We start from the raw sequence: 57,671 nt of genomic DNA, 5'->3' as shown, positions 1-57,671 counted from the left end.
CGATATAGTTTCTTTAAATAATCGAAAGTTCCGTGTTTTTGTAAGGAAAGAAGAAAAGCTAATTTATTTCTTTGATGTAACGGAACAAACAGAAATTGAAAAGATGTATGAAGATCAACGCACTGTTTTAGCTGTTATTTATTTAGATAACTATGATGAAGTTACACAAGGATTAGATGATCAATTACGTACGAATATAACAAGTCTTGTGACGTCACGTCTAAATGAATGGGCTGTTAAGTATGGCGCTTATTTAAAACGTGCATCTTCAGAGAGGTTCTTCGTTGTACTAAATGAAAGTATTTTAGCACAAATGGAGAAAGGCAAGTTTAACATTTTAGATCAAGTGCGTGAAGAAACATCTAAAAGGAATATACCACTTACGTTAAGTGTGGGTGTCGGATCAGGTGATATGCCTTTATCAGAGCTTGGAGCAATGGCTCAATCTGGTTTAGACCTTGCGCTTGGACGTGGTGGGGATCAAGTAGCTATTAAACAAGCGACAGGTAAAGTTAAATTTTACGGCGGTAAAACAAATCCAGTTGAAAAGCGTACTCGTGTACGTGCTAGAGTTATTTCGCATGCATTGAAGGATTTAGTATTAGAAAGTAGTAATGTCATTATAATGGGACATAGGGCCCCTGATATGGATGCAATTGGTGCTGCGATTGGTATTTTAAAGGTAGCTCAATTAAATGAGCGCAAAGGATATATTGTGTTAGATGAAAATGATTCCGATAAGGGAATTAAACGTCTGATGGATAAAGTGAAACAAAATGAAGAACTATGGTCTCATTTTATTACCCCAGATCAAGCGATGGAATTTGCAAATGATGAGTCCTTACTTGTTGTTGTGGATACACATAAGCCTTCTATGGTGATGGAGGAAAAACTGGTTCGTAAAATTGAAAATGTAGTGGTGATTGACCATCATCGTCGTGGAGAAGATTTTATTGAAGATCCATTACTTGTTTACATGGAACCATATGCTTCTTCGACGGCAGAACTTGTTACAGAATTACTTGAGTATCAACCGAAAAATTTAAAGATGACAATGTTAGAAGCGACGGCATTGTTAGCTGGTATTATTGTTGATACGAAAAGTTTTACGTTCCGGACGGGTGCTCGTACGTTTGATGCAGCTTCTTATTTACGCTCGCATGGTGCAGATACTGTACTTGTACAAGAATTGTTAAAAGAAGATATGAATCAGTATTTACGAGTTGCAAAAGCTATTAAAAATGCGTACATTTATAAAAATGGAATTGCTATTGCAAAAGTTGATAGTGATGACTATTACGATCAAGTGCTTATTGCACAATCAGCGGACACGCTATTAACGATGACGGGTATTATTGCATCATTTGTTATAGCGAAACGTGGGGAGAATTTCATTGGAATTAGCGGCAGGTCTTTAGGTGAAGTGAATGTGCAGCTAATTATGGAGAATCTAGGAGGTGGCGGGCATTTGACGAATGCAGCCACACAAATGAAAAATGTTACAGTAGATGAAGCTGAGGAGAAGCTTCGATTTGTTATTGATGACTATTTACAGGGAGGCACACAATCATGAAAGTAATTTTTCTAAAAGACGTAAAAGGTAAAGGTAAAAAAGGAGAAATAAAAAACGTACCAGATGGTTATGCAAATAACTTTTTACTAAAACAAGGATTAGCTGCTGAAGCGACAAACAGCAGTATGAAAACTTTAGAAGCTCAAAAGCGTAAAGAAGAAAAAGATGCAGCAGCAGAGCTTGAGAATGCAAAAGAGCTGAAAGAAACTTTAGAGAAATTAACTGTGGAACTGAAGGCGAAATCTGGAGAAGGTGGCCGTTTATTTGGTTCTATCACAAGCAAACAAATCGTAGACGCAATGCAAAAATCACATAAAATCAAACTTGATAAACGTAAATTTGAAATGGATGATGCAATTCGTGCATTAGGTTATACAAATGTGACTGTAAAATTGCATCCGCAAGTAACAGCAAAAGTAAAAGTTCATGTTAGTGAACAATAAAAATAAATTAAACAAGGAGGATTGCGTATGAGTGATGTAATGGCTGATCGTACCCCTCCGCATAATATAGAAGCTGAGCAGGCAGTCTTAGGTGCCATATTGATTGATCAAGATGCGTTAACGTCAGCATCAGAACTATTGGTACCTGACTCATTTTATCGAACGAAACATCAAAAGATCTTTGAAGTGATGCTTGGCTTGTCTGATAAGGGAGAGCCAATTGACTTAGTAATGATGACGTCAGCGATGGCTGATCAAGGATTACTAGAAGAAGTTGGTGGGGTTTCTTACTTAGCAGAGTTAGCAGAGATTGTTCCAACTGCTGCTAACGTAGAGTATTATGCACGAATCATCGCTGAAAAGGCGCTTTTACGTCGTTTAATTCGAACGGCGACTCATATCGTGTCTGATGGATATGAGAGAGAAGATGATGTGGACGGCCTTTTAAATGAGGCTGAGAAAAAAATATTAGAAGTATCTCATCAAACGAACGCTAAAGCATTCCAGAATATTAAAGACGTTCTTGTGGATGCTTACGATAAAATCGAACTTTTGCATAATCAAAAAGGTGAAGTTACAGGAATACCAACTGGATTTACTGAATTAGATAAGATGACCGCAGGTTTCCAACGAAATGATTTAATCATAGTAGCGGCGCGTCCGTCAGTAGGGAAAACTGCATTTTCATTAAATATCGCACAAAACGTAGCGACGAAAACGGATGAAAATGTAGCGATCTTTAGTTTGGAGATGGGCTCTGATCAGCTTGTTATGCGTATGCTTTGTGCAGAAGGTAATATTGATGCGCAAAGACTTCGTACTGGGTCATTAACTTCTGATGATTGGGCGAAGTTAACAATGGCGATGGGAAGCCTTTCAAATGCCGGTATATATATTGATGATACACCAGGGATTAAGGTAAATGAGATTCGAGCAAAATGCCGTAGATTAAAGCAGGAACAAGGTCTTGGGATGGTTTTAATTGACTATTTACAGCTTATTCAGGGAAGTGGGAAGTCGGGCGAGAACCGTCAGCAGGAAGTATCTGAGATTTCGCGTACATTAAAAGGGATTGCGCGTGAATTACAAGTGCCTGTTATTGCCCTTTCACAGTTATCCCGTGGTGTTGAATCTCGTCAAGATAAACGCCCTATGATGTCTGATATTCGTGAATCGGGGAGTATTGAGCAGGATGCTGATATTGTAGCATTCTTGTATCGTGAAGATTACTATGACCGTGAAACGGAAAATAAAAATACGATTGAAATTATCATCGCAAAACAACGTAATGGTCCGGTAGGTTCAGTAGAGCTTGCGTTTGTTAAAGAATTTAATAAGTTCGTTAACTTAGAACGACGCTTTGAGGATGGGGCATAAAGGCAGTATAAAAAAGAAACACATTTCTTATAATAAGATGTGTTTCTTTTTTTATAGAGTAAAGATAAGGCTTTCATAAGGTGAAAATATAATTCTTACGAACGAAAATGATTTTTAATAAAAAAATGTTCGCTTTTTTGGTTGACTTCTTTTTCGGTTTTGGTACAATTATATTGTTTGAATAGATCGTTTGAAAATTGCGGAGGTGCTTTAATAATGTCTTCAGTAGTAGTTGTAGGAACACAATGGGGCGACGAAGGAAAAGGTAAAATCACTGATTTTCTTTCTGAGCATGCGGAAGTAGTTGCAAGATATCAAGGTGGAAATAACGCGGGACATACAATTGTTTTCGGCGGAGTTAAATATAAGTTACACTTAATTCCATCTGGTATTTTCTATAAAGAGAAAATTTGTGTAATCGGAAATGGCTTAGTAGTAGATCCAAAAGCATTACTTGAAGAGTTAAAATACTTACACGACCGTGGTGTAAGTACTGATAATTTACGTGTAAGTAACCGTGCACACGTTATTTTACCTTATCATTTAAAACAAGATGAGTTAGAAGAGGCTAGTAAAGGTGATAACAAAATCGGTACAACGAAAAAAGGTATCGGTCCTGCATATATGGATAAAGCTGCTCGTATTGGTATCCGTATGGCTGATCTTTTAGACCGTGAAGCATTTAAAGAGAAGCTTGAGCGCAATTTAGTAGAGAAAAATCGTTTATTTGAAAAAATGTACGATACAGAAGGTTTCAGCGTAGAAGAAATCTTTGAAGAGTACTTCGAATATGGACAACAAATCGCACAATATGTATGCGACACATCTGTTGTATTAAATGATGCACTAGATAACAATCACCGTGTATTATTTGAAGGTGCACAAGGTGTTATGCTTGATATTGACCACGGTACGTACCCATTTGTTACATCTTCTAACCCGATTGCTGGTGGTGTAACAGTTGGAACTGGAGTTGGTCCGGCGAAAGTTACTCGCGTTGTAGGTGTATGTAAAGCATATACAAGCCGTGTTGGTGATGGTCCATTCCCTACTGAACTTAATGATGAAATTGGTCATCAAATTCGTGAAGTTGGTCGTGAATACGGAACAACAACTGGTCGCCCACGCCGTGTAGGTTGGTTCGATAGCGTTGTTGTAAGACATGCGCGTCGTGTTAGTGGTTTAACGGATTTATCATTAAACTCTATTGATGTATTAACAGGTATTCCAACTCTTAAAATCTGTGTTGCTTACAAATATAACGGAGAAGTTATAGATGAAGTTCCAGCAAACTTAAACATTTTAGCGAAATGTGAGCCTGTATATGAAGAGCTTCCAGGTTGGGAAGAAGATATTACTGGTGTGAAATCATTAGATGAGCTTCCTGAAAATGCAAGAAAATACGTAGAGCGTGTTTCTGAATTAACAGGAATCCAATTATCTATGTTCTCAGTTGGACCAGATCGTAACCAAACGAATATCGTTCGTAACGTATACGAAGTTTAATTGATATTTTTAAGAAAAACTCATGTCCGCATGAGTTTTTTCTTATCTTTTATAAAAAAAACAAAAAAAGTATTGCAAAAGTGAAAGATGATATGTTATGATACATCTTGTCGTCACGAAAATATGACGTTGGTGAGTATGAGCCATTAGCTCAGTTGGTAGAGCATCTGACTTTTAATCAGAGGGTCGAAGGTTCGAATCCTTCATGGCTCACCATTTTATTTTTCGTGGCCCGTTGGTCAAGTGGTTAAGACACCGCCCTTTCACGGCGGTAACACGGGTTCGAATCCCGTACGGGTCATGTTTTTTTATGTTTATTTTTGGTCCCGTGGTGTAGTGGTTAACATGCCTGCCTGTCACGCAGGAGATCGCCGGTTCGACCCCGGTCGGGACCGCCACTTTTGTTTATACCACCATTAGTGGTTTTATATATAGTTTTGGCTCGGTAGCTCAGTCGGTAGAGCAGAGGACTGAAAATCCTCGTGTCGGCGGTTCGATTCCGTCCCGAGCCACTCTCAGGATATTAAGTGGGCCCACTTAATATCCTTTTTATTTTGTGTAGTTTTACAAATGTGGGTAGTTATTTTACAATAGGATGAGGAGCCTCTAGCAGTTGAAGCTAGAGGTTTTTCTGTAGATCGTATAGGATTCCGTGTAAAGGTGGATCATACATGAGTCTATGAGAATAGAGGAGAGAACACTTAAATAAAGGTTGCTGTCATATAGGGATATACTATAGAAACATCAATATATTTAAGAATCATTGACCATATTTTTATGAGGAGGAAATAGACGATGATGGGAAAGAAAATTTTAGTAGTTGATGATGAAAAGCCGATTGCAGACATTTTGAAGTTCAACCTAGAAAAAGAGGGTTTTGAAATTGTAATGGCACATGATGGTGATGAAGCAATTGAGAAAGCTAATGAAGAACAGCCAGATATGGTTTTATTAGATATTATGCTACCAGGAAAAGATGGTTTAGAGGTTTGTCGTGAAATACGTAAAAACTCAGAAATGCCGATTATTATGCTTACAGCGAAGGACTCTGAAATTGATAAGGTATTAGGGCTTGAGCTTGGAGCAGATGATTATGTAACGAAGCCATTTAGTACGAGGGAATTACTTGCTCGTGTGAAGGCGAATTTACGCCGCCATCAACAAGGTGGTGCAGCAGAAAAAGAAGAAAATACTGAAATGGTTATTGGACCAATTATTATTAATCCAAATGCTTATAGTGTAACAAAGCGTGAGGAAAATATTGAGCTTACACATCGTGAATTTGAATTGCTACATTATTTAGCAAAACATTTAGGACAAGTTATGACACGTGAACATTTATTGCAAACAGTTTGGGGTTATGATTATTTTGGAGATGTGCGTACAGTGGATGTAACAGTACGTCGTTTACGTGAAAAAATTGAAGATAATCCAAGTCATCCTACTTTAATTGTAACTAGACGTGGGGTAGGGTATTACTTGCGTGACCCAGAGCAGGAATAATATATGAAAAAGGTTGGTTTTTTTCAATCCATTCATTTAAAGTTTGTGCTCATATATATGCTATTAATATTAATAGCGATGCAAGTAATCGGTGTATATTTCGTAAGAGAATTAGAAAAAAGTCTTGTACAAGGCTTTAAGGATTCCCTGACACAACAAACGAATTTACTATCGTATAATTTAAAGCAAGAATTTACAAAAAGTCGTGAAAAAACAGATCCAGAATCATTAGATGACGCTATAAAAAATTCGATTCAAAAGTTTGCATCGGATCGTAAGAAAGATATTCAAGAAGTAAGTGTATTTGATTCTAATAGAAAATTAATGGCGATTTCAGACACGGCTAAGCAAAATAAGATAGGCAGAACATCGACAGATATAGCTGTTCAACGGGTAATTGTACAAAATAAACTAGAATCAAAAATTGAGAAAGATGGAGGAACTGGCCATCGAGTTCAAGTGATGATTACTCCTATTCAAAGCGATAAAGCTGGGGAGGTACTTGGTGTCATTCGTATTGTTGCATCTATGGAAGATGTATACAAACAAATGAAGGATATAAATCAAATTTTTGCTACCGGAACAGTGATTGCTTTGTTAGTAACGGCTGTACTTGGGATTTTACTAGCTCAAACAATTACAAGACCAATTTCAGATATGCGAAGGCAAGCAATTGAAATGGCAAAAGGAAATTATTCGAGAAAAGTAAAGGTCCATAGTCATGATGAAATTGGCCAATTAGCATTATCTTTCAATAATTTATCAAAAAAGCTACAACAAGCTCGTTCTTCAACAGAAAGCGAAAGACGTAAATTATCATCTGTTTTATCACATATGACAGATGGAGTAATTGCTACTGACCGAAAAGGGGATATTATTTTATTAAATGACCCTGCGGAAAAGATGCTAAATGTTTCGCGTGAAACGGCGCTGGATCAATCGGTTTTAGAAGTATTGGGGATACAGGAAGAATTTACGCTCGATCATTTATACGAAGAGCCTGATTCTGTTTTATTAGATTTTAGTACGAGAAATGAACCATACATTTTACGTGCTAGTTTCTCTGTTATTCAAAAAGAGACGGGGAAGGCAAATGGTTTAATTGCTGTATTATACGATGTAACGGAGCAGGAGCGTATAGAAGGGGAACGCCGCGAGTTTGTGGCGAACGTCTCTCATGAATTAAGAACACCATTAACAACGATGCGTAGTTACTTAGAAGCGCTGACAGATGGTGCATGGCAAGATCCAAATATTGCACCGCAATTTTTAACAGTTACACAAGAGGAAACAGAAAGAATGATAAGGCTTGTAAATGCGCTGTTGCAACTATCTAAGCTTGATAGTACAGAACATCGTTTGATGAAAGAGTGGGTCGACTTTACTGACTTCTTTAATAATGTTATTGATCGCTTTGAAATGTCTAAAGAGCAAAATGTAAGTTTCAAACGATCTTTCTCTAAAAAATCTAGATTTATTGATATGGATACGGACAAAATTACACAAGTGTTGTATAACATTATTTCTAACGCATTAAAGTATTCGCCAGAAGGTGGAACAGTAACATATCGCTTACGTGATCGAGGGGAGTTATTAGAGATTAGTGTAAGTGACCAAGGTATGGGTATTCCGAAAGAAAACGTAGATAAAATCTTCGAACGTTTTTATCGTGTGGATAAAGCCCGTTCAAGACAAATGGGTGGTACAGGTCTTGGATTAGCTATTGCAAAAGAAATGATTGAGGCACATGGTGGTTCTATTTGGGCGAAGAGTGAGGAAGGAAAAGGAACGACGATTTATTTCACACTGCCACTGGCACCAGATGAAGAGGACGATTGGGAATGAGTATGGAAAACTTTAAAACGATAGTTCTAATTAATTTAGTTGTTATTAGTCTATTTTTAACTTTTAATTTATGGACATATGTTCCCGATTCCACTTCTGTGCAAAATACAAAATTTGTTCAAGGTAATGAAGAGATAAATCCGATAAAGATTTCAGGAGTTGTTCGCCCATCCTCTGTTATTGTTCATAAAGAAAAAAATCATTACGTAAGTGAGAATACGAACAACGTGAACTCACTTTATAAAATTCTTGAAAATGGAGAATTACATGATTTTAGGGAAATAACAGGCACAGTTCCTAAAGGGGATTTTCTTTCTTATGTACACGGAGAAGAAAAGATTGAATTTGTTTTTCCTACAAATGTGCCACTTGAGACGATTAAAGACATGTTCAATATTAAAGATAAAAATTTAGAATCTAATAGAGGTTTTAATCGCATTGTAATTGATCCTTCTCGAAGCAAGGACCAAGAAATTAAAGTTAATTTTATTTCTTATGATAATCCTCGTAGAATATATCAAGCGATGTTGAGTGGTGCTTATGTAAAGGATGTTATAAACGACCAAAATCGATTTATTACATTAGCAAAACCATATTTTGAATATCAAGTAAATGATACGAAAAAACTGTTTTTACCAGATGGAATTACGGAATTAAATCAGATAGAGTATTTTGTGTCTGGGTTAGATGTGGATTCATTTAAAAATGTTTTATTTAGTGATCCGCGTTATTTAAGTCCTATTACCGAGAAATCAAAGGAAACATTTACAGATGGTATTCGATCTATGGAAATTGATAAGTTGAATTTAATGTTGAAATATAAAAATTCCGCAGTATATAGTGATAAAGTTACAGATAATGCGATGCTTTTGAAGAAAAGCTTCGACTTTGTAAGTGGGCACAGTGGTAACTTAAATTCTTATCGTCTTGATTATATTAATAAGGGGAAAACCTCATTCCGTTTATACGAGGGCGGTTTACCTGTATTTAATGCAGATGGAATGGCTGAATTAAAACAAGCATGGGGTTCAGGCGAAATCATGCAGTATGAGAGATCTCTTTTTGATTTCAATATTCCTTTACCTAGTACACCCACTTCTCTTGCATCAGGTCGTACAGTGATGACATCATTAGAGAATAATCCGGAAATTGACAAAAATTCAATTCAGGATGTTGGTATTGGTTATAAAATGTCATTGAAATCTTCCGTGAACGGAGGTCCTGTGAACGGAGGAGAGATCAGTATTTTACAGCCGATATGGTATGTAAAATGTGATGAAGAGGGTAAACAAAAAATATATGAGTGGAGTGAGGGAGGACTAAATGGATTGGGATCGAATTAAAACGATATTTATTGTGACCTTTTTTGTTTTAGACCTCTTTCTTATCTTTCAGTTCATTCAAAAGCAAGATAGTAATCAGTTGGAAATTGTGACAGAAACAAAAATTGATCAACAATTAAAAGAATCTAAAATTACTATGGGGAGTTTTCCTAAAGAGCCGAAAAAAGAGTCATTTATTATGGCGAAAAATAAAAACTTTAAAGAAGAAGATGTGCAATCTTTAAAAAATCAAACAGCGCATCTGCAAAATGAATATACGATAGAAGGTAAGTTGAAAGAGCCATTTTTAAATGCAAAATCATTATCTAAGGATAAATATAATGATTTCTTAAAAAACAGTGTCCTTGATGGGCAGAAATACGAATTTGGAGCAATGAAAGACTCTAAAATTTATTTCTTCCAAAAGTATAAGGATAAGCCGATTTTCCACAATAATCATGCAATGATTGTTGTGGATTTAAATGAAAAAAACGAGCTTGTTTCGTATACACAAACAATGTTAACGGATTTGAAGGAAATGGGCGAAAGTGAAAAAACGAAAGAACAAGAAATTATCACTGCTCAAACAGCTTTGGAAAATATATATTTAAAAAATAAAATTGCAGAAAATACGCACGTGAAAGAGGCGCAGATTGGATATGCGGCTCTAGCTGAATCATCTTCTAATATACAAGTGCTAGCTCCAACTTGGAACTTAAAGACAGAGCAGAAAAAGGACTTTTTTGTGAATGCAATTGAAGGACAAGTTATGGAATTAGGGGAAACTCAAGTGCCGGAAGAACATAATGGAGTGAGAAAGAATGAGTATGCATTTTAGTGTGCTTGCAAGTGGAAGTACAGGGAATATGCTATATGTAGGAACGGATGAAAAAAAATTACTCGTCGATGCAGGTTTAAGTGGTAAAGCAACAGAGGCTTTATTTAAACAAGCAGAACTGAATATAAATGATGTATCAGGTATTCTTGTCACACATGAGCATAGTGACCATATTAAAGGATTAGGTGTATTGGCGCGTAAATATGATTTACCAGTTTATGCGAACGAGAAAACATGGAATGCAATGGAACATTTAATAGGAAATATTCCAACTGAGCAAAAGTTCATTTTCTCAGTTGGGGATGTGAAAACATTCGGTGATATTGAGGTCGAGTCATTTGGAGTTTCCCATGATGCGGCAGAGCCGATGTTTTATGCTTTTCATAACAATAATAGAAAATTAGCCCTTATTACAGATACAGGATACGTGAGTGACCGTATGAAAGGTGTTATTAAGGGAGCTAATGCTTTCGTATTTGAAAGTAATCATGATGTGGAAATGCTTCGTATGGGACGTTATCCGTGGAGCATTAAAAGACGTATTTTAAGCGACGTTGGTCACGTTTGTAATGAGGATGCTGCGTTAGCGATGGCAGATGTAATTACAGATGAGACAAAACATATTTATTTAGCACATTTAAGCTTAGATAACAATATGAAAGAACTAGCGCGTATGTCAGTATCGCAAGTGTTAGAGGAAAAAGGATTTGGAGTGGGAGAATCCTTTGAAATTCATGATACAGATCCAAAAATGCCTACGAAAATTCAATACGTATAATTCTTCATTTTAGTAAACAATAAAGGTGAATATAGTTGTTTTCAGGAAGATAGGTGAACAAATATGTCCTTTATTGATGAAGAAAAGTATCGTATAAAACGTGCAGGTAAAAAGAAGCATAAAGGTATTGTCATTTCTAGCATAGCAGGAACAATTGTAGGGGCTTCATTATTTGCATTTGGGGCGCCTTTATTTTCGAATCATGCTGGCGCGCTTCCGCAAGCTGAAGCAAGTGGAAGTAACATGGCTGAAGCTCAAGGGATTAAACAGGTTAGCTTTGTAGACGCTGTTGATCGCGCTTCTGAAGCTGTTGTTGGTATTATTAATATTCAACGAGACAATTTTTCAGAGGCAGATTCAGAAGCCGGTACAGGATCTGGTGTCATTTATAAAAAGACAGATGGACAAGCTTACATTGTAACAAATAACCATGTCGTTGCTGGAGCAAATCGTATTGAAGTAAGTCTAAGTGACGGTAAGAAGGTCCCAGGGAAAGTATTAGGAACCGATGTAGTCACAGATTTAGCTGTACTAGAAATAGATGCGAAGCATGTGAAAAAAATAATTGAGATTGGCGATTCTAATAAAGTTCGTCGAGGAGAACCGGTCATTGCGATTGGAAATCCACTCGGACTGCAATTTTCGGGGACCGTTACACAAGGCATTATTTCAGCTAACGAGCGTATTGTTCCTGTAGACTTAGACCAAGATGGTCATTACGATTGGCAAGTAGAAGTATTACAAACAGATGCAGCGATTAATCCAGGTAATAGTGGTGGTGCACTTGTAAATGCGGCAGGACAATTAGTTGGTATTAACTCAATGAAAATTGCTGCAAAAGAAGTGGAAGGAATCGGATTAGCTATTCCGGTTACTAGAGCCGTTCCGATTATGAATGAACTTGAGAAGTACGGGAAAGTAAGAAGACCTTATGTTGGAATTGAACTTAGATCATTAAATGAGATTCCGAATTATTATTGGTCCAAAACATTACATTTACCAGGCAATGTAGCAGAGGGAGTTTGCATTTTAGATGTGAAAAGTCCTTCACCAGGCGCGGATGCTGGTTTGCGAGAACATGATGTTATTGTAGCGGTAGATGGAAAACCAGTAAACGATATTATTGGGTTCCGTACGGCCTTATATGATAAAAAAATTAATGATAAAATGACTCTTACGTTTTATCGTGGTACAAAAAGAGCAACAACAACGGTGAAATTAGGCATTCAAAAATATTAAAAACAGGAGGGCCTACCTCCTGTTTTCTATTGTAGAAAAGTGAGGTGAAGAATATGAATTTACCTTGTTGTTTAGAACATGTTGAATTAGCGTTAGATATTATTGTTGATGAATGTGAAGTTGCACCGGTTATTAACAATGTGGATAACTCAGAAAAAGATAAAAAAACATGTGAATTTTGTCAAAATGAGGCGACATATGTTGTATCGAACACAGATTCTCACACAATATGTGGGTAACATTTGTGGATATGTGGATAAGTTATGTGGATAACATGTTTGTAAGGTGGGGAATAAATGTGAATATCTCGATTATTTCAATCGGAAAATTAAAGGAAAAGTATTTAAAACAAGGTATAGCAGAATATTTAAAACGATTATCTGCGTACGCAAAAGTAGAAGTAATTGAATTGCCAGATGAAAAAGCACCAGAAAATTTAAGTGAAGCCGAAATGTTAATTGTAAAAGAAAAAGAAGGTATACGTATACTGGATAAAATTTCTGATGATACGCACGTGATCGCATTAGCGATAGAAGGAAAACAAAAGTCATCAGAAGAATTTGCAGTAAGCCTAGATCGTCTTGCTACATATGGAAAGAGTAAAGTTGCCTTTGTAATTGGTGGATCACTTGGACTAAGTTCAGAAGTAATGAAGCGTTCCAATGAATCTCTTTCTTTTTCGAAAATGACATTACCACACCAATTAATGCGATTAGTATTGCTTGAGCAAGTGTATAGAGCGTTTCGTATTAATCGTGGTGAACCATATCATAAGTAAATTTCCATTTGTATATAAAAAGAGTAAAAAAGACCATTGGATAAAAATCACCGATGGTCTTTTAAACATTAATAGGTGGTATGCAGATTTCCTAAAATAAGTATGTTTCTATTTCTAAAAAAGTATGCTGTAATATGAAGAGGAAAAAATTATAAGTAGTCAAAGAAGTGAGGAATTAAAGGTGAAGAAGTTTAAGAAGTTTTACTTAGAGATTACAAGTGTATGTAATCTTGCGTGCAGCTTTTGTCCGCCGACGGAAAGGCAGAAGCAATTCATTTCTGTGGAGGATTTTGCTAAAAGATTAGACCAAATTAAACCTCACACAGACTACATTTATTTGCACGTGAAGGGTGAGCCGTTGCTCCATCCAAAAATAGATCAACTGCTAGATTTAAGCCATGAAAAAGGATTTAAAGTTAATATTACAACGAACGGAACGTTAATTAATAAGAGAAGGCATAGACTGTTAAATAAGCCTGCTCTAAGACAAATGAACTTTTCCCTGCACAGTTTTGATGGACATCCAGGTTCGCAAGATAAAGAGGGCTATGTAAGAAGTATACTTGCCTTCATTAGGGAAGCAACAAGTCAATCAGATTTAATTGTTTCGCTAAGGTTATGGAATTTAACTCAGGATAATAAGACAAATGCTGAAATCCAGAAAAATAGAGAGCTATTATCCATAATTGAAAATGAGTTTGATCTGCCTTATCAAATTGAAGAGAAGCTTACACCAGGAAAAGGTATAAAAATTGCGGAACGTGTCTTTATTAATCAAGATTATGAATTTCAATGGCCGGCATTGCATGAAGAAGAGGATGATGGAAAAGGATTCTGTCATGGTCTTCGAAATCAAGCGGGTATTTTAGCAAATGGAACGGTTATTCCTTGCTGTTTAGACGGTGAAGGGATTATTAATCTTGGGAATATTAATAATGATTCATTTTCTAACATTATAGAAGGTGAAAGAGCAACAAACATTGTCGATGGATTTTCGAAAAGAGTTGCAGTCGAAGAGTTATGTAGGAAATGTGGATACCGTAAAAGATTTGGAAAGTAAATATGAAATAAGCCCTCATAAAGAAGCGAGGGCTTATTTTTTTATTCTTGATAAGAACGCTCTAATTCATCAATTAAGGAGCCAACGTAAGAAACAGCTTTACGGATTGCATCTGGTTTTGACATATCTACTCCGGCATGTTTCATTAATTCAAGTGGTTTCATTGTACCACCAGCGCGAAGTACATCTAACCAGCGATCAACGGCGGGCTGCCCTTCTTCTTTAATCATTTGGGCTACTGCGGTAGATGCAGTTAGACCTGCAGAATACGTGTAAGAATATAAGCCCATGTAATAATGAGGTTGGCGCATCCAAGTTAAGCCGGCACCTTCATCGATTTCTACAGAATCCCCCCAGAATGTAGAAAGGACATTTGTTTTTATTTCGGTTAAACTTTTAGCTGTAAGTGCTTGTCCTTCTTCTGCTAGAGTATATACTCTTCGTTGGTATTCGCCCTCAAGTAAGTGAGTAACAAAGTTATGATAATATGTGCCAAGTAGTTGTAGAATGACCCATCTGCGCATTCTCTTATCGTTAGTTGTTGCAAGTAAATGTTGGGCTAGTAATAATTCATTCATTGTTGATGGTGCTTCAACAAAGTACATAGATGGACGTACATTCATAATGCGCTGGTTTTTATTTGCTAAATAAAAATGCCCAGCATGACCAAATTCATGTGCTAATGTGAAGCATCCGCGCATCGTATTTTGCCATGTAATTAAAATATATGGATGAGAACCATATGGACTTGAACAAAATGCTCCTGTTGATTTGCCTACATTATCTGCAAGATCTACCCATCTTTCTTTGAAGCCTTTTTCGATAATGGAACTATATTCATCTCCTAATACTTTTAAAGAATCTTGAATGAGTTTGCCTGCTTCTTCGTAAGTAATTGCTGGATTAAATTCAGGATCTAAAGGTGCATGTAAGTCGCAGAAAAGCATTTGATCGAGTCCTAATACTTTCTTTTTTAAATCTGCAAAACGGCGCATATGAGGCGCTAATTCTTTATAAATAATATCAAGTTGATTGTTATACATTTCAAGTGGAACTTTTTGCGGCTCTAAAAGCATATGAGTAACGGATTCATATTTGCGTAAACGAGAAAGTGTCACTTGTTTTTTTACTTCAGTAGCATATGTTGTGGCAACTGTATTTTTATATCGCTTCAAAGTGGAAACAAACGATTCATATGCTTTTCTACGTATGTATGCGCTTGGAGAGAATTCATAATTGCTTTCAAATAATGCAAATGACAAAGGGAATTCGTTTCCTTGTTCGTCTTGTATAGGATTGAAATCCATATCGGCCAATTTAGTCATGCCGTAAATTTTGTATGGAGAACTATGAACTTCGCCAAGTGCAGCAAGTGCTTCTTCTGTTTCAGGTGAAAGAGTGTGCTGCCTTTTGCTCAGCACTTCTAGTAATGATTTACGAAAAGGGTTGAGTTTTATCTCCTCAATTAAATATTTTTCAATCGTGCCTTCTTCAAATGAGAGAATTTCATTATGAATAAAGGATAGTGCTGTATGTACTTTCGTTCCTAGAGCAGAAACTTTGGAAGAGTTCGCTTGAATAACTGGATCTGTCCGATCAGCAGATTCTTTTAGGTTTGCATATGAGCTCAGTTTTGTTAATTTCATTAAAAGCTCTTCCTCTATAAGTAAGCAATTTAGTAAAGTAGTGGAGCTAGTATGCAAGCGTCCTTTAAATGCACCAAGTTTCTGTATATCATTTTCTAATACGTTTAATGCAGCGTGCCACTCGGCATCAGATTTATACAAATCAGAAAGATCCCATGTTAGTTCAGTAGGAACTTCTGCGCGAATAAGGCGATTTTCAATTACATTTTTCATTTATTATAGCCCCCTTATTTTAAGTATTTAAAAATATGATACTAGAAAATTCAGTAAAATAAAAATATTTAACGGTTTTATACATAAAAAAGAAGGACAGGCATACACATGCTTGTCCTTCGAGCTCAATATAAGAATTAATATACTTTATCACCGTTGAAAATAGAGTTTTTCACGACAACATAATCTACAGTACGAATAGCATCTAATTTTGTTCCACCAGCGTAAGAGATAGAAGATTGAAGATCTTGTTCCATTTCGATTAAAGTGTCTTCTAAAGAACCTTTATGCTCCACGAACATTTTCTTACCTTCAACGTTTTTCTTCTCACCTTTTTGGAATTCAGAAGCTGAACCGAAGTATTCTTTATAAAGCTTTCCATCTTTTTCGATTGTTTCCCCTGGAGACTCTTCATGACCAGCGAATAGAGAACCGACCATAACCATAGTTGCCCCAAATCGAATAGATTTAGCTACATCACCGTGTGTACGAATACCACCGTCAGCAATAATCGGCTTACTTGCAGCTTTTGCACACCAGCGAAGTGCAGCTAACTGCCAACCACCAGTTCCAAAGCCTGTTTTAATTTTAGTAATACAAACTTTACCGGGTCCAATACCAACTTTTGTTGCGTCAGCGCCAGCGTGTTCTAATTCTCTTACCGCTTCTGGAGTTCCAACGTTTCCAGCGATAACAAAGCTTTCTGGTAAATGTTTTTTAATATGTTGAATCATGTTGATCACAGCATTAGAGTGACCGTGTGCGATATCGATTGTAATGTATTCAGGTGAAAGTTGCTCAGCGGCTAATTGTTGTACGAATTCGTATTCGTCTTCTTTAACACCAACGCTGATTGAAGCAATTAATCCACGTGATTGCATATCTCTAATGAATGAGATTCGTTTCTCTGGTTGGAAACGATGCATGATATAGAAGTAATTATTTTCAGCTAAATAAGTTGCGATTCTTTCATCTATAATCGTTTGCATATTTGCAGGTACGACAGGTAATTTAAATTTATGTTTTCCTAAAGTGACAGTTGTATCACATTCAGATCGACTGTTTACAATGCATTTTGCAGGAATTAATTGAATATCTTCATAGTCAAATACGTTTTCCATCATTTACACCCCTAAAATACGAATATTTTATTTGTTTCGTTTGAAAATGTTCGTCCAAAGGATAATTTACATTATTTTCACTAATAAGTCAAAGGTTTTAATGTTTATATAAAAAAATTAAGTTGATTTAAGTCTACTGTAGGTTTATATCGTCAAAATTTGTTTTAACATAACATGATTTAATGTAAAATTATGTGTGGTATAGGAAAAATCAAATATGTAAATTTAGGAGAGCTGTTAATGAAACGATTAGTGTATATGGACTGGTTGCGTGTGTTAGCGACAATCGCAGTAGTTACAATTCATGTCTCCGCTGGTTATGTTTCCACATTGGATGCAAATAACGTTTCGCGTTGGTTGTCTGGGAATCTTTTTGAGTCACTTTCACGCGCTAGCGTTCCAATCTTTGTGATGATTAGTGGAGCTTTATTATTAAAGGGTACGAAAGATATTTCTATTGGAGAATTTATACAGAAACGTGCAAGTAAGGTAATTATACCTTTTGTAGCTTGGAGTGTTTTATTTTATTTATACGGAGCTTATGCAGGATATTTCCCGCGTTCTATAAAACAGGGGATAAAATATTTTCTAACAGATAGTATTGGTGGACATTTATGGTTCATGTACATGATTGTAGGGATATACTTAATTACACCTTTACTGAAAATTTTTGTGAAGAATGCTCAAAAGAAAGAGATAGAGTATTTTTTAATTTTATGGTTATATGCATCTGTTGTCGTTAATTTGGCAAAATATTATTATCCTATCAACTTTAATATTGAATTATTTTACGTTACAAATTATGTAGGCTATTTCCTTCTTGGTTATTATTTATCCAATTATGATATTGTGAAAAAGTGGAGGAATTTGGCTTACATTGGAGGAATTGTAGGATTTATTATTACATTCTTTGTTACATATTATTATACAGTTCAGGCGAACGGACAATTGGATCAGTTTTGGTATGGATACTTTTCTCCAGGTGTTGTACTTATGGCGATTAGTTTATTTGTATTTTTCAAATATTCTTTCGGAAATTCAGAAAGAAAATTACCATTTGTATTACGCGGTATAAATCAAGCGAGCCTTGGTATTTATATCCTTCACTATTTCTTATTAAATAACTATCTGTACAGAGTATTTCCAAAGGTGAATGAACATGCACATGCAATATTGGCAATACCTATTAATGTAACAATCACAATTGTTCTTAGTATGGTAATTACTTTAGTATTGCAAAGAATACCAGTTGTAAAAAAATTAGTTCCATAAAAGATGAATACAATTTAGAGGGGCAGACTTATAATTAAGGCTGTCCTTTATTATTTAAGAATTATACGTAGATAAATTGAAACTTAAATGAATTGAAAACATTGATTTAATATAGTATCTTGGTATAACTTGACGTTAGATATGGAGAGTATAGTTATTTAAATATAAAATTCAAATGAGGTTAGTATATGAGTAAAAAGGAATTTAGTAATTATGCATTAAGTAAAGAAATAATACGAGCACTTACTGGTTTAGGATATGAACATCCAACAGAAGTGCAAGGAGAGGTTATTCCAGTTGCATTGAAAAAGAAGGATCTTGTTGTAAAATCGCAAACTGGAAGTGGAAAAACAGCTTCATTCGGTATTCCACTTTGTGAAATGGTGGAATGGGAAGAGAATAAGCCACAAGCATTAGTTTTGACGCCGACGAGAGAACTTGCTGTTCAAGTGAAAGAAGATATTACGAATATAGGCCGCTTCAAAAGAATTAAGGCTGCGGCCGTTTATGGTAAGTCTCCATTTGCACGTCAAAAATTAGAGTTAAAACAAAAGACACATATCGTAGTAGGGACTCCTGGCCGTGTGTTAGATCATATTGAAAAAGGTACCCTTTCTTTAGAATGTCTGAAGTATTTAGTCATTGATGAAGCAGATGAAATGCTAAATATGGGCTTTATTGATCAAGTAGAGGCAATTATTGATGAATTACCTACAAAGCGAATGACAATGCTATTTTCGGCAACACTTCCAGAAGATGTTGAAAAGTTATCCCGTACGTATATGGATTCGCCAACGCATATTGAAATTAAGGCTGCCGGGATTACCACAGACAAAATTGAACATACACTTTTTGAGACGAGAGAAGAGGAGAAGCTTTCACTTCTTAAAGATGTAACAACAATTGAGAATCCAGATAGTTGTATTATTTTTTGCCGTACACAAGAAAATGTAGATCACGTATTTAGACAGTTAAACCGTGTTAACTATCCTTGTGACAAAATACATGGTGGTATGGTGCAAGAAGATCGTTTTGAAGTTATGGACGATTTTAGAAAAGGAAAGTTCCGTTATTTAGTAGCGACAGACGTAGCTGCTAGAGGAATTGATATTGATAATATTACACATGTTATTAACTATGATATTCCGTTAGAAAAAGAAAGTTATGTACATCGTACGGGAAGAACGGGACGAGCTGGCAATAAAGGAAAAGCTATTACATTCATAACTCCGTATGAAAATAGATTTTTAGAAGAAATTGAGGCGTACATCGGCTTTGAAATTCCAAAGGCATATGCACCTTCAAAAGAAGAGGTTATGAAAGGGAAGGCAGTATTTGAGGAAAAAATACATGCTAAACCAATTATAAAGAAAGATAAAAGTGCAGACTTAAACAAAGGGATTATGAAGCTGTACTTTAATGGTGGGAAGAAAAAGAAAATTAGAGCGGTAGATTTTGTCGGCACAATTGCTAAAATTAAAGGTGTTACAGCAGAAGATATAGGAATTATTACGATACAGGACAATGTTTCTTACGTTGAAATATTAAATGGAAAAGGACCAATTGTTTTAAAGACCATGAAAAATACAACGATTAAAGGGAAACAATTAAAAGTCCATGAAGCAATTAAGTAAATAAAAAAACTATCCACTGTAACAGGTGGATAGTTTTTTTATTTACGATTCTTTTAAATCGTCCACTAACTTCTCTGCCAATCGTCTGTACATATTACTCATCGTCACGAAGGATGTTAGTAATAAAAACTTTTCTAGCTTTTGATCTTCTAAGGAGGAAATCTCATTTACTTCCCTAATACGGTTATTTACGTCCTGGTTAAAGGTTTCCACATTGGTTTCAGTAAGAGCAAGATAATCTTTATAGAGAGTATTTAATTCGAATGTATCATCGTTTAGTAAAGGTACATTTATATTTTCTAAGGAGCTTTTTATGTCATTAATGGAAAGGGCTCCTTTTAATTGGTAAATCAAGCTAATTAAAATCATATGCTCTTTTGAATACTTTTTATTTTTAATAGGGATGAATAGTTTCCCTTTTGCGTAATTGTTAATCATTGTTTTTGTTAATACTTTTTCATCATCAGTTCTTGTTGTATCCGCATAAGTATTCTCAAATAGTTGAACAACTTGGTCTACATATAAGTCGACATTTGGGATATCCTCAAGTTTAATATTTTTTTCTAAATGTAATGATTCAAGTAATTTATTTATATTTTCCACGTAAAACCCCTCACTTTTATCACTTAGTGGAACTGAATGTTTAGTATATCTTTAAATATGGTATTACGAAACAAGTGAATTGTAAATGTTGACTAGTATAAATAATGCGTATATAATTACATGTAGTTATTAAAACTACATGTAATTATATGAGGGGTGTTTATATGAATGCTTATGTAAGAGAACCGGTTAATGCATTTACTCACTTAGGAGGAGCTGTATTAGCATTTATTGCATTATTAGCTATGCTTGTGAAAGTTTCTGTTAAGATGCCATCTTTTGCTGCAATTACAGCTGTTATTTTATTCGGTATTGGGATGATGGTCCTTTATATGGCATCAGCTGTGTATCATAGTGTTGTAGCCAGTGAACGTGTTATTTATTTCTTTAGGAAGTTAGATCATTCTATGATTTTTATATTAATTGCAGGTACATATGCACCCTTTTGCTTAATTACATTAAGTTCAGCAAATGGTTTACTACTATTTTGTTTGGTTTATGCAACTGCGATTTGTGGTATTGTTTTTAAAATGTTTTGGTTTAATTGCCCAAGATGGTTATCGACAGGAATTTATCTTCTGATGGGTTGGTTAATTGTTCTATTCTTTGTACCGCTAGCTGAGAATTTAAGTACAGGAGGTATCCTTTTCTTAATACTTGGAGGTATTTTTTATACAATTGGTGGGTTTATTTACGGTGCTAAGCCAAAATGGTTGGAGTTTAAATATATGGGACACCATGAAATTTTTCATGTTTTCGTATTATTAGGAAGCCTGGCACACTTTTTAAGTGTATATTGTTACGTAATTTAACAAATCAGAACGTTTGGATAGCTTTTACTAAAATTTTTGGGTAATAAAAAATGATATAGAAAAATATAGATGTTGAAGAGCTACATAACTTAAAGGTTATGTAGCTTTTTATATAAAAGAAAATTTAAAATATTTAGAATTTATATCTTGGAATATGATAGGATAGATGTGTATTGAGATTATAAAATTTTATAATTGATGATAAGTGGGGGACTATATATATGGCGATACTTATAACGGGTGGAGCAGGATATATTGGTAGTCATACGTGTATAGAATTATTAAATAATAATTATAAAATTATAGTCGTAGATAATCTTTCAAATAGTTCAATAGAGTCTTTAAACCGAGTAAAAGAAATAACAGGGAAACAATTTAAATTTTATAATGAAAGTGTTTTAAATCGTGAAAAAATGAATGAGATTTTTTTGGGAAATAACATTGAAGCAGTTATTCATTTTGCTGGCTTCAAAGCAGTTGGGGAATCTACTACAATTCCGCTTACATATTATTATAATAATATTATAAGTACGATTATATTATGTGATGTAATGCAAAAACATAATGTGAAAAAATTTATTTTTAGTTCGTCTGCAACTGTATATGGAATTCCAAAAACATCACCAATTACGGAAGAATTTCCATTAAGCGTGACAAATCCATATGGGCAAACAAAGTTAATGATAGAGCAAATTATGCGTGATGTTGCAAAAGCTGATGGTGAATGGAGTATCGCGTTACTTCGTTATTTCAACCCATTTGGGGCGCATCAAAGTGGTCGTATTGGAGAAGATCCAAATGGGATTCCTAATAATTTAATGCCATATGTAACACAAGTAGCAGTAGGGAAGTTAAAGGAATTAAATATATTTGGAAATGACTATCCAACAAAAGACGGGACAGGTGTTCGTGATTATATTCACGTTGTTGACCTTGCAAAAGGACATGTAAAGGCACTTGAGAAAGTGCTTGAAACTACAGGAATAGATGCATATAACCTTGGTACAGGGAAAGGGTATAGTGTATTGGAGATGGTTAATGCTTTTGAGAAGGTTTCGGGCAAAAAAATACCTTATAAAATTATCGGGCGTCGTCCTGGGGACGTAGCGATATGTTTTGCTGATGTATCTAAAGCGAAGCGAGAATTAGGATGGGAAGCGGAATATGGATTAGAAGAAATGTGTTTAGATTCTTGGAGATGGCAGGTAAATAATAAAAATGGCTATCAAATGATTTAAGGAGGATACTTTATTTTTATTGTATTTATGTATAATAAAGGAACCAAAGGTCAGTAATAGTTTTCGTTGAGGAAAAGAAAATGAAAGAGAGTATTACTGACCATAGCACTTCAATAGGAATTTAATCTATTGAATGCTTTTATAAATTGGTGATTTGGAAAGAGAACTTAATGAATTCGAACAAGTTGTTTATGATATACGGTATTACCTTCTTGGCTTGCGTATGGCGGTATGCTTCGTCCAAAACAATTTGCGATAATATTGGAGTGGCTAGGATAAGAAATACGAATTTCATACAAGTCAACAGCGTCACCTAAATCAGCATAAAAAACTGCTAAGTTGTTCCTTTGTGAAATATATGGAAATACTACTTCCGCATTTTCACCAATTAGTACAGGTAATTTTACAGGATTAGAATAGTTAGACCAATCCCAAACCTCTATACTTACATAGTGTGCGTAAAATGCATCTAAATTTACAATGTTTACTACTGCTGAAACAGTTGCAGGCTCTCTTGTTAATACACCTGTGGAGTGAAAAACAGGTTGATTTGGATAATGAAGAGGCATAAATATCAAACCTTCCTTAAAATGATATGATTGTACTATATTTTATGCTAGGCATTAGTAGAATGAGATAGGGAAAATGTATCATTCTATTCATTTTTTATAGAAATTAAAAACGTATGATTGAAAAGTATTCCAACACTTGTATCCTTGTTAGAGTCCGTTTATAATCAAGGAATCCTATTGCATATTTTGATAGGGTTATTTATTATTGAAAGCGTTTTAAGTTTGCTCTTTTTTAAGGTAGGAAGTCTGACTTATTCAGATGAAAAATTATGTATGTAGTTTTAAATGGGAAGAAAAATAATATAGGTATCACTTTAAAGTGTGGGGAGGTTAAAAGTGTGAAAAGATAAGATTTTCACACGAATATATATGGGTTATGTAGGATTATTACTTTCAGGTGCAGCTTTATTTTTAAATAGTCTTGTTATATTAGGAAAAGCAGAGATGAAAAGCGCAGGTGTTTTTAATTTATTTGTGGGGGCATTACAAATTATCATTCCGTTCTATTTGATTATGATTTCTGATCAAAGTAATTGGACGGTATATTCATATTCAGCTACCTTTTTATTTGGATTAACCTATTTATATGTAGGTGTTACTTTTATAAAGGGAATGGATAGTAGTGGTCTAGGATGGTTCTGTATTTGGGTAGCGATTATTGCTTTATTCTATATGGTCGTTTCATTTGTTCAATTCAACGATGTTGTTAATGCGTTAACATGGTTTATGTGGGCATTGCTTTGGTATTTATTCTTTGTATTAAATACAAAAAAAAAGAATATCAATCAATATCTTGGAAGAATTGCTTTCGTACAATCATGGATAACATTGACACTGCCTTCACTCTTTTATTTTATGGGAGTTTGGGGAGAGGGATTTGTATATGAACTATGGGTTTATGTATCAGTAATTTCTATTTTATATTTCTGTTATTGTATTTTTAAATATCGAGTACGTTAATGCGTCATATGTAGAAAAAACATGGAATCGTTAAACTGATTCCATGTTTTTTTATTTTAGCATTTATAATAAAGGAGGTAGTATTTTACAATTTATGAAAACGGGGATGATGAAGATGAAAAAAGTATTGGTACTAGGGGGAACAAGATTTTTTGGTAAACATTTAGTAGAAGTACTGTTGCAAGTTGGACATGATGTAACGATTGCGACGAGGGGAGTTACTAAAGATTCCTTTGGAAGTGCAGTAAAAAGAATCATCGTAGATAGAGAAGACGAAAAAGAACTAGCAAAGCGTTTAGAAGGTAAAAGTTATGATATTGTATACGATAATTTATGCTATAGCTCAAATGCAGCGAAGAGAGCATGTGAAGTGTTAAAAGGAAAAACTAAGAAGTATATTATGACATCTTCAATGGCTGTCTATGAGCCTGCGCTAGGTCTGTTAGAAGAGGACTTTAATCCATATGAGTATGCAATCACGTATGGAGATAGGAATGATTTTAATTATAGTGAAGGTAAGAGATTAGCTGAGGCAGTTGTATTTCAACATGCAGCATTCCCAGTTGTTGCAGTGCGTTTTCCAGTTGTTATTGGAGAAAACGATTATACGAAAAGATTACAATTTTACGTTGAACATGTTGTGAAACAAGAGCCTATCGTTGTGGATCATGTAGATGGAGATTTGGCATTTATACATGAGAAAGAAGCAGGAGAGTTTTTAGCTTGGTGTGGGATGGAAAACATAGAAGGGCCGATTAATGCTTGTAGCAACGGGGTAGTTTCTACCAGAGAAGTTATTCGTTTCATAGAAGAAAATACGGGGATAAAAGCTCTCATTCAAGAAGTAGGAGATAATAAAGCGCCTTATAATGAAGTAATTAATTGTACGTTACATAATGAAAAGGCTCGTGAATTGGGATTTCCATTCCGAGAGTTGAAACTAGAAATGAAAAATATTTTACGCCATTACATAAATACAATGAAGTAATCATAAATCCCCCGGTGGCAATCCGGGGGATTCTGGAGGATTTCGACAATACTGATTTTACATTACCGAATTTACCTTATACGCACGACTAATGTTTTTGTGATTGAATTGCTTGTAAATATTTCTCGTTTACCCGGTTCCAGTTCACTGTATGCCACCAGTTGGTAACAAACTCTGGGCGCCGATTTTGATACTTTAAATAATAGGCATGTTCCCATACATCAATGACGAGTAACGGGATCTTCCCTTCTTGCAAAGGTGTATCTTGATTCGGTGTACTCATAACAGAAAGTTCTTCACCGTCAAGAACAAGCCATCCATATCCACTTCCAAAACGACTAATGGCCGCTTTGGACAGTTGGTCTTGTAAGTTGTCAAAGGTATTGAAATAATAATCAATTCCTTTTGCAACGTCTCCATTAGGCTCGCCGCCACCTCGAGGGCTCATCACTTCCCAAAAAAGACTATGACAATAATGACCACCACCGTTATTTCTAACTGCTGTAATAATTTCCATTGGTAAATCATCCAAATTACATAGTAACTCTTCTAAAGATTTATTATGTAATTCAGTATAGTTTTCTAAAGCAGCATTTAAATTGTTTACATATGTCGCATGGTGCTTTCCGTGATGAATAGAAAGTGTATTGCTATCAATATATGGCTCTAATTCATCATAGTCATATGAAAGCTTTGGCAATTGAAATGAAGACATAATATTACCTCCTTTCTAGTTTAAAAGTTGGTCTAGGTAAAAATATTTTACCTGAGTCAAAAATACACTTATTTTTCATAGAAGTCAAGAGAGATTTCTATAATTTTCTGAAAATATTACAATAAAAGTAACACTTTCACTTTCGTTTGTGACTATTATCCTTTTTGCTTATACTGTAAATTAGTAGCGTTTGTTGAAATAGAAGGAGATTGTTTATGAGTAAAACGAAACAATTAATAGAGGAAGCGAGTAATTTTATTACTACTTGCTATAAAGAGCTTAATAAAGAGCAATTCATAGAAGAGCGTATAAAAGAAATTCACATGGAAATAGAGAGAACGGGAACGTATGAGCATACATTTGAAGAACTTGTTCATGGTTCGCGAATGGCATGGCGTAATAGTAATAGATGTATTGGAAGGCTATTCTGGAGTAAGATGCACATATTAGATGCACGTGAAGTGAATGATGAAGAAGGTGTATATAATGCGTTAATTCATCACATTAAATATGCAACGAACGACGGGAAAGTTAAACCGACAATTACAATTTTTAAGCAATATGAAAGTGAAGAAAATAATATACGAATTTATAATCATCAATTAATTCGATATGCAGGATATAAAACAGAAATGGGAGTAATCGGTGATTCTCATTCCGCTACATTTACGGATTTTTGTCAGGAACTTGGCTGGCAAGGAGAAGGTACGAATTTTGATGTATTACCGCTTGTATTTTCTGTTGATGGAAAAGAGCCTATATATAAAGAAATTCCAAAAGAAGAAGTAAAAGAAGTACCAATTGAGCATCCAGATTACCCAATCTCATCTTTAGAAGTGAAATGGTATGGAGTGCCGATGATTTCAGATATGCGTTTAGAGATTGGTGGTATTTCTTATACGGCAGCTCCGTTTAATGGATGGTATATGGGGACGGAAATTGGAGCTCGGAACTTAGCTGATCAGGATCGTTATAATTTACTTCCAGCAGTTGCAGAAATGATGAATTTAGATACATCAAGAAATAGCACGTTATGGAAAGACAAGGCATTAATTGAGTTGAACATTGCTGTATTATATTCATTTAAAAAACAAGGAATTAGTATTGTTGACCACCATACTGCTGCACAACAATTTCAGCAATTTGAGAAGCAAGAAGCTGCCTGTGGTCGCGTTGTAACAGGAAATTGGGTATGGTTAATACCGCCATTATCGCCAGCTGCCACTCATATTTATCATAAACCGTATCCGAATGATATTTTGAAGCCAAATTTCTTTCATAAATAATATTTAGTATAGGGGGGATTTCCTGTAAAATATAAAATTTTTTTAATTACTGTTATGTAGCAAATGGAAGCCTTTACTCTCGGTTATTTTTGGCAGGAGCTTTTTGAACCAGGGAGTTCCTTATGTTATAATCAAATTTCTGTTTCGAAGACCTTATAGACATATAAGGTCTTTTGTTTTGCTTTTTTATGTAAGAGGAATAGAATGTTTCTTTTAAATAAGGGGTTTAGCATATTTTTAGGGACAACATAAGTATGTGGAAAATTGATGAATTATTATATTTATATAATAATTGTGTTTTGGATTTAAACAAGAAAACATAATAAAGTTGTTTTTTTAGATTGCTGAGGAAGGAGGATGTGTAAATGAGGATGAAGAATCAAAAAACAGATTGGCCTGTATTTCTTATTAGTGGTGGTTCGCTTTTATTATTTGTAATCGCAGTTTTCTTAAATAAAGGTTATGTAGAGGGAGCTATTAATCGCAGTTTTGCATTTTCAATTAAGTACTTCGGGGCTTTTTGGCAGATTTTATTGTTAGGTACATTTATTGTTGCGATGTGTATGGCATTCTCGAAATATGGGAAGGTCAAACTAGGTAATTTAGAAAAACCTGAGATTAGTACGGCAAAGTGGCTTGCTATTATTATGTCTACACTACTTGCCGGAGGTGGCGTTTTTTGGGCAGCGGCAGAGCCAATGTACCATTTGATGACGGTGCCACCAATACATGAAGGTATATCTGCTGGAACGAAAGAAGCAGTCATGCCTGCTTTAGCACAAAGTTATATGCATTGGGGATTTTTAGCTTGGACGATTTTAGGTACAATTAGTGCGGTAGTTATGATGTATGGACATTATCATAAAGGTATGCCGTTAAAACCTCGTACGCTTTTATATCCTATTTTTGGAGAGAAGTTGCGAAAGAGTTTGCTTGGAACGATGATTGATGCATTTGCAATTATTGCAGTAGCTGCAGGAACAATTGGTCCGATCGGATTTTTAGGCTTACAAGCAAGTTATGGCTTACAAGCATTATTCGGAATTTCCGACGTGTTTACTACTCAATTAGCAATTATTATTTGTGTGGTAGCTGTTTCTACTATATCTGCGGTAACGGGTATTGATAAAGGGATTCAAATAATAAGTGATTTAAATGTTAAACTAGCGATTTTATTGATGGTGTTTGTGTTATTCTTTGGACCAGGTGGATTTATTATTGATTCATTTGTTTCTTCGTTTGGGTTTTATATAAATGAGTTTATACCAATGAGCACATACCGCGGGGATACAGGTTGGTTAGGATCTTGGACAATCTTTTTCTGGGGATGGTTTATTGGATATGGACCAATGATGGCAATTTTAGTAAGTCGAATTTCAAGAGGAAGAACGATTCGCGAAATCATCGTTGCAATTGGAATTATTGCACCTATTATTACAACGTTCTGGTTCACTATATTGGGGGGATCGGGTGTATTTTATGAATTAATGAAGCCTGGATCTATCTCGAACGCTTTAAGTGAATCTGGTATGCCAGCAGCTATGATTGCAATTACAGAGCAACTGCCACTATCTAATATTATTGGACCGGCATTTCTTTTATTAACAATTTTATTTGTAGTAACAACAGGAGATTCAATGGCTTATTCCATTTCAATGGCAGTGACTGGAGATGGAGATCCTAGAATTAGCTTGCGAATTTTTTGGTCGCTTATTATGGGAGCAGTTGCAGCAATTCTTTTATATATGGGAGAAGGAAGCATTAATGCATTACAATCTTTCATTGTAGTGACAGCTGTTCCGGTATCAATTTTGTTATTCCCGATGCTGTGGCTGGCACCTAAAGTTGCAGGAGAATTAGCATTGAAGCAAGGCATTGTACAAGAAAAAGATAAAACTGCTTTCTTATTCCAGAAAGCTAGTAAATCAAAATGAATGATAAATAAACACTGAAAAGAGGAAGCATTTTAAATGAGATGCTTCCTCTTTTTCGTTTAGTCTAATACTTTTCCCTTTGTTTCTGGCACACATAATAACATTGTAATTAATCCGATTGGATAGATGATGAAAATTAAGGATAATGCTCCAAGTAAATTTCCGCCTGTAGCGAGTAAACCGATAATAACAGGGCCAAATCCAGCTAAACCACGTCCTGTACCGAAAATAAAGTTTTCCGCTGTAGAGCGAGCTTCGGCGGGATAGTTTTCAGCTAAAATGGCTCCGAATCCGCCCATCATTCCATTTGCAAAGAATCCGAGCAATGCACTTCCCCATAATAATAATGTTGAATCTGTGAATAGGAAGAAGTAAATAAGACAGTATATAGTACCACCGATATAATAGATTGCAAAAGTTTTACGACGACCAATTTTATCGGCCAGAATACCAAAGGTTGCAATTCCAATGAGCATGCCAATCGTAGAGATGAACATCCAACCGCTCGCCTTTGCTAATGTATAGTTATATTTATTTGCTAAAATAGTTGGCATCCATGTGAAAATCCCATAATATCCGAAGTTCTGGATAAACGACATAATAATAAGACCAATTGTTGTTATTGTTACTTTTTTATTTGCAAATAACTTTTTAAGTGGGAATTTTTTTATTTGTTTTAGATGTTCTGCTTCAGTAGTTGTTAAAATACCATCAGCTTCTTTTTGTAACAATTCCTTTTTGTAGCGTTGTTTTTGCTCCCATATTTTCGGTTCACTTAAACTTTTACGTACATAAACAGCTAGTAAAGCTGGAATTAGTCCGAATAAGAAAACAGCTCTCCATCCAAAATGCGGGACAATAAATGCTGGAAGAAGTGAAGCTACTAAAACACCAAATTGCCATCCAAGTGCAACGACCGATGTTGCCTTAGCACGCATTTCTTTTGACCATGTTTCAGTTACGATGGCCATTCCAATTCCGAATTCACCACCAACTCCCATTCCAACTAAAAAGCGAAGAATTAATAATTGCCAGTAATCTGTTGCGAAATAAATGAGTGCTGTTGCTAGTGAAAATAGTAAGATGGTGAAGGCCATTGTACGGATACGACCAAATAAATCAGCGATAAACCCAAATAAATAAGAACCAATTAGCATACCAATTGTCGTAGCTAATGTTAAGTTTCCACCTTCAACAGGGCTTAAATGAAACTCTTTTAAAATATAAACGAGTACGAAAGATAAGAGCAGCATATCTAAACCTTCTGCGGCGTATCCTAGTGCAGAACCAAACAGTGTTTTATATCTTTTCTCTTTCGTCTCCTCTGTTGTTTGTACATCAGTGGTAATGTTCATTATTATTCCTCCTTATTTTCTTCTACAGTCGCTATGGAAGAATAACAAAAGGCCTTCTCACCTGATATGATGAGAAGGCCAAAAAAGCATACGTATCTCTAAAAAAGAACATACGTATATTGTATTCCGACTTCCTTCTCAACCTCACGGGGTTGGGTTAAAGGACTGTATGATATTACTTTATTTTTAGCACTCTTCTATTACATTGTCAAATAAAGAGGAGATTTCCATGTGTAAAATATTTCAAAAAACATTTCATTCTTCTTGACGCCTACTTCGTTATTTTCCCATAATAAAACTAACTAAATAAAAAGGAATGAATCAAAGATGTTAAATTTAGTACTCATGATGATTGAACGCGTCGGACTTATCGTTATTTTAGGATTTTTACTCTCTCATATTAAAACGTTTAGGCGCCTTCTCCATAGGCAGGACGGATATGTAGATAAGCTTAAGCTTATTTGTATTTTTTCTGTGTTTACAATTGTAAGCAATTACACTGGTATTGAAATAGCAGGAAATACGATTATGAATGAAAATTGGCTACAAGGTGTTTCTTCATCAAGTACCATTGCGAATACACGTATTATGGGTGTGGGTATTAGTGGTTTACTTGGTGGACCAATCGTAGGAGTTGGGGTAGGAGTTATCGCTGGTATTCATCGTTATATGCTCGGTGGTACGACAGCGCTAAGTTGTGCAATTTCTTCTATTTTAGCAGGGATTATAACAGGGTATATCGGATACATTTTCAAAAAATATAACCGTACAATTACACCTAAGTTTTCAGCAATTTTAAGTGTTGTTATCGTTTCTTTAGAAATGATTATGATCCTATTAATTGTAGAGGATGGAATTAGTATTGTGAAAACAATTGCGATACCAATGATCCTTGTAAATAGTTTTGGAAGTTTTATTTTACTTTCTATGATACAAGCTATTTTGCGTCAGGAAGAGAACGCAAAGGCGCTTCAGACCCATAAGGTATTACGTATTGCTGATAAAACGTTACCGTATTTTCGCCAAGGCTTAACAGAAGAATCGTGTAAGCATGTGGCACAAATTATTCACCGCTTTACAGGAACAGATGCGGTATCCTTAACAGATACAGAGAAAATATTAGCTCATGTTGGATTAGCATCAGATCACCATATTCCTTCACATAGTTTAATAACTGGTTTATCGAAAGAAGTGTTAAACACAGGGAAAATAATGAAAGCAAAATCACGTGAGGTTATTAATTGTCAACATGAAGGTTGTCCTTTGCAAGCGGCGATCGTTATTCCACTCACTTCACATGGAAATACGATAGGGACATTAAAACTGTATTTTAAAAATCCTAACCAGTTAAGTCGTGTGGAAGAGGAATTAGCAGAAGGGCTGGCAAAAATATTCTCTACACAACTTGAATTAGGTGAAGCTGAATTGCAAAGCAAATTATTGCAAGATGCGGAGATAAAAGCATTACAAGCACAAATTAACCCGCACTTTTTATTTAATGCGATTAATACAGTATCAGCTTTATGCCGAACCGATGTAGAAAAAGCAAGGAAGTTATTATTACAGCTTAGTGTGTATTTCCGCTGTAATTTGCAAGGGGCACGTCAGTTATTGATTCCACTAGAACAAGAATTAAACCATGTACAGGCATACTTATCACTAGAACAAGCAAGGTTCCCAAATAAGTATGGAGTAAAGCTGTATATTGAGGAAGAGCTAAAGACAACTCTAGTACCACCATTTGTTCTTCAATTATTGGTTGAAAATGCATTGCGGCACGCTTTTCCAAAGAAACAACCAGTATGCGAAGTAGAAGTGCATGTGTTTGAAAGAGAAGGTATGGTTCACTTTGAAGTGAGGGATAATGGGCAGGGAATTGAGATAGAACGTTTAGAACAATTAGGGAAAATGGTAGTTTCATCAAAGAAAGGGACTGGAACAGCTTTATATAATATTAATGAACGTCTAGTCGGTTTATTTGGGAAAGACACGATGCTTCATATTGAAAGTGAATTAAATAAGGGGACGGAGGTTACCTTTATAATTCCAAAAAAAGTAGGGGAGGAAGAACGGGTTGTTAAAAGTATTAGTAGTTGATGATGAGATGTTAGCACGTGATGAGCTAAAATATTTATTAGAAAGAACGAAAGAAGTTGAGATAATTGGTGAGGCTGATTGTGTGGAAGACGCATTAGAGGAACTAATGAACCATAAACCAGATATTGTATTTCTGGATATTCAATTATCCGATGATAATGGATTTGAAATCGCAAATATATTAAAAAAGATGAAAAATCCTCCTGCGATTGTATTTGCAACGGCCTATGATCAATACGCATTACAAGCATTTGAAGTAGATGCGTTAGATTATATTTTAAAACCATTCGATGAAGAACGCATTGTACAGACATTGAAGAAATATAAAAAGCAAAAACAAGCGAAAATAGAAACGAAGCAAGAAATAAAGGGGACAGATGTAACAGCAGAGATGCATAAATTAGCATTGCCAATTGAGGAATCAATCGTACTTGTAAATATTGAAGATATTATATATGTAGGACTCGTAGATGGGAAAGTAACAGTAAAAACAATGAGGGAAACATATGTAACACACGATACACTTGTAATTTTGGAAAAGAAGTTACCACAAACAAGTTTTATGCGTGTTCATCGTAGTTTTATTGCAAATATTAATCATATTACAGAAGTGCAGCCGTGGTTCAATTCTACTTATAATTTAATTATGAAAGAAGGATCAAAAGTACCTGTTAGCCGTACATATGCAAAAGAACTTAAAAAGCTGCTTCGTATTTAAGAAGCAGCTTTTGTATTTCATCCTCTTATTTTTGTAACTGATTCTGTATATGTGACGCTCTGTTTTGTAAACGCTTACCAAAACGTGTACATCTTATACAATAAAGGTACCAAATCGAAAGAGGTGGCCAAAATGAGTATGAAAAAAGTATATAGTTTTTTATCACAAGCATTCATATTCTCAGCTATTATGTTAATTTCTAATATTATTGCAACACATTTACCAATTCCGATGCCTTCATCGGTAATCGGGTTAGTCATTTTATTTAGTCTATTATGCTTAAAAGTTATTAAATTAGAGCAGGTTGAATCACTCGGAACAGCTTTAACAGGTATTATCGGATTCCTTTTCGTCCCATCAGGTATTTCAGTTATTAATTCTCTTGGTGTAATGGGACAATATTTTGTACAAATACTAACTGTAATTGTTGTCGCAACAATTATTTTACTCGCTGTAACAGGGTTATTTGCACAATTTATTTTAGGAAAAGATGACAAAGAAACAAAAGATACAAAAGAATTGAAAGTAGTCAATAAAGGACGCAAGCACGGAAAAGTTGCGTAACCATTTTAGTATATATTGTTAGGGGGTAATGAACATGGCAAGTACAATGACTCCATATTTCGGAATCGTCGTTTCATTAATCGCATACGGAATCGGCACATTATTATTTAAGCACTCAAAAGGATTCTTCTTATTTACACCGTTATTCGTGGCAATGGTATTAGGGATTGTCTTTCTAAAGGTAGGTAATTTTACTTTTGAAGAATATAATACTGGCGGAAAAATGATTAGTTTCTTCTTAGAGCCAGCAACAATCGCATTTGCCATTCCATTATATAAACAAGTTGATAAGTTAAAAAAATATTGGTGGCAAATTTTATCGGCTATCGTGGTTGGATCTATTTGTTCAGTAATTGTCGTATTCATTGTAGCAAAGGCAATTGGTTTAGATACAGCAGTAATGAATTCAATGTTACCACAGGCAGCAACAACAGCAATTGCATTACCAATCTCTGAAAGTATTGGTGGTATTCCAGCCATAACATCGTTTGCAGTTATTTTTAACGCAGTTATCGTATACGCATTAGGAGCATTATTTTTAAAAACATTTAGAGTGAAACATCCAATTGCGAAAGGTCTAGCACTTGGAACAGCAGGTCATGCATTAGGTGTTGCGGTAGGAATTGAAATGGGTGAAGTAGAGGCAGCTATGGCAAGTATTGCTGTAACAGTAGTTGGGGTTGTAACAGTTGTCGTCATACCGATGTTCATGCCATTCATTGGATAGTAAAACTTACTTAAAAAATGAGAAAAGCAAGCTATTTGTAGGACACATTCCTACTGATGGCTTGCTTTTTATGTTACAGTAGTGGTAAGACCTATTGTTAGCAAAATGCAAGTTTCCTTAAATCTTCATTAATACTGTGTAGAATACGTTTTGAATTAGGTCATTGTATTGTAAAATAAGAAGTAAGCTACTGTATGGTTTTAGGAATTATATGATAGCTCATCTTCATATGAATGAATAAATTATAGGTAGAAAATAGAGAGAAATCTACTTATTAACGTTTTACTTTATAGGACAGGAGAGAGTACTCGTCGATTATGCAAATAAAAAACCTGTTTCAAAGCAAAGGATTTCAGAGGTTACTCGTATTAGTAATACTTGCTCTCGTGTTATATGGGTTGCAAAGTATGTTGAATTTAATATTAATTACGTTTATTCTTACGTATTTAATGGATCGATTCCAAAAGTTTATTTCTCGCAAATTAGATAATTTTATGCCCATTAATCGAAAACTCATTATAGCATTTCTATACGTAATGTTAATTGGTGGAATTGCTATTACACTATTTAAATATTTACCAGTATTAACGATACAAATTTCACAATTGATTTATCAATTTAACGTATTTTTAAGAAATCCACCGGATAGTGAATTGATTAAGTATGCGGTTAATGCTGTCAATCATATGGAACTTTCGAAATACGTAGGACAAGGCGTAGACATTTTGTATAAATCTATTACGAATGTTGGGAAGTTCGGTCTTCAAGTTTTACTTTCTTTAATTTTAAGTTTATTTTTCTTGTTGGAAAAGGCCCGTATCGTTGCTTTTACTGCAAAGTTTAAAGAAAGCAGGCTTGCAATTTTCTATCATGAAATTGAGTACTTCGGAAAGAAATTTGCACGTTCATTTGGAAAAGTAATTGAAGCACAATTTTTAATTGCGGTTGTTAACTGTGTTTTATCTGTTATTGCATTATGGATATTAGGATTTCCACAATTATTAGGTTTAGCGTTAATGATCTTCTTACTTGGTTTAATTCCAGTAGCTGGGGTTATTATTTCGTTATTCCCGCTTTGTATGATTGCTTACAATATCGGCGGTATTATGTACGTTGTTTATATTTTAATTATCGTAACAGTTATTCATGCACTTGAAAGTTACGTATTGAATCCGAAGTTTATGTCCCAAAAAACAAATTTACCGATTTTCTATACGTTTATGGTATTAATTTTCTCAGAGCACTTTTTAGGTGTGTGGGGACTTATTATCGGTATTCCGATCTTCATTTTCTTATTAGATGTTTTAGATGTAACGAGTGATGAAATGGAGAGGGATATTGAAAAAAATAGAGTGAAGTAAAGAAAAAGCATCGATATTCGATGCTTTTTCTTTTATAACATTATGTTTCTTATGCCATACTGTAAGAAGAATATAGAATAGGGGTGAAATAATGGCTGTAAATGAAAAGATAGAATTGGCTACATTTGCTGGCGGGTGCTTCTGGTGCATGGTTTCGCCATTTGAAGAGATGGAAGGTATTATAAAGGTTGTTTCTGGCTATACAGGTGGTCATAAAGAAGATCCAACCTATAAAGAAGTTTGTTCAGAAACGACGGGACATTATGAAGCGGTACAAATTACATTTGATGCAAATAAAATGCCGTATGAAGAGTTGCTTCAAATATATTGGAGACAAATTGATCCAACTGACGTCGGCGGACAATTCCATGACCGTGGACAGTCTTATGAAACAGTGATTTTTTATCATAATGAAGAACAACAGAAAAAGGCAGAGGCTTCAAAAGAAGAACTTGCGAAGAGTGAGCGCTTTTCAAAGCCAATTGCGACAAAAATATTGCCAGCTGCTACATTTTATCCAGCTGAAGAATATCATCAAGGATATCATAAGAAAAATACATTCCGCTATGAGTTATATCGTAAAGGATCGGGACGAGATGCTTTTATTAAGCAACATTGGCCAAAGGATAATGCTCATTTAAAAGAAAAACTCAATGAGATGCAGTTTTATGTAACACAGGAAAACGGTACAGAACCACCATTTCGAAATGAGTATTGGAACCATCAAGAAGAAGGTCTTTATGTAGATATCGTTTCAGGCGAGCCATTGTTTACTTCTATAGATAAATTTGATAGTGGATGTGGCTGGCCGAGCTTTACGAAACCGGTGATGTCAGCTAGTGTGAAAGAAAAAATGGATGTTAGTCATAATATGACGCGCACGGAAGTGAGAAGTAAGGAAGGAGATTCACATCTTGGGCATGTATTTCCAGACGGCCCAGGACCAAATGGCCTTCGTTATTGTATAAATTCAGCAGCTCTTCGATTTATCCCAAAACGGGAGTTAGAGAAAGAAGGATATGGGGATTGCCTAATCTTGTTTGGAGATAAAAAATAACCTCGCTAATTGCGAGGTTATTTTCAGAGTGTTGGGAAACCCTTTAGGGTTCCCAACATTCTGCAATCCTTTTTAATTTTAGTAAATGAAAACAATATAAAATAATAAATTTTAGAAAAACAGCCCTCCACCAGACCTTTTTTGGTTAGGTGAAGGGCTATTTTTTTCATGTTTTGACAAGCTGCGGTGAGGTAAGCTTGCATTTGGACAGACTTCAGCCCTCGAAACCGAGCATATCGATAGCCATGTAGTTCTTTGGCATCCGCAAAGCTTCGCTCTATAGTTGAACAGCGTACTTTATACAGTCTTTTCCCTGTAGCTGTTAGTTTGTTTTTTCTAGCGATATCTTTATATTTTTCCCATATATGATGAGTGATAACTTTTTGTTTTTGTTTTTTTGAAAAGCATACCTCACGTAGCGGACAAACAGCGCAGTCTTCTGGATTTGATTTATATTGACGATATCCTTCGCGATCCGTTGTCGTATATTCTAAAATACATCCCATCGGACAAGCAAATACATTCATTTCTTTTACATATTTAAATTGGCTTTTCGGAACGTCTTTATTTCGCTTTCCAAATCGGCGATACCCCATCACCATAAATATATTCTGTTCTGATAGTTTCTTACAGATATAACCTGTAAAATAGCCTGCATCAAGAGCTACAGCTTCAACTTTGAATCCGAATTTATTAGTTTGAGCTTGTAGACGTGCTAAATACGGCTCGGAATCCGCCATATTTCCAGCCGTTATATAGGTATCTGTAATAATATTATATTTCGCATCAGTCGTACGATGATCTAAGAAATGAAAACCGTTCGGTTTTCCATCCCTCATTAAAAATCCACTATCTGGATCCGTTGTACTGATACGAGTTTTTTTAGTGGGGGTATCACTTTCCTTTCTAGGTCTTAATTCTTTTTTCCATGTACCTCACGATCTTCGATTACCGCAGCTTCTAGTTCATCTATATAGAACTTTGCCTTTTCTTTTTTATATTTATGTACAAATTTATTTTTATTGGCATTCGCCTTAATGTGTGTAGAATCTGTCATCAACGCACGTCCTCCCACCATACGGTGCTCGGTCGCTTGACACACAATCTCATCAAAAATTTCTTCGAAAATATTTGTATGAATGAAACGAGTACGGCGATTCCAACTGATTGTAGAATGATCTGGAATTGTATCTGATAGAGAAAAACCTAGAAACCAACGGTAGGCAATATTCGTTTTGATCTCCTTTTCCAATTGTCGCTCTGAACGAATACCATAAAAATATCCGATAAACATCATCTTAAATAAAACGATAGGGTGAATTGACGGACGACCATTGTTTTCACAGTAATAAGGGCGTAACTTTTCCTCAATAAAATCAAAACTGATTGTCGCTTCAATCGCACGAAGGAAATGGTCTTGCGGAACTAATTCTTCTACAGAAACGGATACACGCTCATCACGATGATTTTTTAAAGCACCCATCATAAAAAATCTCTCCTTTACCTCTTTTTTATCAGTGTTGACACATAAAAAGAGGTTCAGACACATAAACAGGCTGTGGAGAAGACTTTCTCCACAGCCTGAAAATAACCTCGCTAATTGCGAGGTTATTTTTTTATTATTTTACTTTTTTCTTTTTAAACTTGCTTAATACTTCATAAACGATTGGAACGATAAGAAGTGTTAATAACGTTGAACTTGTTAATCCACCAATTACTGTTACACCAAGTCCTTTAGAAATTAAGCCGCTGCCTTCGAATCCTAATGCAAGCGGGATAAGAGCCCCGATTGTTGCAATTGCAGTCATTAAAATTGGACGAAGGCGTGTAGCACCAGCTTCTAGTAATGCTTCACGTGTGGATAAACCTTCATTTTCTTTATGAATAACACGGTCAATAAGCACGATTGCGTTTGTTACAACGATACCAATTAACATAAGCGCACCAATCATTGCAGATACACTTAACGTTTCACCAGAGATTAGTAAGGCAACGAGTGCACCAATGATTGTGAATGGTAGCGAGAATAAGATCGCAAATGGTGCAAGGGCACCACCAAATGTAACGACAAGAACGAAGTATACAATGGCAATCGCAGCTAACATCGCTAAGCCAAGTTGTTTGAATGATTCTTGAATATCCTTTGTAACGCCTCCCATAGAAACGTCTACACCAGAAGGAAGATCCATTTTATCTACTTCTTTTTGAACTGCAGCAGATGCTTTTGAAACGTCATCCGATGTTAATTTCGCACTAACTTCTGCATAAACGCGACCATCACGATGTTTTACTGTGTTAGAAGTTTCACCTTCTTTTACAGTCATCACATCTTTAACAGCAATTTCATTGCCAAGTGGTGTTGTAATTTTTCGATTTGTTAAATCATCGATTGTATCATAATTTTGTTTTTCAGCTTCTACATATACATTTACATCTTTACCGTCTTTTTTAATTGTTGTTAAAACAGGGCGATCATGTTGATTAGAAAGACCCATTCCAATTTGAGCGGCCGTTAGACCCATTTTACTTAGCTTTTCTTGATCTGCTACTAAAGTGTACTCTGCATATGTTTTTGCAATACTAGAGTCTATGTCTTTTAAATCTTTGTTTTTCTTCATGATATTTTGAAGATCTTTTACGACAGGCTTAATGTCTTCCGAGCTATCTCCGTAAACGTATAGTTTAATTTCATTACTACCGCCACTTGCTCCGAAATCTTGGTTTTTCCATTCGCCTTTTCCAGACATCTTTTGTAAATCTTTCACGACTTGTTCTTTTTCTTTTTCAAAGTTTTTCGTATCGTTATCATATTGAACGAAGAACATTGCTTGATTTGATTGACCAGGACTCATTGGGTTTTCGCCACCTAATGAGAATTGAATTGTTTTGACGTCTTTATTATTTTGGAAGTGCTTCTCAGCTTTCGTTGCAATTTTTTCAACGTCTTCTAATGTTTGACCTGGCTCTGGATTGTATGTTGTAATAATCATTTTTTCTTCTTCAGAAGGTAAGAAGCTTACACCGATAATCGGCACAAGTGCGAGACTACCAACTAATAGAAGGACAGCGATACTTGATGTAATGATTTTATGATTTAAAGCCCATGCAAGTATGCGTTTATAACCGTTTGCTAATTTACTTGGTTTCTCTTCATGATGTACTTCTTTTTCTCTCATGCTCTCTTTTTTAAATAAAGAATGAGCTAGCATTGGTACGATTGTAACTGCTACTAGTAACGATGCTAATAAAGCGAAGACGATAGTTAAGGCGAATGGTAAGAACATTTCACCAATCATACCTTTTACAAGTCCAAGAGGTAAGAATACAGCAATGGTTACAATAGTAGAAGACATAATTGGGACAAACATTTCCTTCGTAGCTTCACGAATTAAATCTTTTCCGCGTAGTTTCTCTTCTGATAACGACATTCTTCGGTAAATATTTTCAATAACAACAATTGAGTCATCGACAACGCGTCCGATAGCGACTGTCATTGCTCCAAGCGTCATAATGTTAAGGGTAATATCCATTTGCTTTATAACTAAAACAGCAATTAATAAAGAAAGTGGTATAGAAACGACAGAGATTAATGTTGTTCGGATATTTCGTAGGAACAACATAATAATAACAATCGCAAAGATAGCCCCGAAAATTGCTTTGCTAAGCATTGTTTCAACCGATTTCTCAATCGGTGCACCTTGGTCGAATGTTGAGATGATTTCTAAGTCTTTATATTTTTTCTCAAGGTCTTTTACTTTATCTTTCACTGCATTTACAACATCAACCGTATTTGCATCAGCAGCCTTCACAATTTGAATTCCAATGGCTTCTTTTCCATTCGTTCGAGAAATAGATTCTGCTTTCCCAACTTCTTTAATGTCAGCAATTTCGTCTAATGTAACTGTTGGAATTCCATTCATAGCGGCTGGATTCATTTGCGGCGTTTGTGCACCGGCTCCAGCATTTTGATTACCTTGAGCGCTAGGTGCTGAAGGTACAGCTGGGATTTTTAGCTCTTTTAATGCTTTAATTGTTGTAATATTTCCATCTACAATAACTGATTTTTCCGTGTCTTTAAATGTATATAAGCCAAGTGGTAAAGATACATCCGATCCTTTAATCACATTTTTTACAGTATCTTCACTTAAACCTAATTCTTTCATCTTATCTTTCTTGAAAACAAGTTGTACTTCATCTACTTGTTGACCTGAAATTTGAACAGATGCAACACCATCAAGTCCTTTTAATCCTGGAACAACATTTTTTTCTACATTTTCTGTTAACGTAGCTAAAGATTCATTTTTACTTGCTACACTTAACGAAATAACAGGAAAGGCATTAAAGTTTACTCGTGAAACTTTCGGATCTTTTACGCCTTCAGGAAGTTTCACATTCGCGAGAGCTTCTTTAATTTCTGTTTCGGCCTTTTCCATATTTTTATCAAAATCATACTCTACTTGAATAGAAGATGCGTTTTGAAAAGATGATGAACTCACAACGTTTACACCGCTTAAATTTTGCAATTGCTCTTCCATCGGTTTTGAAACTTTGTCAGCTACTTCTTCTGGTGTAGCACCAGGATAAACCGTAGTTACTGTTACAACAGGTGTTGTAATATCAGGAATTGTTTCCAGTTTCATATTAAGCCCAGAATATATCCCTGCAATGGTAACAATAATGGTTAGTAGCCAAACTGCGAACTTATTTTTTAATGAGAAATTGATGATTTTGTTCATGTTTGCGCTCCCTTTATATCGTATTGACCAACTGGTCAGTCTAATACATAATATAACTGACTGATTGGTCAGTAGTCAATGAAAAGAGATGGTATAATAAAATCAAATTCGAGTTTATAATATGATGCGAGATTAAACGTAGGAGAGAAGATATGAAAGAAAAAGAGCGCTTAATTATAGAGATGGCTATGAAGTTATTTGCGACTAAGGGTGTAAATGCGACATCAGTGCAGGAAATTGTGACAGCTTGTGGTATATCTAAGGGAGCTTTTTATTTATACTTTAAATCGAAAGATGAGCTTTTATTAGCAACACTTCGATATTATTATGACAAGATTCAAAATAAAATGACGGATATTGAAAAAGAATCACTATTACCGCGTGAAAAATTTGAAAAACAATTGTGCTGCCAGTTTAATGATATACAAAAGCATAAGGAATTTATTATTATGCATGCGAGGGAAAATGCTATTCCATTTAATAAAGAAGTAGAAGAATTTATGATGCGGATGAAATTGGAATCTCATGCATTTTATCGAAATAGTTTGTTGTCTATTTATGGTGACAAGGTTATGCCGTATTTATTAGATTTAGTAATTATGGTAGAAGGGATCTGCCGTGGATATTTAGAATTAATTATTTTACAAGCGCCAGAAATTGATTTGTCCTATGTATCGGCTTTTATTTTAAAAAGGGTGGATCATTTAGTAGATGGACTTATAGAATCTTCGGAAGAACCTGTTTTACATGAAGAAAGACTTGGAGAGTTTCTTTGTAAATCAGAGCTTATTAAAGAACAAGTTAAGGAGCATTTTTTAAAAGAAATAATTGTTTTTAAGTGTACATTAGCTGATCAATTAGAAGATGATGAATTACTTATTACGCTAGATGTTTTAGAGGCAGAAATGAGATTGCCAAATCCAAGGGTCCCAGTCATTCAAGGGATGTTGTCTAATTTAGATGTATACCCAAATTTAAAAGAGTTCCGTTTGAGACTTATGGGGTATTACAATATAAAAAGGTAACAATGATAGTTTTCATTGTTACCTTTTTTATTATGCATTCACTTTTTCTTTTTTCTGTGCAGCCTCTTCTTGTTCAATATTGATTGTCTCTTTCACGATATAAATCGGACGGTTTTTACTTTCGTCATAAATACGAGCAATATACTGACCGACGATTCCAAGACCAAGTAACTGAATACCGCTAAAGAATGTAATAGCAACCATAATGGATGCCCAACCTGTTTGAGTACCATCACCGATGATTTTCACAGTAATTGTATACAGCAAGACAATTATAGAAATGAGAACTGATAATAAGCCTAAAGACATAACAATTCGTAACGGTTTTGTCGAAAAGGCAATGATACCATCTGATGCAAATTTAATCATTTTCTTTAATGGATATTTTGTTTCACCAGCAAAACGCTCGTCACGTTCATATTCAACATACGTTTGGCGGAAGCCAACCCAAGACATCATACCGCGAATAAAGCGATTTCGTTCTGTCATTTGATTGAACACATCAGCAACTTTGCGATCGATGATTCGGAAATCACCTGTATCTTTTGGGATATCGATATCAGACATATAGTTTAAGAATTTATAGAAATATTTAGCAGTTAAAAGTTTAAACCAAGTTTCACCTTTACGTTGTTTACGTTTTGCATAAACAACTTCATATCCTTCTTCCCATTTGGCAATAAGCTCAGGAATAACTTCTGGTGGATCTTGTAAATCTGCATCTATAATTACAATAGCGTCACCTTTTGCAGCAGCAATACCCGCTGTAACAGCTACTTGGTGTCCGAAGTTACGTGCAAAATTAACAATTTTTGTACGGTAATCATTTGCTGCAATCTCAGATAAAATGTCCATTGTACGATCTGTACTGCCATCGTTTACAAAGACAAATTCATAATTAATATTATTTTGAAGCATAACGGACTTTAAACGATTATAACATTCCTGTGCTACTTCTTCCTCGAAGTACATAGGAACTACAACCGAAATTAATTTTTCCATGTTGTATCCTCCGTAGTTTTAATAAGTTGCTTAAGTTTAATTGGTAGCCTGTTCAGTTTGGTTGAATGTCCAAATTTTATTAAGGATAAAATTTATAACCATTCCAACACCAATTGCGAAGATTTGTGCAATAAATGCATTAAAGGTAAGTTTATCTACTAATATAAACAAACATAATGTATTAAAAGCCAATACAATTAAATTTACAGTTAGAAATTTAAAGAACATTGACGTGCTTTTATTATTAGGTTTAAACACCCAATTTTTATTCCAATAATAGCTATTGGCAACACCAATTAAATAGGCAATGGTATTCGCAACAAGATAGTTCATCCCGAGCTTTACCAATATCCCAAAACTAATAATTGTAATGAGTGTATTAAAGATTCCTACTAAACCAAACTTTAAGAGTTTTTCCATAATATTATCCTCATTTTTATAGAATATATAAATAAAATAGGTGAACAGCGTTATTGTTTATATTTCACAATTACCAATTATAACATAGTTTGTATTAAGGTGTTATATGTTTTAAATGGATGTTATTTTGAAATTATAGAATAGTTTTTCTAATAATTAAGGAATTGTTATTTATAATTTGAATACTGCGTAATATAAAATCAAATATGGAAATTATGATTATATTAAGGTATAGTAGCAGGTAGTGTAATTCAAATATATTTTTTGAATGTGCGTCATTAATCAAAGAGTATAGAATGGATAGGAATAGACACTATAAAATTATATTTTGGGAAAATATAATTTTTTTTTTTATAAATAGTTTAAGGAGTGAGTTTTGGTGGAAAGGTTTTCAACAGGGTTATCAACTTTTTCTACGCGTGCTGTATATGGCATTTATAGTTTTTTCGTTGCTATATTAATTTTCGATTATTTCTCAAATACTGGAAAATATAATTATGTAATGATACTAGTCGGATTTTTATTTTTATGTACGATCGGAAACTTTATACTTAGAAAGGGATCGCTATATCTTGAAAGAGTAAACGAGAAAATATGTCTTTCGGCATTGTTAATTCTTTGTGTAATAGTTAAATCGGCATGGATTCTTACCTACAAGATTCATCCAATTGGTGATTATGCAACCTTTTTCTATACTGCAGAGGCGTTAGGACAAGATTTTGTTATTAGCAGTAGATATGTAGCGTTATTTCCACATATTTTTGGTTATGCTTCATTCTTAAGTATTTTTCTAAAAATATTCGGGTCAAGCTATATGATTCCACCTATTATTAATGTTGTTTTAACTACAATATCAATGGGATTAATATATTTTATAGCTAGAAAAATTGGTGGAGTGAGAACAGCTATAACAGCGAGTGTTTTATGGATTCTCTTGCCATCGCAAACAATTTATAATATGTTTGCAATTTCAGAACCGTTTTATTGTACAATATTGTTATTAACTTGGGCAATTATGTTAGTTATTCATGAGAAATTCCAAAATATAACTATTAAAAAGATTGTTGTGTACTCAATTCTATTAGCTGTATTACTTGCTTTAATGAATATGGTAAGGCCAATTGCAGCAGTACCAATTATAGCTTTAGCAATATGGATGTTTATTATAGATACAAAACATATCGGTAATAAAAAGATGCTTATTAACAAGATAACTTATGTAGGTGTTATCGTTATTACATACTTAATGCTCTCTTCGGCAATAAATCATTATATAACATTACGTTTAGGTGAAGATATAGCATCAGTACCAGGGTACAATATTCATGTAGGATTTAATAAGGCGGCTTCAGGATCATGGAACCAAGCCGATTCAGACCTACTATTTTATTACAGTGATAAACCAGGATGGAGCGCAGACGATGCTCAAAAACAAATGCTCGAAGAAGCTAAAAAGAGGATAAAAAACGATAATATAGATTTCGGGAAACTATTTTATGATAAATTTATTATCTTTTTAGGTAACGATAGTCAAGCTGTCTCATATGCAGGGCCAGGACTAGATCATGAAGTACGATATAATATAATAACGAATGTTTTTTATTACTTTTTACTAGCTACTTCATTGTTCGGAGCATTATTAGCTATAAAAAACAAAAATAAATCTTCACTTTTCATTATTTGTTTATATACAATTGGGCTAACAATGGCACAAATGATAGTAGAAGTGGCACCGAGATATCATTATTCAGCTACAATACCTATGATACTTCTAGCTGCTTTTGGTATTAATTATATATACAACAAAAAAGAGATGTAGATATAGTAAAAGGATAAATAAAAAAAGCAATTGTTTCAAAAGGGAGCATATGAAACCTTTTGGAAGCAATTGCTTTTTTATTTTTAAAATTTGAAGGATAAGAATTTACATGTGTTTGGAAGGACAGCTTATCGAGAAAAATAAATATCCCCTTGTATAAATGATATACCATGTAAGGGGATATTTATTAAGAATTAAGCTTTTTGCTGAGCCCATTCTTCTATATTCCAAACTTTTGTTACCCAATCTTCATAAAAGTCCGGTTCGTGGCATACAAGAAGAATTGTTCCTTTATATGCTTTCAACGCCTTTTTTAGTTCCTCTTTTGCTGTAACATCAAGGTGGTTCGTCGGCTCGTCAAATAGTAACCAGTTGCTGTCTTCTCCCATTAGCTTACATAAACGAACCTTTGCTTGTTCACCACCGCTTAATTGGTTCAGTGGACGAGAAATATGTTCATTTTTCAAACCGCATTTTGCTAGCATTGCACGTACTTGGTGTTGGTCCATGCTAGGGAATGTATTCCAAACATCATCAATTGGTGTTATATTATCAGCTTTTACTTCTTGTTCGAAGTATGATGGATTTAAGAAGTCACCAAGACTTGTTATTCCGCTTAATGGTTTGATCTTACCTAAAATTGTCTTTAATAGTGTTGACTTACCGACCCCATTACATCCAACGATTGCAATTTTTTCACCACGTTCGATTGTCATCGTTAATTTTGGTAATAACGGATGTGTATATCCAATCTCTACATTTTCTCCTTCAAAGACGAATCGGCTACTTGCGCGACTCTCTTTAAATGAGAATTCAGGTTTAATTGCTGTTTCAGGACGATCGATACGTTCCATACGATCGAGTTGTTTTTGACGACTCTTTGCACGACCTGTCGTTGAGTAGCGAGCCTTATTTTTCGCAATAAAATCTTCTTGTTTTTTAATAAATTCTTTTTGTTTTTCGTAAGCATTAATATGTTGGTTTTTATTAATTTCCGCAAGTTCTAGGAATTTTTCATATGTCGCTGTATAACGCGTCATTTTTGTAAACTCTAGATGGAAAATAATATCGACACATTTATTCATAAATTCCGTATCATGGGAAATTAATAGGAATGCATGTGGATATTCTTTTAAATAATTTGTTAACCAATGAATATGTTCAACGTCTAGATAGTTGGTAGGTTCATCTAATAGTAATACTTCTGGTTGTTCAAGTAGTAATTTTGCAAGTAACACTTTTGTACGTTGTCCACCACTTAATGCGGCAACATCACGATCTAAACCAATTGCGTCAATTCCAAGACCACGCGCTGCTTCCTCAATTTTCATATCTAATAAATAGAAACCCCCTGCTTCAAGAGCATCTTGTATTTCTGCCATTTGCTCAAGAAGCTCTTCTAATTCTTCAGGTGTAGCAGTTCCCATTTTTTCTGTAACTTCATTTAAAGCTTTTTCTTGTTCAAATAAAGGTAAAAACGCATCTGCTAATATGTCACGAATTGTGCGGCCAGGTGTTAAAATTGTATGTTGGTCTAAGTAACCATAATTTGTACCAGGTGTCCATTCAACTCGGCCTTCATCATGGATAAGTTGACCAGTAATTATATTCATAAATGTTGATTTACCAACACCGTTTGCTCCAACTAATCCAACGTGTTCTCCTGCGAGTAAGCGCATGGATACATCTTTAAATAATGTACGATCACCAAATGTATGGCCTAATTTTTCAACAGTTAATAAGCTCATAATGTCCTCCGTTCAATTCTAAATAGTGTCTTGAATCATGATACTAAATTCTTCGATATAATGCTATCATTTCAAAAATGTATATTTTTTCAAATAAGGAGTTGCATTATTTTGGAAAAAATATATAATATAATTGAACAGTGGTTAATTAAATCGTGAGGTATAAAAAATGTCGCCAAGAAGAGCAGTCAAACAAGAGTTAACAAGAGAAATGATTATGAACGTAGCAAGAAATTTATTTGTACAACAAGGATATCAGCACACTTCAATGCGTAAAATTGCGACGGAACTAGGGTATAGCCATGGTTCAATTTATTACCATTTTAAAAATAAAGCTGAACTTTTTTATGCGATGGTAGAACAAGACTTTCAATTGTTAAATGAAAAGTTAGATGAAATTAGTAAAAGAAACTTATCTCGAGAAGAGCAGTTAAAAGCAGTTTTATTTGGTTTTATAGAGTTTGGTTTGAAAAATCAAAGTCATTATGAAATTATGTTTTTAATTAAAAACGATGAGTTAAAGGAATGTTTGGCAGACGGCCCAAATGTTAGTTATGAAAAATTTGCAAAGGTTGTTTTTTCTTTATGTAATAAAAAAATAGATACAATGACGATATGGTCTGTCTTTTTATCATTACATGGGTTTGTCGCACATTATTGCGGAAGTGGGCAAACATTTGAAGAATTAAAGGGGCTTGCTCAAGTGCATGTAGAGTTTATTTCAAAATCGCTTCTAATGTAGGTGATTTTCTTTTTGTTATTAATTGAACAGTGGTTAATTAATTAGAGGGGGAACTTATGATGAGAAAAGCGTTAGTACTGGGGGCATCAGGAGCAATGGGATATGCGATTACAAAGGAGTTATGTAATAGAGGGATTGATGTAGTTGCCTTTGCAAGAAATAAGGAGAAGTTGGAGAATTTATTTCAAGGAGAGGAACATATACAAACAGTAGCAGGAGATGTATTTGTAAAAGAGGATATAATAGATGCGGCGAAAGGTGTAGATGTTATATTCCATGCTGTAAATATCCCATATTCAGATTGGGAAAAGAAGCAACATAAACTATTAAGAAACATATTGGAAGTAGCAAAAGAGAGTGATAGTAAGTTAGGGATCGTTGATAATATTTATGCATATGGAAGGCAAAATCAAAGGCTGGTTAAAGAAGATGCTGAAAAGAATCCTCATACGAAGAAGGGGAAAATACGATTACAACTTGAAGCGATGGCAAAGCAGAGTAGCGTCAAAATGTTTATTGCTCATTTTCCTGATTTTTACGGTCCAAATGCGGAAAGCACACTTGTTCATCATACTTTACATGGCGTACTTGCAAATAAAGTGTCTAGCTTTGTTGGAGATAAGAGAATTGCACGCGAGTATATTTTTACGCCCGATGGCGCAAAAGCGATGGTTGAATTAGCGTTATGTGAGGAGGCTTATGGACAACAGTGGAACATACCAGGTTGCGGTGTCATTACCGGAGAAGAGATGATGCAATATATACGCGAATTGACGGGATATACAAAACAAGTTATGACCGTAAAAAGAGGAATAATAAAGTTAATGGGTTTATTTGATAAGCAGATGAAAGAATATGTAGAAATGCTCTATTTGACAGAAAAACCGGTTGTATTAAGTGGAGAAAAATATGAAATGCTCATTGGGAAAGTACCTAAAACATCTTATCGCGAAGGATTAGAGGAAACAATCTTATCTATGCAAAAGAAATAAAAGGTGTAACCATTTCATAGAAATGGTTACACCTTTTTCATATGAGTTTATTTTAAATATCCACGAATAATCCCGCGTAAACGATTTGCATGGAATTTACGTTTATCATTAGAAATATTTTGTGTCATACGGAATGTGGCAGCAGCAACAGCACGTAAGAAATAAGGGAATCCATAATGTAAGCGAATCACTCTGCCAAAACCGCCAGCATAAGAAATGGCACGTTTTAATGATTGTTCATTTATAACTTCTTCTTTTACAGGATGGTATACGAACAGATCTTTTCTAAATAAACCAGTGTGGTCTTTTTTCATACCGCGTAGAACAAAGTCGGTTTCTTCACCAGCTCCATAAATCGTTCCAGAGCCAACACCTAAATCCTCGTCGAATGTACCTACATCTTGTACAAATTGTTTTGTAAAGAATAGTGTAAAAGAGGGACCTAAAAATCCATATTTGTTATTAAGAATAATGTCTGTATTAGGTGCAAGTATTAAAGAACCAGTTCCTTCAACATTAGTAGTGTTTGTTGATATAAACTGAACATCGTTATTAGATTTGAAAGTTTCTAATATACTTTCTAAAACATTTGTTTCATAAATACAATCGTCATCTGGAAAAGCGATGATATCGCCATCCGCTACTTTTAATCCAGTATTTCGAGCTCTAGATAACCCTTTAATAGGTGTATAAATGTAGTTAATAGAAAATTTTTCTTTATATTCATCAAAGAGATCCGAGATTGGAGTATCATTTTGATCTACTACGATGAGTTCAAAGTTTTGGTAAGTTTGTTTTTCAAGTGATTTTAGTAAGTCAAGAATATCATCACGTCTGCCACAAGTAGCCATGATTAAAGAGAATTTCAATTTTAACAGCTCCTTTAAGAATTACGTTTAAGCTTTTTTAAATCGTGCTTGTATTTTTTCTATTAGAGTAAAGAGAATTTCATCCTTTGTTAAGAAAAGGATAAGAGCATATGTTAATCCGCATGCTACCATGACTAGGAGAACTTGTAGTATTTGTCCAGATACGAACATACGAATAACGAATGCTATTGGTACAAATGTTAGTGAATAAAATAGATATTTAAGTTTTTGCATATCAAATAATGTATAATTCACTTTTAATTTCTTTTTAACATAAATATATTCAAGTACAATTAATAAACTGTTAGCAATTGTAGTTGTGAAAATTGCTGTCGCTGGTGTAAGCACATGGAAGAATATTAGTGCAATATTAGATGCTAGGTTAATAAACCCGCAAATGAATAAGAAGCGTACTAAAATACCTTCCTTCTTTTTAACATAAATAATTTGATTCGATAAAATAGATTCAATACCAACTGTAATCATATAGAAAGCGAACACAATTAATGTATTACCAGCCCCAGCAAATTCTGATCCACCATAAATGACAACAGCTCCGTGAGCAATGAGCATTAAACCAATTGCGGCGGGAAATAGGGTAATAAAATACACTTTTGAAATTTTGTTTAACAAAGATTCATACTCACTTTCAGATGCATTTCCTGATAAGTAAGAAAGCCGTGGAATTGTTACTTGTACAACGCTTAACATAAGTGTATTAATAATGGTCATAATTTGAAAAGCCATAACGTAGTAAGCGACCTCTGCTTTTCCGGCGTATTCACCTAACACAAGACGATCTAATTGTGTATATAAAATATTAGCATTTGAAAAAATGACGACTAATAGCAACGGTTTTAAATGCGGGATAATGGTTAAGTTAGAAAAATCAAACTTAACTTGGCGTTTCACATATACAAAGCTAATAGAATGATTTAAAAATGTTGATAGTGCTAATAAACCTGCGAATGTTTTATAATCATCCACTCCATGAACTAGGCAGAAAAGCAGTACAACATAAATTAGTCGAACAATAACTGTTTTTTTAGTGATGAAGTCATAATTTTCATATGCTTCATTGAACCATTCCACATAAAATAGATTGGAAATAAAATTGAAGCCAAAAATAAGAAGAACAGGAAATAAGCTTTCATTTCCATATCCAATATAACTAAAGGCTAAAAAAGCACATAAAGCTAAAAGGCTAGTTGTAACATTAATTACATAGAGACTTGTGAATAATTGAGAAACTTTCTTTTTATCATTTTTAATTAAGCTAACTTCACGTAAGCCATATTGATATACACCAAAAACCGCGAATATGAAAAAGTAATTAAAAATAGTTTCAGCAAAGTTAACAGTTCCCATTGAATTGGCTCCTAGCATGCGGTATGCGTATGGACCAACTAAGATGGGAAGTATAATGTTAAACGTATTGAGTAGTATTTTATAAAAAATATTTGAAACAATAGACTTTTGCATAGTTTCACCTTTCCATTAAAGTAATACAATTTAATTAAAATGCGTTTTATATTAAAGTTTTTAAGTAGGGATAATTACTTCAACTAAAATGAAATTGTTTTTCGTTGGTAAAGAATAATGATCGTTTTTTATTGTATTTTGATATAGTAAAAAACAAGGCGTTTTCTACACAACTTGCAAATTTTCAAATTAGTTTGCTGACCGCCCGTATAAGTGTACCTTACATAAACTTTGTAAAGCAACTATTCCTCGATTAGAAGCGAGTTATAAATAGAACTTTATACACTAGAAAAAGTTAATATTGAAATAGCCTAGCCAAGATATGTATAAAAATATTACATAGTATTTGTGAAAAGACGTAGAGATTGTATGAGAGACTTGAACTGTTTATAAAGAAATGAGCGAATACAATTTAGTTATCCGCTCAGAAGGTATTTTCGATATTGAAATTTTATACACTCCAAGGCTTATTTAAAGTTAATACCTCAGCCATTTCTTTGCTTTTTAAACGTCCTTTTTTTCGGGTCTCAGCACGTTCGGAACCAGTTTTATGCAACCAATGTTCTTCCTCAGTTTCTGGTAATACTTGAGGTACAGAAGAAGGTTTTCCATCTTGTAATGCTACGAATGTAATAAAGCAAGTAGCGGCGATACGGCGTTCTCCCTCTAATAAATTTTCTGCAATTATTTTTACGAAGACTTCCATAGATGATTTCCCAGTATAGCAAACAAATGCCTCATAACAAACAGAGTCAGCTTGATGAATAGGTGTTAAAAAATCAACAGAATCAATGGATGCTGTCACACAATGCTTGCGACTATGCCTTGCTGCTGCAATAGAAGCAATACTATCAATTTCAGCCAATAATTTGCCACCAAATAATGTTTGATGGTTGTTTAAATCATTTGGAAAAACACGTGTTGTTTTAATTGCTTTTGATTCTCTCATAAATTTCTTTTCCATATATTCAGCCCCTAGTGTACATTTTCAATCAGAGTGACATGTTCTTTATGACATAAAAGGAAGGTTAGTTCCTATTTGATTTTACCGGGTATTTAAACAAGTAAAATGTATGAGTAGAGGAGTAATAATACTTTTGAAAGTATATTCATGTAACTGAAAGAAAATTTATTTTGTCTAAAGTGTAGTGTAAAAGAGGATTCGCTTACATTGCAAGTGAAAAAGTAATGACTATATATTTGTCATAGAAATTCCCTATCAGCCGTGTACCTATTCATGATAGAATCGTTTTGTTATGAATGGAGATAGAGGTGCAATGGACATATGAATCATATACAAACAAATTTTTCGTCTTTTTTCAGTAAAATAATGATTGGTGCGATGCTCGCATTTTTTGTTTATAGTTGTTGGTCGGCGTTTGAAACAAGTAAGCAATTTTTTGGAGGAAGTACAACGAGTGTAACAATCGTATTGGCAATTTTCGTCATCCTCATATTGTTAGTGGCATCAATTTTACAATATCGTTTTACAGATAAACAATTTTTTATTTTTCTTATGAGCGTATCTATAGTTGTGAGAGTTAGTATGGTTTTATTTGTAGATGTTCCAATCATCGGTGATATGAAAGCGATGTATGAGTCTGCAAAGCAGATTGCAATTGGCAATAATATAGAGAATGTAACACAGTTACCCTTTATCATTTATGAATCGATGGTTATTCGTATATTTGGTGATACGGTATTTGTTTTACAGTTATTTAATATTTTGTTCTGTACAGGAACTGCATTTTTAATTTATCGTATTGCCGCTATGGTTTTTGGGGAAGAATGTGGTCGCATTGCGTCCGTATTTTACGCTTTATATATTCCAAATATATTTATGAGTTCCTTATTAGCGCCTGAGTCGCTCGCAATATGCTTATTTTATTTTGCTTGTTACATACTTTTATATAAAGGATTAGAACATCCTTATATGTGGGTGCTTTCAGCGACTTTATTTGCATTTAGCAATATGCTGTTCCCAATGGGGTTATTTCTTCCTATTTTTATTGCGGTATATGTGTTGTTAATTGAATTGTTTCAATCTGCAACGAAACAAAAAATACTATTAAAGATGATAGGGATGCTTATTCTATTTTATAGTGTTCATTTTGGCGTGAGTTACGGAATTAAGACGATGGGAATGTCACAATATACGATTTCGAATGAGACGTATGTTCAATCGGTTTTAATCGGTAAAAATCAAAAAAAGGAAAAAATACTGGAAAATCAAACTGTAATAGAACATATTGATCAAAAGTTAAAAGAGATTGAGAGTGAAAGATTTAAACTGCTAAAACCAGTAATGAATCAGTTTTCAGATGAGGGGATAAATTCTATCCTATTCAAATGTGAAAAGCTGATATATATAGCAATAACATTATTCATGGCTATAGCTTTATTACATTTCCTTATTAAGAAACAAAAGAATGAAGGATACATGTTGTTCTTATTGTTGATTAGCGGATATGTATTGCTAAAAATCTTTCAAGTAGATATGGCATACTATAATATTATTATGCCAGCATTGTTTATTTTACAAAGCTTTGGTGTCTATATGAGTTATGTATATTGTCAAAAAATATTTTTTAGAAAATAAAAAGAATCCAAAATGGATTCTTTTTTTATTGTTAGATGATGAAAAATCGTTATTAATATAAGCTTCGCCTTATCGGTTTAGTTCTAGTTTTAGACTATCAGCTGTTAGAGCCATTTTTGAAGAATCATCTTGAATGCCCTTCATTACTTGCGAAATAGCTTCTAATTCATTTTCAATTTTTTTATTCTGTTCTTTCGAATTAGACATATCTTTTACGATTTCATGGAAGTATTGATCTGTCGCGTACATACTATCAGTTCCTTCAGATACGAGAGAACTAATTTGTTTTACAGAAGAAGAAACATGAATAATCTGTTCATTTGTTTTTTCAACGAGTTTTGTAACGTTGGAGATCGATTCTTTCGTTTGCTCTGATAATTTTCGGATTTCTCCAGCTACAACAGAAAAACCTTTGCCAAACTCTCCAGCACGTGCAGATTCAATAGCGGCGTTTAGTGCTAGTAAATTTGTTTGCTCTGCAATTGATTTAACGATATCTATGATTTCGTTAATTTTGTTAGAAATATTGAGAAGTTCATGAGTATCTGTAATGATAGTTTCCATATTTGTTTGAATATATCCCATTCGTTTGTTTTGCTGATTTAATTGTTCTTTACCTTTATTAGCTTTTTCTTCTGATGTTGTTGCTAATGATGTACCGGTTTTGGCAATCTCTACAATAGTTTCGGATTTAGCAGTTAATTTTTGAATAGAAGAGCTTGTTTTTTCAGATACAGCTGCTAGTTCATTTGCAATATGTGTAATTGTCATAGCCGTTATTTCTTTTTCTTTTTCATGTTCTTTTTGAATTTGTTCATACTCAGATTCATAAGCTGCAAGAACAAGCTCTTGTTCAAGTGTGAATAATTTATTTATTACATTTATAGAATATGAAAAATCATCGATTATTGTAATCTTTGTTTGTAAAATCTTTATGATGGAACGGAATAATTCTTGATAGGCAGCCGTATACCATTTTCTATGTAAGCCAATTTGAACATGTCTTTTGGCAATTCTGACACGTTGTTCAATAAAATCTTCGTGCATATCTCCACTGAATAATTCTTTAATATGTGTTTTTAAAGTTTGTTTTAGTTTTGGAATAGAGCTGTAACGTTCAATAATAGTAATTAAATTAGGTTGTTTTGTAATATTGGCATAGAATTTTTCTGTAATCCAATCTATTTCCTCATAAATAAAGGGCTGTAGTACTTTTACAATTTGTAAATCTTCCTTTGAAATATGTAGCATATCCATTTGAATCCTTAATTCGGAATTAGCAGGTACGTTAAAGGTTATTTGTTGTGCCTTACTTAATTCAATTATACTGGTGTTTGTTTTATGAGTATGTTTTTTAAAAACCCCAAGCATCGTTCTTCCCCCTGTTTGTGAAGCGTTTTCATTTTCGTTTCTAATATAATTATATATTTTTATATTCAATTACTCTATATTTGTGTATAGAATAGTATATAAATTAAGAGAATTCTATGTAGAATTCTCTTAATGACCTTTATTAATTTTAGCATGTGTTTTAAAGAAAACAGGGAAATGTACATTATATATTACAGTGACGACACGAATAATGAATGTTACTAATAAACAAACATAGAAAGCTAATACGTGCGCCCCCATTGCATATGTGATTAAGAAGCTAATTGCTCCTAATATAGAAGCGATTGCGTAAATTTCTTTTCGGAATACGTAAGGGATATCTTGGGCGCATATATCACGCAAAATACCGCCTCCAATCCCCGTAATGACTCCCATTGAAACAACTAAAAATGAGGCATCAACATGATGTGACATTGCCGCATTTGCACCAATGGCTGTAAAAACACCTAAGCCAACGGCATCAGAAAGCATAATAACGACTTGAAGTTTATTGATACGCTCAAAAAACATACAAGTAAATAGTGCTGATAATACGCTTACGAAAAAGTAAATAGGTTTTACAAATGCGACAGGAGGCAGGTTACCGATCATAATATCACGAATAATACCGCCGCCGAGCGCAGTAGCTACAGCTAAACAAAGGACACCGAATAAATCTAAATCTTTTTTTAAACCAACTAATGTACCAGAAATAGCAGCGGCGATAATGCCAAGAAACGTAAATATGTCGATTAATAACATGGCTGTAATCCCTTCCTCCTAAAGATGTTCCAGAGAAAAAATATACACTAAAGTTATGTAAATAACAATGCATTTTCGTTACATGTAGAAAAAAAGAAAAAATAAGGAAGGAAAGCGTTTGAAAATGCAAATTTACTTTTTTTATGAGGTAAGGTTGGATAGAAATGTGAGACGTTTAATTAAAAAATATATGTTATAATACATATTTGAGATGAGAAAAATAATAATAATTGTATAGAGTGAATTTAGGTATAAGTTATGGAGGTTCTAGATGTTAAGGGAAAATAGTACAAGTAATAAATTTGAAAATTTTCTATTAATCTTTATTTTGTTGCAACCCATTTTAGATTTGCTTACAGCATTCTGTATAATGGTTTTAAAAATTGATACGACTATTGGAGTTATTACACGTTTATTCGTTATGCTTCTAGGTGGAATATATATTTTAATTCAAACAAAGAAGAGAGAGAGTATAAAATATATATCGTATATAATTCTAGTTGGAATTGTTTTCACTATTGGGTTAATAAATAATAAATTTACAAAGAACCCTATGGTGTTTACAGAAGAAGTTAAGTTTATAGCAAAAGCTTTATATCCGTTTGTTATGCTTACTTGTTATGTGTTTGTTTTTAAATCTTTAAAAGAAAAAAGACATTCAAAAATGCTTGAATATATTACGTATGCATCGTTAATCATAGGAATAGTAATGGTGGTTTCGATTGCAACGGGAACAGATTACAATAGTTATACGTGGTTGAAATTGGGGTCTCGTGGTTGGTTTTATGCAGGTAACGAGCTAGGATCTATTTTAGCCATCATGTGCCCAATTGTTATTTTGTATTCAATTGAAAAAACAAAAAGTATAGGTAAAGTATATTATTGGATTCCTTCAGTTTTAGTTGTCTATTCACTATTTGCAATTGGAACGAAGGTTGGTGTAGGAGCCATCTTTGTGGCAATGGCTAT

Annotated in this window: 49 protein-coding genes, 4 tRNA genes and 1 pseudogene (2 of these 54 running past the window's edge); 37 read left to right on the top strand and 17 right to left on the bottom strand. The window is 34.3% G+C overall.

All coding sequences use genetic code 11. The features are described from left to right. The 17 genes from MHH42_RS27560 to MHH42_RS27480 form a co-directional block, all read left to right on the top strand. Window positions 1–1,573, top strand: partial view of a DHH family phosphoesterase gene (locus tag MHH42_RS27560; protein ID WP_001113905.1) — the 3' portion only. The gene continues 401 nt to the left of window position 1, outside the view; only the last 1,573 of its 1,974 coding nucleotides appear in the window; the start codon falls outside the window, past its left edge; it ends in the stop codon at window positions 1,571–1,573. Further along, window positions 1,570–2,016, top strand: coding sequence for a 50S ribosomal protein L9 (gene rplI, locus MHH42_RS27555; protein WP_000864222.1), 447 nt, complete (start codon window positions 1,570–1,572; stop codon window positions 2,014–2,016). The genes MHH42_RS27560 and rplI overlap by 4 nt, the downstream gene beginning before the upstream one ends. A 27-nt stretch (window positions 2,017–2,043) precedes the next feature. After that, window positions 2,044–3,393 carry a replicative DNA helicase gene (gene dnaB, locus MHH42_RS27550; RefSeq protein ID WP_001286243.1) on the top strand — a complete coding sequence of 450 codons (1,350 nt, stop codon included), beginning with the start codon at window positions 2,044–2,046 and terminating at the stop codon, window positions 3,391–3,393. A gap of 216 nt (window positions 3,394–3,609) precedes the next feature. Further along, window positions 3,610–4,899 carry an adenylosuccinate synthase gene (locus tag MHH42_RS27545; RefSeq protein WP_000100232.1) on the top strand — a complete coding sequence of 430 codons (1,290 nt, stop codon included), beginning with the start codon at window positions 3,610–3,612 and terminating at the stop codon, window positions 4,897–4,899. Between the two features lie 140 nt (window positions 4,900–5,039). Further along, a tRNA-Lys gene (locus MHH42_RS27540) sits at window positions 5,040–5,115 on the top strand. A gap of 13 nt (window positions 5,116–5,128) precedes the next feature. After that, window positions 5,129–5,200: transfer RNA gene (locus MHH42_RS27535), tRNA-Glu, on the top strand. A gap of 21 nt (window positions 5,201–5,221) precedes the next feature. After that, window positions 5,222–5,297: transfer RNA gene (locus MHH42_RS27530), tRNA-Asp, on the top strand. 41 nt (window positions 5,298–5,338) lie between these two features. Then, window positions 5,339–5,411, top strand: a tRNA-Phe gene (locus MHH42_RS27525). 283 nt (window positions 5,412–5,694) lie between these two features. Continuing rightward, complete coding sequence (gene walR / locus MHH42_RS27520; protein ID WP_000971864.1) at window positions 5,695–6,402, top strand: cell wall metabolism DNA-binding response regulator WalR; 708 nt, start codon at window positions 5,695–5,697, stop codon at window positions 6,400–6,402. Between the two features lie 3 nt (window positions 6,403–6,405). Then, window positions 6,406–8,247, top strand: coding sequence for a cell wall metabolism sensor histidine kinase WalK (gene walK / locus MHH42_RS27515; RefSeq protein ID WP_000755358.1), 1,842 nt, complete (start codon window positions 6,406–6,408; stop codon window positions 8,245–8,247). Next, a complete protein-coding gene (locus MHH42_RS27510) occupies window positions 8,244–9,590 on the top strand; it encodes a YycH family regulatory protein (protein ID WP_000061572.1) in 1,347 nt (448 codons plus the stop codon). Before walK ends, MHH42_RS27510 begins: the two co-directional genes overlap by 4 nt. Continuing rightward, window positions 9,571–10,407 (top strand): two-component system regulatory protein YycI, encoded by an 837-nt coding sequence (locus MHH42_RS27505; protein WP_000383715.1) that lies wholly within the window; start codon window positions 9,571–9,573, stop codon window positions 10,405–10,407. The genes MHH42_RS27510 and MHH42_RS27505 overlap by 20 nt, the downstream gene beginning before the upstream one ends. Further along, the gene (locus MHH42_RS27500) at window positions 10,391–11,185 is read left to right on the top strand and encodes an MBL fold metallo-hydrolase (RefSeq protein ID WP_000061688.1); all 795 of its coding nucleotides are present in this window, start codon (window positions 10,391–10,393) and stop codon (window positions 11,183–11,185) included. Before MHH42_RS27505 ends, MHH42_RS27500 begins: the two co-directional genes overlap by 17 nt. 63 nt (window positions 11,186–11,248) lie before the next feature. Then, a complete protein-coding gene (locus MHH42_RS27495; RefSeq protein WP_000008023.1) occupies window positions 11,249–12,424 on the top strand; it encodes a S1C family serine protease in 1,176 nt (391 codons plus the stop codon). Between the two features lie 53 nt (window positions 12,425–12,477). Next, window positions 12,478–12,663, top strand: coding sequence for a CxxH/CxxC protein (locus MHH42_RS27490; RefSeq protein WP_001052826.1), 186 nt, complete (start codon window positions 12,478–12,480; stop codon window positions 12,661–12,663). A 59-nt stretch (window positions 12,664–12,722) separates the two neighbouring features. Then, window positions 12,723–13,202, top strand: coding sequence for a 23S rRNA (pseudouridine(1915)-N(3))-methyltransferase RlmH (gene rlmH / locus MHH42_RS27485; protein ID WP_001027003.1), 480 nt, complete (start codon window positions 12,723–12,725; stop codon window positions 13,200–13,202). Between the two features lie 181 nt (window positions 13,203–13,383). Beyond that, window positions 13,384–14,262 carry a radical SAM/SPASM domain-containing protein gene (locus MHH42_RS27480; protein WP_000713626.1) on the top strand — a complete coding sequence of 293 codons (879 nt, stop codon included), beginning with the start codon at window positions 13,384–13,386 and terminating at the stop codon, window positions 14,260–14,262. 41 nt (window positions 14,263–14,303) lie between these two features. Here MHH42_RS27480 and pepF read toward each other — a convergent pair whose 3' ends face one another. Together pepF and guaC are read right to left on the bottom strand one after the other, a co-directional pair. Then, on the bottom strand, window positions 14,304–16,121 hold the full coding sequence (gene pepF / locus MHH42_RS27475) for an oligoendopeptidase F (RefSeq protein WP_000800001.1): 1,818 nt from the start codon (window positions 16,119–16,121) through the stop codon (window positions 14,304–14,306). Between the two features lie 137 nt (window positions 16,122–16,258). Further along, entirely contained in the window at window positions 16,259–17,242 is a 984-nt protein-coding gene (guaC, locus tag MHH42_RS27470) for a GMP reductase (protein WP_000432439.1), read from the bottom strand. Between the two features lie 240 nt (window positions 17,243–17,482). Between guaC and MHH42_RS27465 the strand changes: the two genes are divergently transcribed. Further along, window positions 17,483–18,514 (top strand): acyltransferase, encoded by a 1,032-nt coding sequence (locus MHH42_RS27465; RefSeq protein WP_000827026.1) that lies wholly within the window; start codon window positions 17,483–17,485, stop codon window positions 18,512–18,514. A 188-nt stretch (window positions 18,515–18,702) separates the two neighbouring features. Then, window positions 18,703–20,148, top strand: a complete 1,446-nt coding sequence (gene dbpA / locus MHH42_RS27460) for an ATP-dependent RNA helicase DbpA (protein WP_000037208.1) — start codon at window positions 18,703–18,705, stop codon at window positions 20,146–20,148. Window positions 20,149–20,190: 42 nt separating this feature from the next. On the opposite strand, the gene MHH42_RS27455 is transcribed toward dbpA, so the two are convergent. Then, the gene (locus MHH42_RS27455; RefSeq protein ID WP_000427895.1) at window positions 20,191–20,751 is read right to left on the bottom strand and encodes a DUF1836 domain-containing protein; all 561 of its coding nucleotides are present in this window, start codon (window positions 20,749–20,751) and stop codon (window positions 20,191–20,193) included. Between the two features lie 164 nt (window positions 20,752–20,915). Between MHH42_RS27455 and trhA the strand changes: the two genes are divergently transcribed. Further along, entirely contained in the window at window positions 20,916–21,563 is a 648-nt protein-coding gene (trhA, locus tag MHH42_RS27450; protein ID WP_000995372.1) for a PAQR family membrane homeostasis protein TrhA, read from the top strand. 221 nt (window positions 21,564–21,784) lie between these two features. Then, window positions 21,785–22,801, top strand: a complete 1,017-nt coding sequence (gene galE / locus MHH42_RS27445) for a UDP-glucose 4-epimerase GalE (RefSeq protein ID WP_000996156.1) — start codon at window positions 21,785–21,787, stop codon at window positions 22,799–22,801. 167 nt (window positions 22,802–22,968) lie between these two features. Here the strand turns inward: galE and MHH42_RS27440 are convergent, their stop codons facing one another. Then, entirely contained in the window at window positions 22,969–23,370 is a 402-nt protein-coding gene (locus MHH42_RS27440) for a hypothetical protein (RefSeq protein ID WP_016107338.1), read from the bottom strand. A gap of 372 nt (window positions 23,371–23,742) precedes the next feature. On the opposite strand from MHH42_RS27440, the gene MHH42_RS27435 reads away from it, so the two are divergent. Beyond that, on the top strand, window positions 23,743–24,333 hold the full coding sequence (locus tag MHH42_RS27435; protein WP_070174015.1) for an AmiS/UreI family transporter: 591 nt from the start codon (window positions 23,743–23,745) through the stop codon (window positions 24,331–24,333). A 94-nt stretch (window positions 24,334–24,427) separates the two neighbouring features. Then, window positions 24,428–25,321 carry an NAD-dependent epimerase/dehydratase family protein gene (locus tag MHH42_RS27430; RefSeq protein ID WP_139138359.1) on the top strand — a complete coding sequence of 298 codons (894 nt, stop codon included), beginning with the start codon at window positions 24,428–24,430 and terminating at the stop codon, window positions 25,319–25,321. An 88-nt stretch (window positions 25,322–25,409) separates the two neighbouring features. On the opposite strand, the gene sodA is transcribed toward MHH42_RS27430, so the two are convergent. Continuing rightward, window positions 25,410–26,036 carry a superoxide dismutase [Mn] gene (gene sodA / locus MHH42_RS27425; RefSeq protein WP_340894677.1) on the bottom strand — a complete coding sequence of 209 codons (627 nt, stop codon included), beginning with the start codon at window positions 26,034–26,036 and terminating at the stop codon, window positions 25,410–25,412. 215 nt (window positions 26,037–26,251) lie between these two features. Here sodA and MHH42_RS27420 point away from each other — a divergent pair, with 215 nt between their 5' ends. Together MHH42_RS27420 and MHH42_RS27415 are read left to right on the top strand one after the other, a co-directional pair. Next, entirely contained in the window at window positions 26,252–27,322 is a 1,071-nt protein-coding gene (locus tag MHH42_RS27420) for a nitric oxide synthase oxygenase (RefSeq protein WP_000047638.1), read from the top strand. A 365-nt stretch (window positions 27,323–27,687) separates the two neighbouring features. Further along, window positions 27,688–29,256 carry a BCCT family transporter gene (locus MHH42_RS27415; RefSeq protein ID WP_001242400.1) on the top strand — a complete coding sequence of 523 codons (1,569 nt, stop codon included), beginning with the start codon at window positions 27,688–27,690 and terminating at the stop codon, window positions 29,254–29,256. Window positions 29,257–29,315: 59 nt separating this feature from the next. On the opposite strand, the gene MHH42_RS27410 is transcribed toward MHH42_RS27415, so the two are convergent. After that, window positions 29,316–30,611 carry an MFS transporter gene (locus tag MHH42_RS27410; RefSeq protein ID WP_001028013.1) on the bottom strand — a complete coding sequence of 432 codons (1,296 nt, stop codon included), beginning with the start codon at window positions 30,609–30,611 and terminating at the stop codon, window positions 29,316–29,318. A gap of 327 nt (window positions 30,612–30,938) precedes the next feature. On the opposite strand from MHH42_RS27410, the gene lytS reads away from it, so the two are divergent. The 6 genes from lytS to msrB all read left to right on the top strand — a co-directional run bounded on the left by lytS (window position 30,939) and on the right by msrB (window position 37,135). Next, window positions 30,939–32,708, top strand: coding sequence for a two-component system sensor histidine kinase LytS (gene lytS, locus MHH42_RS27405; protein ID WP_000933603.1), 1,770 nt, complete (start codon window positions 30,939–30,941; stop codon window positions 32,706–32,708). After that, complete coding sequence (locus MHH42_RS27400) at window positions 32,686–33,426, top strand: LytR/AlgR family response regulator transcription factor (protein WP_000921837.1); 741 nt, start codon at window positions 32,686–32,688, stop codon at window positions 33,424–33,426. The genes lytS and MHH42_RS27400 overlap by 23 nt, the downstream gene beginning before the upstream one ends. 132 nt (window positions 33,427–33,558) lie before the next feature. Continuing rightward, window positions 33,559–33,990, top strand: coding sequence for an antiholin-like murein hydrolase modulator LrgA (lrgA, locus tag MHH42_RS27395; RefSeq protein ID WP_340894674.1), 432 nt, complete (start codon window positions 33,559–33,561; stop codon window positions 33,988–33,990). A gap of 34 nt (window positions 33,991–34,024) precedes the next feature. Continuing rightward, complete coding sequence (gene lrgB / locus MHH42_RS27390; protein ID WP_000168869.1) at window positions 34,025–34,717, top strand: antiholin-like protein LrgB; 693 nt, start codon at window positions 34,025–34,027, stop codon at window positions 34,715–34,717. Between the two features lie 317 nt (window positions 34,718–35,034). Then, a complete protein-coding gene (locus tag MHH42_RS27385; RefSeq protein ID WP_001166022.1) occupies window positions 35,035–36,078 on the top strand; it encodes an AI-2E family transporter in 1,044 nt (347 codons plus the stop codon). 91 nt (window positions 36,079–36,169) lie between these two features. After that, window positions 36,170–37,135 carry a peptide-methionine (R)-S-oxide reductase MsrB gene (gene msrB / locus MHH42_RS27380; RefSeq protein ID WP_000290143.1) on the top strand — a complete coding sequence of 322 codons (966 nt, stop codon included), beginning with the start codon at window positions 36,170–36,172 and terminating at the stop codon, window positions 37,133–37,135. Window positions 37,136–37,158: 23 nt separating this feature from the next. Here the strand turns inward: msrB and MHH42_RS27375 are convergent. Then, window positions 37,159–38,621, bottom strand: a protein-coding gene (locus tag MHH42_RS27375; protein WP_445286052.1) for an IS1182 family transposase whose coding sequence is annotated in 2 segments (ribosomal slippage) — window positions 37,159–38,060 and window positions 38,060–38,621 — 1,464 coding nt in all. Because the reading frame shifts where the segments join, the coding sequence is not laid out codon by codon here. A 133-nt stretch (window positions 38,622–38,754) separates the two neighbouring features. Then, the gene (locus MHH42_RS27370; protein ID WP_016107335.1) at window positions 38,755–41,871 is read right to left on the bottom strand and encodes an efflux RND transporter permease subunit; all 3,117 of its coding nucleotides are present in this window, start codon (window positions 41,869–41,871) and stop codon (window positions 38,755–38,757) included. A gap of 152 nt (window positions 41,872–42,023) precedes the next feature. Here MHH42_RS27370 and MHH42_RS27365 point away from each other — a divergent pair, with 152 nt between their 5' ends. After that, window positions 42,024–42,896 carry a TetR/AcrR family transcriptional regulator gene (locus MHH42_RS27365; RefSeq protein WP_070174014.1) on the top strand — a complete coding sequence of 291 codons (873 nt, stop codon included), beginning with the start codon at window positions 42,024–42,026 and terminating at the stop codon, window positions 42,894–42,896. Window positions 42,897–42,926: 30 nt separating this feature from the next. Here MHH42_RS27365 and MHH42_RS27360 read toward each other — a convergent pair whose 3' ends face one another. Then, complete coding sequence (locus MHH42_RS27360; RefSeq protein WP_000413116.1) at window positions 42,927–43,898, bottom strand: glycosyltransferase family 2 protein; 972 nt, start codon at window positions 43,896–43,898, stop codon at window positions 42,927–42,929. A 36-nt stretch (window positions 43,899–43,934) separates the two neighbouring features. Beyond that, window positions 43,935–44,318, bottom strand: coding sequence for a GtrA family protein (locus MHH42_RS27355; RefSeq protein WP_000413274.1), 384 nt, complete (start codon window positions 44,316–44,318; stop codon window positions 43,935–43,937). Window positions 44,319–44,697: 379 nt separating this feature from the next. Here MHH42_RS27355 and MHH42_RS27350 point away from each other — a divergent pair, with 379 nt between their 5' ends. Continuing rightward, window positions 44,698–46,137, top strand: coding sequence for a glycosyltransferase family 39 protein (locus tag MHH42_RS27350; protein ID WP_000439394.1), 1,440 nt, complete (start codon window positions 44,698–44,700; stop codon window positions 46,135–46,137). Between the two features lie 194 nt (window positions 46,138–46,331). On the opposite strand, the gene MHH42_RS27345 is transcribed toward MHH42_RS27350, so the two are convergent. Continuing rightward, the gene (locus tag MHH42_RS27345) at window positions 46,332–47,885 is read right to left on the bottom strand and encodes an ABC-F family ATP-binding cassette domain-containing protein (protein WP_340894671.1); all 1,554 of its coding nucleotides are present in this window, start codon (window positions 47,883–47,885) and stop codon (window positions 46,332–46,334) included. Window positions 47,886–48,054: 169 nt separating this feature from the next. On the opposite strand from MHH42_RS27345, the gene MHH42_RS27340 reads away from it, so the two are divergent. After that, window positions 48,055–48,627 (top strand): TetR/AcrR family transcriptional regulator, encoded by a 573-nt coding sequence (locus MHH42_RS27340; RefSeq protein WP_016107332.1) that lies wholly within the window; start codon window positions 48,055–48,057, stop codon window positions 48,625–48,627. 56 nt (window positions 48,628–48,683) lie between these two features. After that, window positions 48,684–49,619, top strand: coding sequence for an SDR family NAD(P)-dependent oxidoreductase (locus MHH42_RS27335; protein ID WP_002046064.1), 936 nt, complete (start codon window positions 48,684–48,686; stop codon window positions 49,617–49,619). Window positions 49,620–49,666: 47 nt separating this feature from the next. Here MHH42_RS27335 and MHH42_RS27330 read toward each other — a convergent pair whose 3' ends face one another. The 3 genes from MHH42_RS27330 to MHH42_RS27320 form a co-directional block, all read right to left on the bottom strand. Continuing rightward, complete coding sequence (locus MHH42_RS27330; RefSeq protein ID WP_016107331.1) at window positions 49,667–50,488, bottom strand: glycosyltransferase family 2 protein; 822 nt, start codon at window positions 50,486–50,488, stop codon at window positions 49,667–49,669. 27 nt (window positions 50,489–50,515) lie between these two features. Beyond that, on the bottom strand, window positions 50,516–51,970 hold the full coding sequence (locus MHH42_RS27325) for an oligosaccharide flippase family protein (protein WP_016107330.1): 1,455 nt from the start codon (window positions 51,968–51,970) through the stop codon (window positions 50,516–50,518). 451 nt (window positions 51,971–52,421) lie between these two features. After that, the gene (locus MHH42_RS27320) at window positions 52,422–52,934 is read right to left on the bottom strand and encodes an acyl-CoA thioesterase (RefSeq protein ID WP_000412115.1); all 513 of its coding nucleotides are present in this window, start codon (window positions 52,932–52,934) and stop codon (window positions 52,422–52,424) included. A gap of 321 nt (window positions 52,935–53,255) precedes the next feature. Between MHH42_RS27320 and MHH42_RS27315 the strand changes: the two genes are divergently transcribed. After that, the gene (locus tag MHH42_RS27315; protein ID WP_016107329.1) at window positions 53,256–54,569 is read left to right on the top strand and encodes an ArnT family glycosyltransferase; all 1,314 of its coding nucleotides are present in this window, start codon (window positions 53,256–53,258) and stop codon (window positions 54,567–54,569) included. 69 nt (window positions 54,570–54,638) lie between these two features. Here the strand turns inward: MHH42_RS27315 and MHH42_RS32480 are convergent, their stop codons facing one another. The 3 genes and pseudogenes from MHH42_RS32480 to MHH42_RS27305 all read right to left on the bottom strand — a co-directional run bounded on the left by MHH42_RS32480 (window position 54,639) and on the right by MHH42_RS27305 (window position 56,702). Continuing rightward, on the bottom strand, window positions 54,639–55,445 hold the full coding sequence (locus tag MHH42_RS32480; RefSeq protein ID WP_371399203.1) for a methyl-accepting chemotaxis protein: 807 nt from the start codon (window positions 55,443–55,445) through the stop codon (window positions 54,639–54,641). Continuing rightward, window positions 55,443–55,820: pseudogene (locus MHH42_RS32475) on the bottom strand (protoglobin family protein); the annotation flags it as partial. The gene MHH42_RS32480 and the pseudogene MHH42_RS32475, both read right to left, overlap by 3 nt. Window positions 55,821–56,069: 249 nt before the next feature. Then, the gene (locus tag MHH42_RS27305; RefSeq protein WP_000924376.1) at window positions 56,070–56,702 is read right to left on the bottom strand and encodes a trimeric intracellular cation channel family protein; all 633 of its coding nucleotides are present in this window, start codon (window positions 56,700–56,702) and stop codon (window positions 56,070–56,072) included. A 271-nt stretch (window positions 56,703–56,973) separates the two neighbouring features. Here MHH42_RS27305 and MHH42_RS27300 point away from each other — a divergent pair, with 271 nt between their 5' ends. Continuing rightward, a protein-coding gene (locus tag MHH42_RS27300) for an O-antigen ligase family protein (protein ID WP_000943144.1) crosses the window boundary here: on the top strand, window positions 56,974–57,671 show its start. The gene runs 721 nt beyond the window's last position; the window shows 698 of its 1,419 coding nt (coding positions 1–698); its start codon is at window positions 56,974–56,976; the stop codon falls past the right edge of the window.

Origin of the sequence: Bacillus sp. FSL L8-0099 (assembly GCF_038006385.1) — a bacterium.
In the GTDB taxonomy this organism is placed as follows: Bacteria; Bacillota; Bacilli; order Bacillales; family Bacillaceae_G; genus Bacillus_A; species Bacillus_A toyonensis.
This window is presented reverse-complemented; position numbering and strand designations above follow the sequence as displayed.

Coding starts and splice junctions, on each gene's coding strand:
- rplI (WP_000864222.1), top strand. CDS start 1,570: ATGAAAGTAATTTTTCTAAAAGACGTAAAAGGTAAAGGTAAAAAAGGA.
- dnaB (WP_001286243.1), top strand. CDS start 2,044: ATGAGTGATGTAATGGCTGATCGTACCCCTCCGCATAATATAGAAGCT.
- MHH42_RS27545 (WP_000100232.1), top strand. CDS start 3,610: ATGTCTTCAGTAGTAGTTGTAGGAACACAATGGGGCGACGAAGGAAAA.
- walR (WP_000971864.1), top strand. CDS start 5,695: ATGATGGGAAAGAAAATTTTAGTAGTTGATGATGAAAAGCCGATTGCA.
- walK (WP_000755358.1), top strand. CDS start 6,406: ATGAAAAAGGTTGGTTTTTTTCAATCCATTCATTTAAAGTTTGTGCTC.
- MHH42_RS27510 (WP_000061572.1), top strand. CDS start 8,244: ATGAGTATGGAAAACTTTAAAACGATAGTTCTAATTAATTTAGTTGTT.
- MHH42_RS27505 (WP_000383715.1), top strand. CDS start 9,571: ATGGATTGGGATCGAATTAAAACGATATTTATTGTGACCTTTTTTGTT.
- MHH42_RS27500 (WP_000061688.1), top strand. CDS start 10,391: ATGAGTATGCATTTTAGTGTGCTTGCAAGTGGAAGTACAGGGAATATG.
- MHH42_RS27495 (WP_000008023.1), top strand. CDS start 11,249: ATGTCCTTTATTGATGAAGAAAAGTATCGTATAAAACGTGCAGGTAAA.
- MHH42_RS27490 (WP_001052826.1), top strand. CDS start 12,478: ATGAATTTACCTTGTTGTTTAGAACATGTTGAATTAGCGTTAGATATT.
- pepF (WP_000800001.1), bottom strand. CDS start 16,121: ATGAAAAATGTAATTGAAAATCGCCTTATTCGCGCAGAAGTTCCTACT.
- guaC (WP_000432439.1), bottom strand. CDS start 17,242: ATGGAAAACGTATTTGACTATGAAGATATTCAATTAATTCCTGCAAAA.
- MHH42_RS27465 (WP_000827026.1), top strand. CDS start 17,483: ATGAAACGATTAGTGTATATGGACTGGTTGCGTGTGTTAGCGACAATC.
- dbpA (WP_000037208.1), top strand. CDS start 18,703: ATGAGTAAAAAGGAATTTAGTAATTATGCATTAAGTAAAGAAATAATA.
- trhA (WP_000995372.1), top strand. CDS start 20,916: ATGAATGCTTATGTAAGAGAACCGGTTAATGCATTTACTCACTTAGGA.
- galE (WP_000996156.1), top strand. CDS start 21,785: ATGGCGATACTTATAACGGGTGGAGCAGGATATATTGGTAGTCATACG.
- MHH42_RS27440 (WP_016107338.1), bottom strand. CDS start 23,370: ATGCCTCTTCATTATCCAAATCAACCTGTTTTTCACTCCACAGGTGTA.
- MHH42_RS27435 (WP_070174015.1), top strand. CDS start 23,743: ATGGGTTATGTAGGATTATTACTTTCAGGTGCAGCTTTATTTTTAAAT.
- MHH42_RS27430 (WP_139138359.1), top strand. CDS start 24,428: ATGAAAACGGGGATGATGAAGATGAAAAAAGTATTGGTACTAGGGGGA.
- sodA (WP_340894677.1), bottom strand. CDS start 26,036: ATGTCTTCATTTCAATTGCCAAAGCTTTCATATGACTATGATGAATTA.
- MHH42_RS27420 (WP_000047638.1), top strand. CDS start 26,252: ATGAGTAAAACGAAACAATTAATAGAGGAAGCGAGTAATTTTATTACT.
- MHH42_RS27415 (WP_001242400.1), top strand. CDS start 27,688: ATGAGGATGAAGAATCAAAAAACAGATTGGCCTGTATTTCTTATTAGT.
- MHH42_RS27410 (WP_001028013.1), bottom strand. CDS start 30,611: ATGAACATTACCACTGATGTACAAACAACAGAGGAGACGAAAGAGAAA.
- lytS (WP_000933603.1), top strand. CDS start 30,939: ATGTTAAATTTAGTACTCATGATGATTGAACGCGTCGGACTTATCGTT.
- lrgA (WP_340894674.1), top strand. CDS start 33,559: ATGAGTATGAAAAAAGTATATAGTTTTTTATCACAAGCATTCATATTC.
- lrgB (WP_000168869.1), top strand. CDS start 34,025: ATGGCAAGTACAATGACTCCATATTTCGGAATCGTCGTTTCATTAATC.
- MHH42_RS27385 (WP_001166022.1), top strand. CDS start 35,035: ATGCAAATAAAAAACCTGTTTCAAAGCAAAGGATTTCAGAGGTTACTC.
- msrB (WP_000290143.1), top strand. CDS start 36,170: ATGGCTGTAAATGAAAAGATAGAATTGGCTACATTTGCTGGCGGGTGC.
- MHH42_RS27370 (WP_016107335.1), bottom strand. CDS start 41,871: ATGAACAAAATCATCAATTTCTCATTAAAAAATAAGTTCGCAGTTTGG.
- MHH42_RS27365 (WP_070174014.1), top strand. CDS start 42,024: ATGAAAGAAAAAGAGCGCTTAATTATAGAGATGGCTATGAAGTTATTT.
- MHH42_RS27360 (WP_000413116.1), bottom strand. CDS start 43,898: ATGGAAAAATTAATTTCGGTTGTAGTTCCTATGTACTTCGAGGAAGAA.
- MHH42_RS27355 (WP_000413274.1), bottom strand. CDS start 44,318: ATGGAAAAACTCTTAAAGTTTGGTTTAGTAGGAATCTTTAATACACTC.
- MHH42_RS27345 (WP_340894671.1), bottom strand. CDS start 47,885: ATGAGCTTATTAACTGTTGAAAAATTAGGCCATACATTTGGTGATCGT.
- MHH42_RS27340 (WP_016107332.1), top strand. CDS start 48,055: ATGTCGCCAAGAAGAGCAGTCAAACAAGAGTTAACAAGAGAAATGATT.
- MHH42_RS27335 (WP_002046064.1), top strand. CDS start 48,684: ATGATGAGAAAAGCGTTAGTACTGGGGGCATCAGGAGCAATGGGATAT.
- MHH42_RS27325 (WP_016107330.1), bottom strand. CDS start 51,970: ATGCAAAAGTCTATTGTTTCAAATATTTTTTATAAAATACTACTCAAT.
- MHH42_RS27320 (WP_000412115.1), bottom strand. CDS start 52,934: ATGGAAAAGAAATTTATGAGAGAATCAAAAGCAATTAAAACAACACGT.
- MHH42_RS27315 (WP_016107329.1), top strand. CDS start 53,256: ATGAATCATATACAAACAAATTTTTCGTCTTTTTTCAGTAAAATAATG.
- MHH42_RS27305 (WP_000924376.1), bottom strand. CDS start 56,702: ATGTTATTAATCGACATATTTACGTTTCTTGGCATTATCGCCGCTGCT.